The following is a 57,671-nucleotide window of genomic DNA, read 5'->3' as shown; positions in this document are numbered from 1 at the left end:
AATCTCCTGTTTTTGAACATGAGAACAATCATAATAACCAGCATCAATTACTTCAAAGTCATAGAAAGTTAATGTAGCTTTATTTATTTCCCATCCGTTATTAAAAGGATTTAAAGGGTGTTTTTTTGTAATTTCAATGGAGTCGAATGTTAAGTACAGGTTGTTATTTGTAACTTTTGCTTTTTCAATATAATAGGACCACGATTCTATATACTCAAAACAATTTACTGATTGATACTTTACCATTGCCCACTACCTCCATTTTGTATAGAAAGGATTCTAAAACGAATTCCTTTTTGTTAAATTATATTATGTGATGCTAAAATTCGTAATAAACTTAGAAATTCATGTATAATATAACTTGTCGAAAGAACAAAATGATAGTAATTTATATTATGTCTGTAATATGAATCAAAAATGAACTTTTTATATTTCTTTTAAAAATGTGTTGAACACACATTATATTTCATATTAATATTTTTATGTAGATTTAAAACGAGAAAGAGAGTGGAAAGTATGGGCCGTAAATGGAACAACATTAAAGACAAAAAAGCATCAAAAGATGCAAATACAAGCCGTATATACGCGAAATTTGGACGTGAAATTTATGTGGCGGCAAAACAAGGCGAGCCAGATCCAGAATCAAACCAAGCGCTTAGAGTCGTATTAGAACGTGCGAAAACATACAATGTACCAAGAACAATTATTGATCGTGCAGTGGAAAAAGCAAAAGGCGGTTCAGAGGAAAATTATGACGAGCTTCGTTATGAAGGATTTGGGCCAAATGGAGCTATGGTTATTGTAGATACACTTACAAATAACGTAAACCGTACTGCAGCAGATGTACGAGCTGCATTTAGCAAAAACAGTGGTAATATGGGTGTAAACGGCTCTGTAGCTTACATGTTTGATGCGACGGCTGTTATCGGCCTTGAAGGTAAAACATCAGATGAAGTTCTTGAAATTTTAATGGAAGCAGATGTAGATGCACGTGACATTCTAGAAGAAGAAGATGCTGTTATCGTGTATGCTGAACCAGATCAATTCCATTCAGTACAATCTGCACTTAAAGGTGCTGGAGTTGAAGAATTTACAGTTGCAGAATTAACAATGCTTGCACAAAGTGATGTTACACTTCCTGAAGATGCTCAAGTACAATTTGAGAAAATGGTTGATGCATTAGAAGATTTAGAAGATGTACAACAAGTTTACCACAACGTAGACTTAGGAGAGTAATACGAAAAAAGCCCCTATTCGTTTAAAGAATAGGGGCTTTTTTTTATGAAGTTAATTAAGGTGATGAATTATTAAAGGTATTTTGTTATAGATAGGGAATATGCTTATAGGGATATATGAAATAACCATTATTTCTAGGAGGCTTAATATGGAACATAAGACACCAAAGCATATAGTTGCCGTAGCAGGTTATTTAACAAATGAAAAAAATGAAGTTTTATTAACAAAGGTACACTGGCGAGCTGATACGTGGGAAATGCCAGGAGGGCAGGTAGAAGAAGGAGAAGCACTCGATCAAGCTGTCTGTAGGGAAATAATAGAGGAAACAGGGTTAACGGTGAAGCCTATCGGAATTACAGGGGTTTATTATAATGCCTCTATGCACATTCTAGCTGTTGTTTTTAAAGTAGCATATGTGAGTGGCGAAATAAAAATTCAACCTGAAGAAATACAAGAGGCTAAATTTGTTGCTTTAAATGAAGAGAACATAGATGAGTATATAACGCGTCCTCATATGAAATCCAGAACACTTGATGCAATGAGAGCAACACATTGTATTCCGTATGAAACGTGGGAAGTGCAGCCATATAATTTAATAGGAAGATTGTAAAGAAAAGAGTAGCCGATTTGAGATACATTCAAATCACTACTCTTTTTTGTATATGGTTTAAGAAAAAGGTCAAAATAATAATAGTGCTAGTATTGATTTATAGAACGTTTGTTCTGTATAATATATATGTTATATACATTTAGATTACTAGATACTCAAAAGTAGATATATTTGTAGATGATATAATTAAAGTGTAAAGTGAAAATATAATAGCCTTAAGGCTTACTCTGTGATTGGTTATTCGTGCATTAACATAATCTATATTCAATATTTCAGATGAATAGTAGATAAAAAAGGACTGTGATACAATACTTTTTTACCCCGCTATTTGCCGGGCAGCCTGTAAAAGTCTGCTTGGTGAGGGCTGATTAAAGTTTCACTTTATACCTTACAATGATGTAAGGTACGTGTAAGAGAAATCGATGGGATATTTTTTTACAACAAGGTATTCTTAAAGTAAGAGTTATACGCTGTGTGGAAAAGAGGTGTTTAAGATGAAAGAACGAGTATTATCTAGGGTGAACTATCATCAAAAAGTTGCATTAAATCCAATGACTAAATTCTTTTATAAAGCCATTATTTTATTATTATTGTTAAGTTGTACATTATTATTCATTGGAAATGTAATGATCGAGCAAAGTGATATTAGTAAATTACATGTACCAGCTAAGTTAGAGGTGCCAGAATCATTAACGCAAGCATTTATTGCGACAGAAGATAAAAGGTTTTATCATCATAACGGTTTAGATTATATAGCGATTATCAGGGCGTCTGTTGAGAATATAAAAGCTGGTGGTGTCGTGCAAGGCGGGAGCACGATTACACAGCAGCTATCTAAAAATGCTTTTTTAACGAATGAGCGTACATTTTCTCGTAAGTGGAAAGAGATTTTTTATACGAAAAAAATTGAACGCACATTTACGAAAGATGAAATTTTAAAATTATATGTAAGTAACATTTATTATGGTGAAGGAGCATGGGGAATTGAAAAAGCAGCAAACCTTTACTTCGGTAAAGAGGTGAACCAATTAACGTTGGCTGAAAGTGCGATGATGGCTGCTGTAGTAAAAGCACCTGCTTATTACTCACCTGCCCAAAATTATGATAAAGCAGTAGAGAGACGAAATGTCGTTTTGAGATTAATGGAGAAAGAAGGCTATATAGGCCATGATGAGTATGTTCAAGCAGTTAGTGAGAAATTAGTAATTCGTCATGATATAAAAATAGAGCAGTCAATGTTAAATAGTGCGCGTAAAAAAGCAGTAAGTTAAGAGAAGTTCCTACAGAGGAGCTTCTCTTTTTTTGAATAAATTGTGACAAATTGTGACACAATATCGTCACAAATATTGTGTTTTTGTAATTTATGTGAGCGTGTTCATTGCGTGACGTATATAAGTGTTGATATTATGTGTATTGTGTACAATACTGTATACAGAATATGAATTTAAAGAGGAATGTATATGAAATCAAATAAACTTATGGCTCTTGGGGTAGTTTTTTCTATCGCAGTATTGATTGTAATCGGAACAATTGCGTATAGCATCATAAATGACAAAAAAGATAAAGGGAATGAGATGTTTGCTTATTCTACACAACAATCTTTAGGGAAAGATGATGCTCCGGTTAAGGTAGTTGAATTTGGAGACTTCAAATGTCCTGCTTGTCGTACTTGGGATGTAACAGTATTACCACGATTAAAAGAAGAGTATATTGATAAAGGTAAAGTGCAGTTATATTTTATTAACTTCCCATTTATCGGAAAAGACTCGGATTTAGGTGCAGCAGCTGGTGAAGCAATTTATAAACAAGATAAAGATTCATTCTGGATCTTCTATGATGAGATTTATCAAAATCAAAAGAAAGATACGGAAGAATGGATTACAGAAGATTTGCTTCTTAGCATTGTGAAAGAGAAACTTCCAAAAGTTGATGTAGCACAATTTAAGAAAGATTTACACAGTAAAGAAATTAAAGAAAAAGTACGTAAAGACTCAGATCGTGCTCAAAAATTAAAAGTTCAAGGTGCTCCTTCAGTATATGTAAACGGAAATCTTGCAAACCCTGATTTCGATAGTATGAAGAAGGCAATTGATAAAGAATTGAAAAAGTGATGAGTCCTCTCATCACTTTTTCGACTTTTTTCGATAAAATTCTTGCCTCGACTTTTTTTACATGCTATACTACTTTACATAAGTTATTCTAATATCTTATATGTAATTCATATTTGCGGGTGTAGTTTAGTGGTAAAACAAGAGCCTTCCAAGCTCTGGTCGAGAGTTCGATTCTCTTCACCCGCTCCAAATTTTATTAAATGTTTTTCTATAAATTGTGATCAACGCAGTGTTTCGTTTCCGAGATAAACGAGGCATTGCGTTTTTTAATGTTTGAAAAACATCATTATATGCGAAAATAGAAGTAACTAATAGTATTTCAAAAGTGAATTATTAACCAATAGAGTCGTTACATAAGGGATGGATCCATCTGAGGAGGCGATTAAGAGTGGATTTTGAACAATTAAAGCAAGATGTAATTGCGTATAGTAAAACAATTGGCATAGATAAAATAGGCTTTGCGAGTGCTTCTCCTTTTGAGGAATTAAAGCAGCGCTTAATCCAGCAGCAACAATTAAATTATCAATCTGGATTTGAAGAGCCTGATATCGAGAAGAGAACGAATCCGCAACTTTTATTACCGGGTGCTAAATCAATTATTGCGATTGCTTTAGCATATCCTTCAAAATTAAAAAATGCACCATTAAGTAAGCGGGGAGAGCGTCGTGGAATTTTTTGCCGTGCTTCTTGGGGACAAGATTATCATCTTGTTTTACGAGATCGTTTGCAAAAATTAGAAGCATATTTAATTGAAAAGCTTCCGGATATAGAAGTGAAGTCAATGGTTGATACAGGTGAATTAAGCGATAGAGCTGTATCGGAGCGTGCAGGTATTGGATGGAGTGGGAAAAACTGTGCTATTATTACACCTGAATTTGGTTCGTACGTATATTTAGGGGAAATGATTACAAATGTTCCATTCCCGCCAGATAAGCCGATAGAAGATCAATGCGGGGGCTGTACGAAATGTATCGATATTTGTCCTACAGGTGCTTTAATCCAGGGGGGACAGTTAGATTCGAAGAAGTGCATTGCTTTTTTAACACAGACGAAAGGATTCCTACCTGAAGAATATCGCGATAAAATCGGAAATCGTATATATGGATGTGATACGTGTCAGACTGTTTGTCCGAAAAACAAAGGAATGGATTTTCATAATCATCCTGAGATGGAGCCAGATCCTGAGCTAGTTAAACCATTATTAACGCCACTTTTAACAATTAGTAATCGTGATTTTAAAGAGAAATATGGGATCATGTCAGGCTCATGGAGAGGGAAAAAGCCATTGCAAAGAAATGCGATTTTAGCATTAGCACATTTTAAAGAAGCATCGGCAATTCCTGATTTAATTGGTGTTATGAAAGATGACCCAAGACCAGTACTGCGCGGAACGGCAGCGTGGGCACTTGGGAAAATTGGCGGAGATGGAGTAGGCGAAGCGATTGAAAAAGCGATGGAACGTGAGAAAGATGAAGAAGTGCTTCATGAAATGAATCGCGGTCTTGAATTGTTAACGCAGAAAAAAGAGTAGATAATATTTCCCTTTTTCATATTGTAATATGGGAGGGAAACGAAATGGCTGTAAAAACGAATATTGAAAAGCAAGTACAACAGTTTTTAGCATATATCACAGAGAAACGAACAGACGTGGATGGTATTGCTGAGGATTTACTACAAATGGCACAGAGAAAGAAACAATTGTTTGAAAGACGTAGTGCACATATAGTGAAAGCAACTGCGGATGTTTCTTTTATTAGACAATTAAATAGTAATGACCATCAAGAAATTGATTATCAAATACATTTTAAATATTTAATTAAGCATAAAGAATTATTTTATATTGAAGAGGAACAATTAAAACGAAGAGTTTGTTTAAATAATAGTCGGATTATAGGCGATTATGTTATTGAAGTATCAGAAGAAATGAGAATGGGTGAGACATTAGAAAGGGAAATTACGAAAGAGAAGTACGGTTCTTATCAGTATAATCGTTTAGAGGCAGTGAAGTATGCAGAGCGTTGGTGGGATGATCGAAATCCTATGTATCGTAATTTTCCTGATAATTGTACGAATTTTATTTCTCAATGTCTTCATACTGGAGAAGTACCTATGAACGGATATCCTAATATTCGTAAAGGATGGTGGCAAAGGGAGAATCAGTGGAGTTGGAGCTGGGCTGTTGCACATTCTTTTTATTGGTATTTGTCAGGTGCTACAACAGGACTTCGGGCAGAGGCGGTAGAGAGGCCAGAAGAACTTATTCTTGGAGATGTCATTGCTTATGATTTCGAGGATGATGGAAGATGGAATCATACGACAATTGTAGTAGCAAAAGATGCAGATGGTATGCCGCTTGTAAATGCACATTCAGCGAATAGCCGTCGGCGTTATTGGAACTATGAAGACTCTAGTAAATATACACCACAAATGAAATATAAATTCTTTCATATTATTAATGGGTAGAGATTTTTCGCTCAAGTGGTATAATACGTAGTAGACAAAAAACAGAGGTGAATATCGCGTGGGAGTACATGTTGTTTTATATCAGCCAGAAATTCCAGCAAATACAGGGAATATTGCTCGTACTTGTGCAGCAACTGGAACAGAATTACATTTGATTAGACCGCTTGGATTTTCAACGGATGATAAAATGTTAAAGCGTGCAGGTTTAGATTATTGGCAGCACGTGAAAATTACGTATTATGATTCAATTGAAGAATTTTATGAAAAAAATAAAGACGGTGAATTCTTCTATTTAACGAAGTATGGCGAAAAAGCCCATACAGCGTTTGACTATAGTAAGCGCGAGAAGGATTACTATTTTGTATTTGGAAGAGAAACAAACGGCTTACCAGCTAATGTAATCGAAGAAAACTTTGATCATTGTTTACGTATTCCAATGACAGATAAAGTACGTTCATTAAATTTATCTAATACAGCAGCAATTTTAATTTATGAAGCGTTCCGTCAACAAAATTATCCAGGATTAGATTTAGAAATCGTTTATTAAAAGTCGCCATATGGCGACTTTTTTTTTTATAAAATAAAAATAATATGTAATCATACATTTAAAAGAGGGGACATAATCATATAGAATGGGATATATGATTAAAAATAGATAAGACGGGTTGAGATAAATATGAAGGAACAATATAGTAATCAAAATACCTTTTTAAGTATGATAGATATGGATTTAATTAGACAAGGATTATTACACGCTATTCAAGATTTAGTATATATTTTGAAAGTTATTGATGATGAAACGTTTAAATATATTTATGTGAATAAAATAGGAATGGATTATGCTAGGCTAAGTGAAGAGTGCTATGGAAAAACTTTTGCAGAAGTATTACCAGAAGATATAGCGGGAATATTGCAAAGGCAATATTCAAAAGTAGTGAGAGAAGCGAAAGCACACACCTTTTGTGATGTAGTTAGTTTACCAAAAGGGGAGATACATTATGAATCTTCACTTAACCCTGTATACGACGAAGAAGGAATATGTCAGTTTGTTATTTCTATTACAAGGGATATTACAGCTCAAATTGAAGAAAAGATAGAGGTAGAGGAAAAACAAATGTTATTTAAGTCATTACTAGAATATAATAATGACTCAATTATATCTATAGATTCTATAGGGAGAGTTACATATGCAAATCCGTCAACGTATGAAATATTTGGATATCGATATGAAGAGTTAAATAATAAATTTATTTTTGAGTTCATTAATAAAGAATATGAAAAAGATTTTCATATTCTATTTAAAGGAGCCCTGCAGGGAAGAGCGAAACAAATTGTTTCAAAGAAATATGTTCATAAAGAAGGGTACGAGCTATATATTTCTTTGAGAACTATCCCAATTATTGTGAACGGTGAAATTGTTGGGGTATATATTGTTACGAGGGATGTTACAAGGCAAGTATTAAACGAAATGCGAACAGAATATTTAGCTTACTATGATCAGTTAACGGGATTAATGAATAGAATTTCATGTACAAATAAGTTAAATACTTTTTTAAATGAGAATATAAATTTTGCGCTTGTATTTATAGATTTAGATGAGTTTCATCGTATTAATGATACATTTGGTCATAAAGAGGGAGATAAAGTATTACAAAAAGTTACAGAATGTTTAAGTAATCTAAAAATAGAAGGTATGCACTTATTTAGAGAACACGATGATCAATTTGTTATGTTGATAGAAAATATAACGAAAGAATGTGTAGAGGCAGTTGCAAAAAGCATACTGAAAAATATTAGTGAATATTTTGTAATCGAGGAAGAAGATGTGTATTTAAGCGCGTCAATTGGAATTGTAATGGCTCCAATGGATGGAGAAAATGAAAAAATACTATTTCAAAGGGTCGATGCTGCTTTAGAAAAAGCAAAAGAAAAAGGAAAAGGGCATTATTATTTTTATTGTAGTGGATTAGATTGTGAGCGTGAACAAAGATTTATAATAGAAAACCAATTACATCGTGCTATAGAAAAAAATGAATTTTTCTTATATTATCAGCCACAAATTAATATTGAAACGAAAAAAATAGCTAGTATGGAAGCTTTAATAAGATGGGAGAATAAGGAATTAGGATTTGTTTCTCCAAATCAATTTATTCCGTTGGCAGAACGAACAGGATTTATTATTAAGCTTGATGAGTGGGTAGTAAATCAAGTGTGCCAGCAAATACGTGAATGGTTAAATAAAGGATATGAAGTAGTCCCAATCGCAGTGAATATTTCAGCTAGACACTTTCGCTCTATTACATTAATAGAGATGATTACACGTGCTTTAAATAAGTACAATGTGCCGGCTCAATTATTAGCGATAGAGGTTACAGAAGGAGCCCTTATACATAAAGATATATCGAAGAGAGTGTTATTACAATTAAAAGAACAAAATTTAAAGATTCATTTAGATGATTTTGGAACAGGCTATTCATCTTTAAGTTACTTAAAAACATATCCAATTGATACTTTAAAAATTGATCGTTCTTTTATGGAAGGTATACATATAGATGAACGTGATACGAATATTACAGCTGCAATTATTCATTTAGCTCATACTTTAGAATTAAATGTAATTGCAGAAGGAGTAGAAAAAAAAGAGCAAATACAGTTTTTGAAGGAAAAGAATGTGAAGCTTGTACAAGGCTATTATTATAGCCGACCACTATCCAAATATGATATGGAAAATATGTATTATAAATAATGCATAAAAAAATGATGTGCTAAAAGCACATCATTTTTTGTGTGTACCTGGTTTATCGTTGTAACCGGATGTAAAAATAGCTGTAAGAAATGTGAGTGATACACCTAAAATTAATAATAATTTCATATTAATATCCTCCTTACTTTTTTTCGGTTTACGAGTTCTATTTATTACCCAAAATGTATGTAAGGTTCTTAGAAGAAAAGAATTTATTTATAATGAATAGCAGTGTGAAAACGTTAATACCTATATTATACAGAATTTTCTTTGAATTTTGGAGAGAATTTTAGCTTGCTATTATATATTTCGTTTTGATTTAAAGAATGTTTAAGGACATCCTAGCATACCTTTTATAATAATCCGATTGAACAAGGAGATGGGGGAGGAGCTATAATGGATATTCTAAAAAAGATTGAACAGCATCGAGCAGCAGAAGAACGTTTACAATGGGAAGGTACGTTTGCGGAGTATTTGGAGCTTGTGAAAGAAAGACCATGGGTGGCTCAAACAGCACACTCTCGCATTTACAATATGATAAAAGATGCTGGAATTGAAGAAGTTGATGGTAGAAGAAAGTATAACTTCTTTAGTAATCAGCTCTTTGGATTAGAGGATGCCCTAGAACGTCTTGTAGAGGAATATTTTCATCCATCGGCAAAAAGATTAGATGTTAGAAAAAGAATTTTATTATTAATGGGTCCTGTTAGTGGAGGAAAATCAACGTTAGTTACGATGTTGAAACGAGGATTAGAAACATATTCACGAACAGATCGTGGAGCAATTTTTGCAATTAAAGGATGTCCAATGCATGAGGATCCACTGCATTTAATTCCACATCATTTACGAGATGATTTCTTTGATGAGTATGGAGTTAGAATTGAAGGGAATTTATCACCACTAAATGTTATGCGTCTAGAGCAAGAATACGGATCAAGAATTGAGGATGTAGTTGTAGAGCGTATTTTCTTCTCTGAAGATCGCCGTACAGGGATTGGTACATTTAGCCCGTCTGATCCCAAATCACAGGATATTGCAGATTTAACAGGTAGTCTAGACTTTTCTACGATTGCAGAATATGGTTCAGAATCAGATCCGCGTGCGTATCGATTTGATGGAGAATTAAATAAGGCGAACCGAGGAATGATGGAATTCCAAGAGATGTTAAAATGCGATGAGAAGTTTTTATGGCACTTATTATCGCTTACGCAAGAAGGGAATTTCAAAGCGGGAAGATTTGCGCTTATTTCAGCAGATGAATTAATTGTAGCGCATACGAATGAAACAGAGTATCGCTCATTTATAGCAAATAAGAAAAATGAAGCATTGCATTCAAGAATTATTGTAATGCCAGTTCCTTATAATTTACGAGTAAGTGAAGAAGAACATATTTATGAAAAAATGATTCGTGAAAGTGATGTGTCGAATGTTCACATTGCACCACACACACTTCGCGTTGCAGCAATGTTCACTATTTTAACTCGTTTAAAAGATCCGAAGCGTCCGGACATTGATTTAATTAAAAAGATGCGTTTGTATGATGGAGAAACGGTAGAAGGTTATAATGTGATTGATGTAGAAGAGTTACAACGCGAATATCAAGATGAAGGTATGAAGGGGATTGATCCTCGTTATGTCATTAACCGAATTTCGTCTACAATCATTCGAAAAGAGGTACCATCTATTAACGCGTTAGATGTACTGAGATCTTTAAAAGATGGGCTGGATCAGCATCCGTCGATTAGTAATGAAGACCGTGAACGTTATATGAATTTCATCTCATTAGCGAGAAAAGAATACGATGAAATTGCGAAGAAAGAAGTACAAAAAGCGTTTGTTTATTCATATGAAGAATCAGCTAAGACGCTTATGGATAATTACTTAGATAACGTCGAAGCGTACTGCAATAAATCGAAATTACGTGACCCGTTAACAGGAGAAGAAATGAGTCCAGATGAAAAATTAATGCGCTCAATTGAAGAGCAAATTGGAATTTCAGAAAATGCTAAGAAAGCATTCCGTGAAGAGATTTTAATTCGCATTTCTGCTTATGCTCGTAAAGGAAAACGCTTTGATTATAATTCACATGAACGTCTTCGTGAAGCGATTCAGAAAAAACTATTTGCTGATTTAAAAGATATAGTGAAAATTACAACATCAACGAAAACACCGGACGAAAATCAGCTTAAGAAAATCAATGATGTTGTTGCGCGTTTAATTGATGAGCATGGCTATAACTCTTCTTCAGCAAATGAATTACTACGCTATGTAGGTAGCTTGTTAAACCGATAGTTTGATAACAAAACGCTGTCTCTTGTATTTTGCGGGACAGCGTTTTATTATCCGTTCATATGTGTGTAAAGTGTCATACCTTGTCCAAATGTAATAAATTAAGATGCAATTTCATGAATTTATTGTCAATTATTTTTACAATATGCATATGATAGAGTAACCAACCATTCATACGAAAAAAGCCAACACAATACAATATGTTGCAAAGTAAAAATGTGTGCAACAATGCATTGTGTTTCTTTCTTATCAGTGGCTGAATATTTCTTTCTATTATGTGAGTGGCAAAATTTTGTTTAGGATGCTCGGGGTATTGTATGAAAAACGTTATAAATGTGTATGGGATGATTTTCTGTGGGCAGTTACCTTTCAAATATTCTAGCTTGCACATTACAGAACAAAATTTATAGATTGCTGTTCATACAGGAAGACAATTACAGTAAGGAGGGAAAGGAATGGGCGAAGAAAATCAACCAAATTATACGATTTCACAGGAAAACTGGTCCCTCCATCGCAAAGGATATGACGACCAACAACGCCATCAAGAAAAAGTACAAGAGGCAATTAAGAATAATTTACCCGATCTTGTAACAGAAGAAAGTATAGTTATGTCTAATGGCAAGGATGTTGTAAAAATACCAATTCGTTCTCTAGATGAATATAAGATTAGATACAATTATGATAAAAATAAACATGTTGGGCAAGGAAATGGTGACAGCAAAGTTGGTGATGTCGTTGCGAGAGATGGATCAGGTGGTCAAAAACAAAAAGGACCAGGAAAAGGGCAAGGAGCAGGAGATGCAGCTGGGGAAGATTACTATGAAGCTGAAGTCTCTATTTTAGAATTAGAGCAAGCGTTTTTCAGAGAGTTAGAGCTGCCTAATTTAAAGAGAAAAGAAATAGATGAAAACCGGATTGAACATGTTGAATTTAATGACATTAGAAAAACAGGATTATGGGGAAATATCGATAAGAAACGAACAATGATATCCGCATATAAACGAAATGCGATGCGTGGTAAAGCATCTTTCCATCCAATTCATCAAGAAGATTTAAAGTTCCGCACTTGGAATGAAGTATTAAAGCCAGATTCAAAGGCTGTTGTATTAGCGATGATGGATACGAGTGGATCGATGGGAATGTGGGAGAAGTATATGGCACGTAGCTTCTTTTTCTGGATGACAAGATTTTTACGCACAAAGTATGAAACAGTTGATATTGAATTTATTGCTCATCATACAGAAGCAAAAGTCGTTACAGAAGAAGAATTCTTTTCAAAAGGAGAAAGTGGTGGAACAATCTGCTCCTCCGTATACAAAAAAGCACTCGAGCTAATCGATAATAAATATTCACCAGATCGCTATAATATTTATCCATTCCATTTTTCAGACGGTGATAATTTAACATCAGATAATGCTAGATGTGTAAAGCTTGTTGAAGAGCTAATGAAGAAGTGTAATATGTTTGGGTATGGGGAAGTGAATCAGTACAACCGCCATAGTACACTCATGTCAGCCTATAAAAATATTAAAGATGAAAACTTTAGATATTATATTTTAAAGCAAAAAGCAGACGTATTTCATGCGATGAAAAGCTTTTTTAGAGAAGAATCAGGTGAGAAAATGGCATAACCTCTTTTAAAGAGGTTCTTTTTTTGTAAACTTTTTATTTTTTGATTGACAATGATAATGAAAATCATTATCATTTGTTCGAGAGATGATTACATTTTAATTTATATAATTTGGAGGAGATGTAAGGTTGAAAAGAAATAAAAGAAAACATATAAATGCAATGGTTATAGCGGCGGCGTTATCACTTCCTTTCGCTGTGTATTCAACACCTGCTTTAGCAGCTGTAGCAATTGAGGCGAATAAAACTGGACATGTTTTAGAAGATGGTACATATGATGCTGTTATTAAAGCTTATAAAGATAAAACGAATGAAGAATCTATGGCAGCTGTTTATATAAAGGATCCTAAGTTAACAATTGAGAATGGAAAGAAAATTGTAACGGCAACGTTAAGTGATAGTGATTTCTTCAAATACTTGAAAACAGAGGATATTCACACTCCAGGTGTGTTTCATGATGTAAAGGTCATATCAGAAGACAAAAAGAAAAATGGGACGAAGGTTATTCAATTTGAAGTTGGAGAATTAGGAAAAAGATACAATATGCAAATGCATATTTATATTCCAACGATGGCCTATGATAATAAATATCAAGTACAGTTTGAAGTAAATGCTTTAAATTTAGAAAATAATGTTCCAGAAAAACAAAAGGAAAATCAAGAGGAAAAAGTGGATCAACAAGATGAAAGTGGAAATGTAATATTAGATAAGCAATTGCAAAAACACATTAATAAATATAACTTAGGTAGAGATAATGTAGATGCTCCAATCACAAAGAAAGATTTATTACAAATTAAAACATTATCCATTTACTCAGGTAAAGGAATAAATGAAATAGCTGGTTTAGAGTATATGACAAATTTAGAGAAGTTGACGTTACGAGAGTCTAATGTAACAGATATATCAGCCATCTCGACGTTGAGAGGTTTGAAGTACGTAGATTTAACTTCTAATCCAATTGAAAATATTCATCCAATTGGGCAGTTAGAGAATATTAATATGCTTTTTTTAAGAGATAATAAAATTTCTGATCTTACACCGTTAAGCAAAATGAAAAAAATTAAAACATTAGATTTAATCGGTAATAACATTAAAGATATTCAGCCATTATTTACATTATCAACTATGAAACAATTATATTTAGCAAATAATCAAATCAGTGATCTTACGGGAATTGATCGATTAAATAATGTGGAACTATTATGGATAGGGAACAATAAAATTAATAATGTTGAATCTATTAGTAAAATGAGTAATCTTATTGAACTAGAAATTGCTGATAGTGAAATAAAAGATATATCACCATTATCTAAATTAGGAAAATTACAAGTACTGAATTTAGAAGAGAATTATATCTCTGATATATCTCCGCTGAGTACTTTAACAAATTTACATGAGATAAACCTTGGAGCGAATGAAATTTCTGACATAAGGCCTGTTGAGGAATTAGGTAAGCGAATTTCAATTGACATTCAAAGACAAAAAATCTTTTTAAATGAAGCAAGTGTGGATGAAGAAATAAAAATCCCAGTATACAACCTTAAAGGAGAGCCACTTCAAAATATTAATCTACAAAGTGAGGGGGCTACTCTGAATAACGGATTTATAAAATGGAATAGTCCTGGAGAAAAAATATATGAATTTAAACTAGATACTAATTCTACTGAAAGTAAAATAAGATTTAATGGCACGGTTATACAGAATATAGTTGAAAAACAAAAAGAAAGTCAAAATGTAATTCTCGATAAAACTTTACAACAACATATTAATAAAGAGAATTTAGGTAGAGAGAATGTAAACGCTCCTATCACAAAAGAAGATTTATTACAGATTAAAAAATTAGAGGTACTTAAAGAAAAAGGAAAAGAGATAAAAGATATAACAGGTTTAGAGTACATGACGAACTTAGAAAAACTCACTTTAGAAGGAGTAGGTTTGAAGAATATTAAATTTATCTCGAACTTAGAAAAGTTGAACAATGTAAATGTATCTCATAATCAAATTGAAGATATAACACCGTTATCTTCATTAAAGAATCTACAGTGGTTAAATCTTGCGGACAATCATATTAAAGATGTATCGGTTATTGGTTCCATGCTAGATTTACTTAGCTTAAATTTAGCTGGGAATGAGATTCGTGATGTAAGGCCGTTAATACAATTAGGTCAGTGGTTTACAGTCGATGTTGGAAGACAAAAACTCATTTTAAATGATGCAAAAATAAACGAAGAGATTCAAGTTCCTGTATATGATTTAGAAGGAGAAAGTATTGAGAATATTAAATTGACAAGTGAGGGAGGGACGTTTAATAACGGAGTAATAAAATGGAGTACCCTAGGTGAAAAGGTGTATCAATTTGATTTAGATTCTGATGAAATTAGTATAAGATTTAACGGAACAGTTATACAGAATATAGTGGAAAAAGAAGATGAGAAAGAACCAACAAAAGAAGTTGAAGAAACAAAAGAAGAAGTAAAAGAGCCAACAAAAGAAGTTGAAGAGGTAAAAGAAGAAGTAAAAGAACCAACGAAAGAAGTTGAAGAAACAAAAGAGGAAGTAAAAGAACCAACGAAAGAAGTTGAAGAGGTAAAAGAAGAAGTAAAAGAGCCGACAAAAGAATTTGAAGAAGCGAAAGAAGAAGTAAAAGAGCCAACAAAAGAAGTTGAAGAAACGAAAGAAGAAGTAAAAGAACCGGTAAAAGAAGTTGAAGAAGCGAAAGAGGAAGTAAAAGAACCAACGAAAGAAGCTGAAGAAGCGAAAGAGGAAGTAAAAGAATCAGCAACAGGATTGGATCAAGAGCCAAAAGGGAATAATCAAGTTGTTGAAAACGAGGGAAGAAAAGCAGACACTTTAAATAAACAACATGCTAATAAGCCAGAGAAAGGTAAGAAATCTTTACCATCAACAGGTGGTGAAGCTAGCACATCGACTTTACTTTCTGGAATAACACTTGTTCTTTCCGCACTAAGTATGTTCGTATTTAGAAAGAGATTATTTAAGAAATAAATAACGTTTAATCTTATTATTATATATAATTAATATTTTGCTTTTTTGAGAAGACATTATCATGGTAGTTTCATTAGAAACATGCATATGATGATGTCTTTTTGTATAAGAAATAGAGTGAAAAACCCATTCGTATGAAAATAATATTTCATACGAATGGGTTTTATTAATCTACTTTTCCACTCAGTTATTATGGATTCAGAAGTAATTTGAGGTGCCAATTGTTACATAACTTTTTTTATTTTTTGAGATACTTCTTTCGTTTGCGAATTAACATCTTCTTTTCGTAACTCTTTAAAGAGCGAAATGACCATAAGAACGACTACAATAGAAAATGGTAGCGCAGCAATTATAGCTGCTATTTGTAGTGCATTCAATCCACCTGCTTGTAATAAAATAGCGGCAATTATCGCGATTGTTAATCCCCATATAAGTTTTAAACTATTTTTTGGTGATAAGCTTCCATTACTCGTTTGCATTGAAACAACAAATGTTGCCGAGTCGGCAGATGTAACGAAAAATGTGGCTACTAAAATTAATCCGATAATTGTTAAAAATGTAGAGAATGGTAAGTGTGAAATGACAGCGAATAATCCAATCTCTGTACCGTTTTTTGTGATTTCATCCGCTATCCCAAGTGATTGGAACATTTCCATATGAATTGCGGTACCACCAAATACTGCAAACCAAAATGTACAGATAAGAGTTGGGACTAATACAACTCCAAAAATAAATTCTTTTATTGTGCGTCCTTTAGAAATACGTGCGATAAATGTGCCGACGAATGGAGACCAAGAGATCCACCATCCCCAATAGAAAATAGTCCAGTTTTCAATCCAAGAAGAGGATTTTTCATTAAATGCTCCCAAATTTAATCCCATACTAGGTAAAGCGCCGATATAAGAACCGAGTGTAGATGTGAAATATTTCATAATAAATACGGTTGGTCCTAAAAGTAAAAAAGAGACGAGTAAAATACCTGCAAGAGAGAAATTCAAGTTACTCAAATATTTAATCCCACGATCTAAGCCAGTTTGCGCACTTGTTAAATATAAAACAGCGAAGATAGCTATAAGCACGAGCTGGGTAAGTAAAGTGTTATGAATGGAAGGGAATAAATAGCTTAATCCTCCGGCAATTTGTTGAGCACCAATCCCAACAGATGGCACAATGCCAAATACTGTGGCTAAAACAGCTAAAATATCAACTGTTTTTCCGATAGGAGAATTTTTCGATCGATTAAATAATGGAGTAACTGTAGCCCCGATTGTGCTACCTTTTTGTTTGCGGAATGTGAAATATGCAATTGTTAAAGCGACCATTGCGTATAGTGACCATGGAAAAAGTCCCCAATGGAAAAATGAATATTGCATAGCGAGTTTGGCGCTTTCTTCTGTGCCTGCTTTTCCTGTTAATGGATCTGTAAAATGTGAAATCGGTTCAGCGATTCCATAGAAGAGGAGTCCAATTCCCATTCCTGCTCCAAACAACATGGATAACCAAGATGGATAACTGTATTTTGGTCTTTCTCCATCTTTACCAAGACGAATAGAACCGTACTTAGAAAATGCTAAATACGTAGCTAAAATAATCATTGCGGTCATAAGTAGAGAGTAAAACCACCCAAATTTATTGAGGATAAATGAGTTTAAAGAAGATGTAACGCTTTGTAAATCGTAGCCTTGTATCCAACTTGCCGGGGTAATTCCCCATATGATGAATAATGTTGTTAGCAAGATGGAGATATAAAATACACTGTTCTCTTTTTTTATCATAGAATCCCACCCTTATTTAATAAAGTTAACAATTATATTAATCATAACAATTAAGGTCTTAATTGTCAAAAAATTCTCTTTTTATCACGTGAAAGGATGTGAATTATTTTAGGGGAGTAAAGAGCAATATGTTCATGATATGTACAAATTGTAGGAAGAAATAATATGAAATATTGCATTTTATATTGTTACATCCAGATTTTATGTTAAATTCTTGAATGGAATATTAAAATAGGGGGCAAGGATATGAACAAGAAATCAAAGATTAATAAAGTGATGCTTAGCATTAGTACAATGGCTTTATCGTTAGGGGCACTTCAAATTCATGCATCAGCGGAAGAAAAAGTACCGTATAACGTGTTGAAAACGAAGCCGGTTGGAATTGAAAAGCCAGTAGATGAAGTTGGACATATTTCAAAAGTTGATGAAAACTTATCATTTCAAGAACGTTTAAAAGTAGGAGATTTTTCACAGCGACCAGCTTCTATTACGAAGAAAACGGCAGTAAAGCAAGTTAAAGAAAGCTATTCAATGGCTGATTTAAACAAAATGAATGATCAAGAATTAGTTGAAACGTTAGGTAGTATTAAGTGGCACCAAATTACAGATCTATTCCAGTTTAATGAAGATGCAAAGGCTTTTTATAAAGATAAAGGAAAAATGCAAGTCATTATAGATGAATTAGCTCATAGGGGAAGTTCATTTACGAAAGATGATTCAAAGGGAATTCAAACGTTTACTGAAGTGTTACGTTCAGCTTTTTATCTGGCCTTTTATAATAACGAATTAAGTGAATTAAATGAAAGAAGCTTCCAGGACAAATGCTTACCTGCTTTAAAAGTAATCGCAAAAAATCCAAACTTTAAGCTTGGTACAGATGAACAAGATACAGTCGTATCTGCATACGGTAAATTAATTAGTAATGCTTCAAGTGATGTTGAAACAGTTCAATACGCATCGAATATTTTAAAGCAATACAATGATAATTTTAATACTTATGTAAATGATCGAATGAAGGGACAAGCAATATACGATATTATGCAAGGTATTGACTATGATATACAGTCGTATTTAACTGTGGCCCGTAAAGAAGCGAATGAAACGATGTGGTATGGAAAAGTAGATGGATTTATTAATGAAATAAATCGTATTGCTCTTCTAAATGAAGTAACGCCAGAAAATAAATGGCTCGTTAATAATGGAATTTATTTTGCTAGCCGTTTAGGGAAGTTTCATAGCAATCCAAATAAAGGATTAGAGGTTGTTACACAAGCGATGCATATGTACCCGCGCTTAAGTGAACCGTATTTTGTTGCGGTAGAACAAATTACAACAAATTATAACGGAAAAGATTATAGCGGGAATACCGTAGATTTAGAGAAAATACGTAAAGAAGGAAAAGAGCAGTATTTACCAAAAACGTATACCTTCGACGATGGATCAATTGTGTTTAAAACAGGAGATAAAGTATCAGAAGAAAAAATTAAGAGACTGTACTGGGCTGCGAAAGAAGTAAAAGCACAGTATCATCGTGTAATTGGTAATGACAAAGCGTTAGAGCCAGGAAATGCAGATGATATATTAACGATAGTAATTTATAACAGTCCAGAGGAGTATCAGTTAAATAGACAACTGTATGGATATGAAACAAACAACGGTGGAATTTATATTGAAGAGACAGGTACATTCTTTACATATGAGCGTACGCCAGAGCAAAGTATTTATAGTTTAGAAGAGTTATTCCGTCATGAGTTTACTCATTATCTGCAAGGGAGATATGAAGTTCCTGGTTTATTTGGAAGAGGAGATATGTATCAAAATGAAAGATTAACTTGGTTCCAAGAAGGGAATGCAGAATTTTTCGCAGGATCTACTCGTACAAATAATGTAGTACCTAGAAAGAGCATCATTAGCGGATTATCATCTGATCCTGCAAGCCGTTATACAGCAGAGCGTACACTATTTGCTAAATATGGTTCTTGGGATTTCTATAACTACTCGTTCGCATTGCAATCTTACTTATATACGCATCAGTTTGAAACATTTGATAAAATTCAAGATTTAATTCGTGCGAATGACGTAAAAAATTATGATGCATATCGTGCAAGTCTAAGTAAAGATTCTAAGCTAAATAAAGAGTATCAAGCGTATATGCAACAGCTAATTGATAATCAAGATAAATATAATGTACCGGAAGTAGCAGATGATTATTTAGCTGAACATGCACCAAAATCGTTAACAGAAGTGAAGAAAGAAATTAGTGAGACATTGTCTATGAAAGATGCAAAAATGACAAAACATGAGTCTCAATTCTTTAATACATTTACATTAGAAGGTACGTTTACAGGTAGTGTAACAAAAGGTGAATCAGAAGACTGGAACGCAATGGGTAAAAGAGTAAATGAAGCTTTAGAACAATTGGCGCAAAAAGAATGGAGCGGCTACAAAACGGTTACAGCATATTTCGTCAATTACCGTGTGAATAGTTCCAATCAATTTGAATATGATGTAGTCTTCCATGGTATCGCAAAAGATGACGGAGAAAATAAAGCTCCAACGGTTAATATAAATGGCCCTTATAATGGGCTTGTAAAAGAAGGAATTCAATTCAAAAGTGATGGCTCAAACGATGAAGATGGAAAAATTGTTTCTTATTTATGGGAATTTGGAGATGGAAGCACAAGTGCAGAAGTGAATCCAGTACATGTATATGAAAGAGAAGGAACTTATAAAGTAGCGTTAAGAGTAAAAGATGATAAAGGAAAAGAGAGCAGAAGCGAAACAACTGTTACGATTAAAGATGGAAGTTTAACAGAATCTGAACCAAATAATCGTCCAGAGGAAGCAAATCGTATCGGGCTAAACACTACTATAAAAGGTAGCCTTATCGGCGGGGATCACACCGATGTTTATACATTTAATGTAGCATCAGCGAGAGATATCGATATTTCTGTTTTAAATGAGTATGGAATTGGGATGACATGGGTACTTAACCATGAATCAGATATGCAAAATTATGCTGCTTACGGTCAAGCTAAAGGAAATCGTATAGAAGCGAAATTAAATGCAAAACCAGGTAAGTATTACTTGTATGTATATAAATATGATAATGGTGATGGAACGTACGAATTATCAATAAAATAAGTGCTTTTCCAATGTATGTTTAACTTTACTTTTTGTGGAAAATAGTATATTATATAGATATATATAATATATCAGTTATTTTCTAGGAGGAGCCTGTCACAATAGGTTTCTCCTGTTCTTTTTTAGAGGCCTGTCTTACAGGCTTTTCTTTAAAGGGTAAATAACTGAAAATTTAGAACGATAATCTTTGAAAGAGGTGGGGCATACACATAACAAAAAAGGATTGTTTAAGAGAGGGGGATAAGAAATGGCTTTGTTTGGTTATCCACTTGAAACAATTTATTTATATGGATTTATTATTGCTACTATACTCACTGTTATTTATATCTTTTTTGGAGATATATTTGAATCCATATTTAGTTTTGGAGGCGGATCGGTATCCGTTGTTACTTTATTACTTAGTTTTTTCGCCATGTTATGTGGACTTAGTTATATAGGAGAATATTTATTTTCCTTTAATAGTATTCTTATTTTCGGGGCTGCATTTGCTATATCTTTTATTGGTGTTTTCATAATGAAAATATTAATTTTAAAGCCGATCGCAGAAGCAGAACAAAACACTGTGCAGCGTATGGATGAATTCATTGGTTGTAAGGGAGAGGTCATTACGACTATTCCTACAGAAGGGTTTGGTGAAGTATTAATTTCCTCCCAATTTGGAAACAATGCAATCCTAGCTAAAACAGTTGGGAAGAAAGATATTTCACAAGGAACTGAAGTTATTATCGAGGGAGTCCAAGATGGTGTTTTGCTTGTACAGAACATCGCTTATTCTTTAAAGAAACCAAAATTATAAGGGGGAATTTACATGACGATTCCATTAATTATCGGTGGAGTATTACTCGCAATTTTAATTCTACTCATTTTAGTATTCATTACAAAGTATCGAACAGTTGGACCAGATGAAGCATTAATTGTTACTGGAAACTGGCTTGGTGGCGGGAAAAATGTAGTTACCACTGATGATGGAAAGAAGATTAAGATTATTCGTGGTGGCGGTACTTTCGTAGTTCCGATTATGCAAAGAGCAGAGCCTTTAAGTCTATTAAACTACAAATTAGAAGTGGGAACACGTGATACGTATACGAAACAAGGTGTACCGATTACAGTAAACGGTGTTTCTATTATTAAAGTAGGATCTACCATTGAAGAAGTTTCTACAGCAGCTGAACAATATTTAGGAAAAGAAACAGAAGAGTTGAAAATAGAAGCGAAAGAAGTTTTAGAAGGGCATCTACGTGCTATTTTATCTTCTATGACAGTAGAAGATGCCTATAGTAATAGAGAGCAATTTGCTCAAAAGGTACATGAAGTAGCTTCTACAGATTTAAAGAAGATGGGACTTCGCATCGTTTCCTTTACAATTAAAGAAATCATGGATAAGAACGGTTACTTAGATGCACTTGGTCAGCCGCAAATTGCGATGGTTAAGCGTGATGCAACAGTTGCAAATGCAGAGCGTGAAAAAGAGGCGCGAATTGAAAAAGCTCGTGCTGAGAAAGAAGCGAAAGAAGCTGAGTATCAACGTGATGCACAAATCGCTGAAGCTGAAAAACATAAAGAGTTAAAAGTACAATCTTATAAGAGAGACCAAGAACAAGCTCGCGCAGATGCAGATCTTTCCTATGAATTACAACAAGCAAAAGCGCAACAAGGTGTTACAGAAGAGCAAATGCGCGTTAAAATCATTGAGCGTGAGAAACAAATTGAATTAGAAGAAAAAGAGATTGCGCGTCGTGAAAAGCAATATGATGCAGAAGTAAAGAAAAAAGCAGATGCAGATCGCTATGCTGTTGAGCAATCAGCGGAAGCTGAAAAAGTAAAACAAATGAAAAAGGCAGATGCGGATCAATATAAGATTGAAGCTGAAGCGAGAGCTCGTGCGGAAGAAGTACGTGTAGAAGGTTTAGCGAAGGCGGAAATCGAAAAAGCGCAAGGTCAAGCAAAAGCAGAAGTACAAAAAGCACAAGGTACAGCGGAAGCAGATGTTATTAGGTTAAAAGGTTTAGCGGAAGCAGAAGCGAAACAAAAAATTGCAGAGGCATTTGAGTTATATGGCCAAGCGGCAATTATGGATATGGTTCTTAACATGCTTCCAAGTTATGCGAAGGAAGTGGCAAGCCCACTTAGCAACATCGATAAAATTACAGTTGTCGATACAGGCGGCGGTGGTAAAAATAGCGGTGCCGGAAAAGTTGCGGGTTATGCAACTGATTTAATGGCAACGATGCAAGAAACGTTAAAAGCTTCTTCTGGTATTGATCTAAAAGAGCTATTAGAAGGATTTGCAGGAAAAGGAGCGGTACAACAATTATCGAATGATAAACCTGTTGTATCTGTAGTAGAAGATGAGAAAAAAGAAGTAAAAAAAGATAAAGAATAGTAAGGTAGGTAGGGCCTCTAGCATGTGCTAGAGGTTCTTCTGTGAATTATAATATTTCGAATAATATACATTTTTATACATTGTTTTAATTATTTAATTTATATAGAATGAAAAAGGTATGTATCAATTCTTTAAATGTAGAAAAAGATGAGAAAAAAGAAATAGAGAGCCTCATCGATACATTTAAATCGTATTATTTTTATAGAAAGATTAAATGTGAAGTGATTACATTTAAAACGGTATGGAGGGGTAGAAGTATGTTTCAAGGGAAATTAAGGAGTAGTAGTTTAAAAACAAAGTTACTTGTATCATTTATTATTATTTTGATTCTTCCGAGTATTGTAATTGGCTGGACGTCTTATCAACAGGCGAAGACGAATTTTAATGAAACGATTTTAAACTCGGCGAAAGATAATATAAAAATTTTGGATAATGTAATTAATAAGGAATTAGATAGTAAAAAAGTAGATGCAACATATTTTACAAAATTATTCACACAATCAAGTTACCAAGCAGACCAAATTCAAAACATCCAAAATAAACTAGAAGAATACAACAAATTACATCCAGAAATGGAAGCAATCTATACAGGATCTAGTAACGGACAGTTTATTCAATCACCAGCTATTCAGATGCCAGACGGATATAATCCTACAGAAAGAGATTGGTATAAAGAGGCCGTGAAGAAAAGTGGAGAGGTAATTGTAACTGCTCCATATAAGTCAAAAACGACAGGGAATACTGTTATTACACTAGCGAAACAAAATGAGGATAAAAGTGGTGTTCTTGGGATTGACTTAATAATTAATGATATTGTTACTACTTCCAAGATGGTTAATATCGGTAAGGAAGGGTATGTAGCAATATTTGATCAAGATAAAAATGTAGTAGCGCACCCGACACTGAAGCCAGGAGAGAAATTAGAAGAGAAACTTAGTAAAGAATTTTATAAACAGGAAGTTGGGGACTTTCATTATTCATTAGATGGCGAAGAGCGTAACATTACTTTTAAAACGAATAAGAAAACTGGATGGAAAATAGCAGGAATAATGCCTTCAAAGGAAATTATTGAAGCGGCTGAACCTATTTTCTATAAAACAATAACTGTTCTTGGAATTTCACTACTAATCGGTGGGATTATAATTTACTTTATAATTGGGTCTATTATTAAACCGTTAAAACAACTTGTTATATCATCGAAGAAAATTAGTGAGGGCGATTTAACAGAATCAATTACAGTTCAGTCTAAAGATGAAATTGGACAGCTGGGAGAAAGCTTTAACGAGATGGCAGCATCGTTACATAATGTCATTTCCAATATAAATATTTCAGCAAGTCATGTAGCAGCATCTTCAGAAGAATTAACAGCTAGTATGAAGCAGACAAGCGAAGCGACGGAACAAATTACACAGGCGATGGAGCAAGTGTCGAGTGGGGCTGAAGTACAAACGAAAGAAGTTGAAGAAGGAGCAACATTATTAGAAGAAGTTACAGAAGGAATTCAACGTGTTGCAGATAGTTCTTCATTAGTATCTACAGCCTCTATGTATACGAAGAAAAAAGCCGAAGATGGTGGGAAGTTAGTTGAACAAACTGTGAATCAAATGCAATTAATTCATGAGTCTGTTTCACAATCAGACAAAGTCATTGGTTTGTTAGATGATAAGTCAAAACAAATTGGAGCAATCCTTGAAGTGATTCAACATATTGCAGAGCAGACAAATTTATTAGCATTAAATGCGGCAATTGAGGCTGCGAGAGCTGGAGAGCAAGGAAGAGGATTTGCAATTGTAGCAGATGAAGTGCGGAAATTAGCCGAACAATCAGGACAGTCCTCTACAGAAATTGGAAAACTAGTAAAAGAGATTCAATTTGATATAAAAGAAACAGTAAGCTCTATGAATCAAGTTGGAACAGAAGTACAATCAGGGCTTGTAGTTGCAAATGAAACGAAGCAAAGCTTTACCGAAATATTGAAGTCTACAAATGATACAGTTGTACAAATTGATAGCATGGTAGATGTAGCGAAACAAATGACAGTAGATGCAAAACAAGTAAGTGCATCTATTAATGAAATTGCAGCTACGATTGAAGAAAATGCAGCAAGCGTTCAAAATATTGCTGGTTCCTCGGAAGAACAATTAGCTTCAGTAGATGAAATAAATGCAGCGGCAGTTCATTTATCACAAATGGCAGAGGAATTACAAGAGATGATTGGTAAGTTTAAAATATAATAATAAACTGTTAAGAAACGAAGTAGTGCTTATGCTTCGTTTCTTTTTTTATGAAGATAAAAAAGAAAGAAATATATAGTAAGCGTGTTATGATAATAAAAAACTGTATTTTCTTTAAATTCTATCTTTAATTATGTTAGGGGAATGGTTTTGAAATTGAAAAAATTAAGACTACAACCGAGAATTACATTAACTATTAGTACACTTATTCTTGTTGTACTTTTGCTAACAAGTTATTTATTTTATTACATATTATCTGAAACAGTAGAAGAACAAATTGGAAAAAGAGCTTTGCATGTTGCGAAAACAGTTGCAGCTATACCAGAAATTCAGGAAGCCTTTCAAAAAGAAAATCCAGCTTCTATTATTCAGCCCATTGCAGAAAAAATTCGCATTGATACAGATGCTGATTTCATTGTAGTTGGAAATAGAGAAGGAATTCGTTATGCACATCCTAGGAAAGATAAAATAGGAGAAGCGATGGTTGGTGGAGATAACGAAGGGGTTCTATTAGAAGGAAAATCTTATGTTTCGAAAGCAACTGGATCGTTAGGGCCTTCATTGCGCGGGAAAGTTCCAATCCGTAATCAGGAAAATGACATTATTGGTGTAGTATCTGTTGGCTTTTCAATGGATGATATTCATAGTGCGGTAGAAGTGTATGGGAAGCGTGTGTTTTGGATTGCAATAATAGGTCTGTTAATGGGGATAATCGGCTCTATATATTTAGCAGGAAGTATAAAAAGAATGATGTTTGGAATGGAGCCAGAAGAAATTTCATCTTTATATGAAGAACATAGTACTGTGATTCAATCTGTACGCGAAGGGATTATCGTAATTGATAAAAATGGAATGGTCAGTTTAGTAAATCAAGCAGCTTATGATATTCTTTCGCTAGATAAACAACAAAATATCATTGGAGAGTTTATTTTAAATATAATTCCTAATTCATCCATACTAGATGTACTTCAAACTGGTGAAGAACAATTTGATCGTCAATTAAATATAAAAGGACAGCCTGTTATCGCTAACCGTCTACCTATTAAAGTAAATAATAAAGTTACTGGTGTTGTATCGAGTTTACGTTTGAAATCTGAAATGGATCAGTTAACAGCAGAATTGTCCCAGACGAAGCAATATACAGAGGCATTGCGGGCGCAAACACATGAATATAATAATTTATTGTATACGCTTTCAGGGCTTATTCAATTAGAATCATATGAAGATGCTTTAGAGCTTATTCATAAGGAAACAGCAGTATATCAAGATTTTGTTCAATTTATTATGAAGCGAATTCAAAATCCATGGTTAGGTGGAATTTTAATTGGATTTTATAATAGAGCACGAGAATTGAAGATTGATTTTATGCTAGATCGAGAAAGTAGTTTAGAGAAATTAAGTCCACACATAGAGAGTAATTATGTCGTTTCTATTTTAGGAAACTTAATTACGAATGCATTTGAAGCAATTGAAGGAAATCAAGAGGATGATAAGAAAGTAAGAATGTTTGTAACTGATATTGGAGAAGAAATATTAATTGAAGTGGAAGATGCAGGGGAAGGAATTCAGGATGAAATAATCACTAACATATTCTATAAAGGTTTTTCGACGAAAGAAGGAAAAAAGCGAGGATATGGATTAGCAAAAGTGAAAGAGTTAGTAGAAGATTTAAATGGAAGTATTGCAATTGAAAAAGGGGACTTAGGTGGTGCATTATTTATTATCGCATTACCGAAAGAGAGAGGCGAATTGTAATGGGTGAGGAGATTGAAGTATTGATTGTAGAAGATGATATTCGGATTGCGGACATTCATCGTCGTTTTACTGAAAAGATTGAGGGTTTTAAAGTAATTGGAACAGCGACGACTGGAGAACAAGCGAAAGAATGGTTAGATCTTGTGAAGCCACAGCTCGTTTTATTAGACGTGTATTTACCTGATATGCAAGGAACGGAACTTGTTACATATATTAGGCATCATTTGCATGATACAGATATTATTATGATTACAGCCGCATCGGAAACAGATGTAGTGCGGCACGCCCTGCGAGGCGGAGTAACAGATTATATCGTAAAGCCACTTATGTTTGATCGATTTAAGGCGAGTTTGGAAAGTTATCAAAAAAAGATTGTGCAGTTAAAGAGAAACAATCAATTATCGACGGAACAAATTGAATATTTATGGTCTCAAAGAGGTGTGAAGGGGAATCAAATAGAATACGCTCCAAAAGGGATCGATCCTTTAACTTTAGCAAAGGTAAAAAAGCATATGTTAACAGTTAATGAAGAAGGAATTACTGCAGAGATGCTAAGCTCAATGATTGGAGTAAGTCGATCAACGGCAAGGCGCTATTTAGAGTATTTGATATCTGGGAAGAAAGTCCATGCAGAGCTAATATATGGAAGTGTGGGGAGACCGGAGAGAAGGTATTTTCTTGTTTCTTCATAAAAAAAACAGTAGAGGATTCATTTCTTCTACTGTTTTTTTGCGTCTTATATTGGAATAATCCCAATTACAATTCCAGTAATTAACATCACTATTGTCGTTCCAACTGCCCACAATAAAGTGAAGCGTTGATGTTCACCGAAATCAACTTTAGCCATTCCGACTAATAAATAAGTGGAAGCGACAAGAGGACTTAATAAGTGAACGGGTTGACCGAGTAAGGAAGCACGTCCCATTTCAGCTGCACTAATTCCGTAAGTAGCAGCAGCTTTCGTTAAAATAGGTAGTACTCCAAAGTAAAATGCATCATTGGACATGAAAAATGTGAATGGCATACTAAGAAGAGCTGTAATAATTGGCAATTGTGGTCCAAGTGCATCTGGTATAAGAGTTACTACACTTTGAGCCATCGCATCTACCATTTTTGTTCCAGATAAAATGCCAGTGAAAATTCCAGCAGCAAATACGAGAGAAACAACCGCTAATACGTTTCCTGCATGAGAAGCAATACGTTCTTTTTGTTGCTCTAAGTTTGGATAGTTAATCATAACAGCAATAGCAAAAGCGACTGTAAATAAAACAGGTAATGGCATAACTTCTAGTATAAGACAAACAAGTAATGTAGCGGTTAATAAAAAGTTAATCCATAGAAGTTTAGGGCGTTTATGCACTGCAGCTTCCACTGTTGCAGCTTGCTCATCCGTTGTTTGCATTTGTTTTAAATATTGTACATCCATAATGCCTAAACGTTTTCTTTCTTTTTTTCCAAGATAGTAAGCAACGAAAACTACCCAAAGTGCACCAGCAATCATTCCTGGTATGAGTGGTGTGAAGAGTTCTGATGCATCTAGTCCAAGTGCACTCATAACCCGAGCGGTTGGTCCGCCCCAAGGCGTAAGGTTTGTTACACCAGCCCCTAACATAACAACCCCAGCTAGTATAAGTGGATTCATTCCAAGACGCTTATATAGCGGGTACATTGCGGAAACAGTAATCATATATGTTGTTGTACCATCACCGTCTAAAGAAACGATAATAGTTAATATAGCCGTGCCGACAACAATTTTTAAAGGATCACCTTTTACAAACTTTAAAATTTTGCTAATGACAGGATCGAATAAACCGCTATCAATCATAATTCCAAAATATAAAATAGCAAACATAAGCATAATACCAGTAGGTGCTAATTTTTGAATCCCCTCTAACATCATAGGTCCCATATTGGCATAGAATCCGCCAATTAATGCAAAAACACTCGGAATTAATATTAATGCTACTAGCGCTGACATACGTTTCGTCATAATTAAAAACATAAAGACAAATACCATTGCAAATCCAAGTAGTGCTAACATGTAATTTCCCCCTCAAAAGAATGATTGCGCTTTCAAAATAGAATAAAAATTCAGAAAAAAGGTTTTTTGTTTATAATAAAAGCATCTCTTCAAATGGTAAATAATTTGAAAAATAACATCATTAGAAGCATAATTTTTATTTTGTTCATTTTGTTCACGGTAGTTAATTTGAATTTTTAAAAAGTAAGCTGCGCTTCGTAAGAATGGTAGAATAAGATGAAAATAGTGAAGTGTGAAATAGGGAGTAGATTTTATATGAAAACGAGAATTGAAGAGATTTATAGTTCTTATGAAGGGAAAGTAGAAGAAATCTTTATTAATGAATCTTCTTACGTATATGAATGGGAAAAATTACTGATGATCCGAAAAAATGACGGTGAACTTAAAAAAGTCGCAGTCGGGATTAGTGGAAATATAAGATTGGTAAATGTAGAAGTTGGACAGGAAATTAGTACGGATACATTATTAGTTAAGCTAGAAGATGATTTGTTAATTACAGGCTGTGAATGATGAGAGATGTGTAGAGATAGCTACACATCTTTTTTGTTTCCTATATTACAAAAAGCACATTGTTTTTTCACAAATCTCACACAACCTTTTGGTATTCTTTTCGTGGAGTATACGGTTTTTAGGGAGGAATATTGATGAAAGTAAAATATGTCGTACTTGCTATATGTTTATGTTTCTTATTTACGGTAGTCGGATGTGGGAAAAAGGAAACAGCAGCTGTTGCCATTGATGAGAAACATGATAAATGTGATATTTGCCAAATTGGTGTAGTGGATAATCAATTTGCAACAGAAATCATTTTAGAAAATGGAAAAGCGTTAAAGTTTGATGATATCGGTTGTATGTATAAATGGATGGAGATCAATTCAGGTGAAAAGACGAAAGAAAAATTTGTTCGAGATTATGATTCGAAAGATTGGGTTTCGTTAGAAGACGCTACTTATGTATATGATAAAACAATAACGACACCGATGGCTTATAATGTTATTTCATTTAAAAGTAAAAAAGATGCAGAAAGCTTTGTGTCTAACTATAAGGGGAAGGTTCTTTCGTATAAAGAGCTAGCAGAGCATAAATGGGAAATGAATAAAGAGATGATGGGGAAGCCGAAAGCAGGAAATCATGGTGGGCACCATTAATAATAGAAAAAGACAACTATATAGTTGTCTTTTTCTATTATTACTCAGGTGCAAATATAGAAAAGGTGTAAAATTTTTAGAAGAACGGTTACAATGGAATATAGTAAGCTGGAGCAATCATTTATCCCGTTATTTGTGGGCAGTAAGACCCCCGCCTCAAAATTCAGTGAAAGCAAAGAAGTTAGGTGGGGTCGGGCTGCCCGTAAAAGCCCGATGGGTGTGGGCTAATAATCAGTGGTGGATGAACAAAACCCCACTAATTAAAGTTTCACTTTATGTACTTTTTAGAAATGTATACAAATGCGGTAAAAACGTGCTAAACTAATTGCTTCATAATGTTAATGATGAGGCCATCAGGCGTATCATTCCAATAGGTTGAGAAACATAGTATAAGCTTAAGATAATCCGATTAAAGAAGGAATCTAAAGGGCTTATGGATAAATGTACTCAAGAAGAGTTATTGTATGTGATGGAGGAATGGTTAAGAAAACATTATCTTTCATAGGAGCTGTAGTTGTGAGAAAACAAAAAATTTTATTATGTATTTTATTAGGACTTTTAATGACGGTAGTGGCTTGCGATAAGCAAGAAGAACCAGAATCGAAACCGGTTCATGTGAAAAATGAAAAGAAAAAAGAGAAGCATAAAGAACAGGAAGAATCTAAAGAAGAGAAAAGTATAAATTTAATGGACAAACAGTTGTTACTTTCAGCGACTCTTGGAGACACAGAGACAGCTATGAAGTTGATTCAGGATGGAGCGAGTATAAACGTAGAAGGTGACAACGGAGAAACACCTGTCCTTGCAGCAACGTACCAAAATCATGTAGAGACAGTTAAAGCATTAATTGGTGCAGGTGCTAATATTGAAATTAAAGATGAGAAACAAAGCAATCCGCTTCTTTATGCAAGTAGAGAAGGATATACGGATATTGTAAAAGTATTAATTAATGCAGGAGTTAATACGAAAGAAACGACTAAGTCAGGTGGAACAGCACTTATTTCTGCATCTGAGCGTGGCCATGTAGAGGTTGTTAAAGAATTATTAGAGCATACAGATATTGATGTGAATTATAAAAATGAACGTGGTGGAACAGCGCTATTAGAAGCAATTGTATTAGGAAATGGTAGTGAAAACCATAAGAAAGTAATTCAAATGCTTATTGACCACGGTGCAGATGTAAATATGGCTAACAAGGAAAATCTGACGCCATTGCAATTTGCTGAAAAAAGAGGTTTTAAAGATATTGCAAATATGTTGAGGGTAGCTGGAGCGAATGAAGTAATACAGCCGCAACCACAGCCGGTAGAATAACAAGGCGAACAAGTAAAAAGTACGAAATAATCCCATTTAGATAGACAGAATGAAGAAATCAGTTAGTATGATGGATTCAGTAATGTGTATTTGAATGGGATTTTTGTTTTGAACATGAAAAAGAAATTATGGATGGTATATGGAGTAACTAAGGAGGATATAAATGAGGCTCTCAGAACTGGATTTAATAGCAATTCAGGTAGAAGTTTTATTTGTTCATAGTCCAGTAGGAAAAATGAAATGTGTAAATGAAAAAGGAAATCCAAAGGCACCACGTTTTTTTCTTGGCAGAACTCGTGAAGGGAGTATAACGAGATATCATTGTAATGTGGATGATAAAACGATAAGTAAGATTGAGAAATTAATTCGAGAACCTTCAAATCATATAGGGATAGCAAAGATTATTAATGTATTAAATGAAGAAAGAACAGTGGAAAATATTTGGATGGGTCCTGCTTTCATGTTACCTAATAATTTACATAAACCAACTAGAACAATACAAATAACAGAGAAGAATAAAGAGCTTTTGCGAGAAAACTTTTCTAATTTAATAGAACAGATGGAATGGAGGCAACCTTATTTTGCAATTGTACAAAATGAAAAGGTAGTTTCTATATGTTGCAGTGCCAGAAGTACGCCCGTAGCTGCTGAGGCAAGTGTGGAAACTTTAGCCGAGTTTCAAGGGAATGGATATGGTACTGATGTTGTTACAGCCTGGGCAATATCAATACAAGAAGAAAAACGCATTCCACTTTATAGTACTTCTTGGGATAATTATGCCTCACAAGCAGTTGCAAGAAAACTAAAACTGATTAACTATGGAATGAATTTGCATATCACTTGAATTTTAAAGATAGTTGTTGAGTTTTGTTGGAGTTCATTCGTATATCTAGATTATTGTAAAAGTAATATGGTGAATATTAACACTCGATTAACACCTAATTAACAATCTATCAAAACTGGCTTAATAAATGCGTAATATAGTAAAGGTAACAAAATAACTAGGGTAGAGAACATTTGAGAACACCCGCTTACATATAATGTGCCACTTTCTTAGGTGTGCTCTATTCCCTAGAGTTCAAATAAGGAGAAAGGCGTTCTATGTAAGTAGGTGTTTTTAGTTTGGATAAAAATAGAACAGTTAGGTGGAATGAATGTTTAAAGAACCTTATATTGCGATGATAAAGGATTGGAAAGGATATAAAGCATACAAAAAATTACCGAAAACAGTTTTTCTTATGACTGGTTCAATGCTGGAATTACCAGAGCGTGTATATGAATTGCAGAAACATGGACATGATGTATTTCTTCATTGTGATTTTATACAAGGCTTAAATACGAACACAGAGGAAGCCCTTTTGTATATTCAAGATGTTATTGGGGCACAAGGTATTATTTCAACAAAGGGTTCGACAATTCGAAATGCTAATAAAATTGGATTAAAAACAATTCAACGTATTTTTATTGTAGATACTTTATCTCTTACTAAATCAATTGAAAATTGTAAAACGACTAAACCAAATGCAGTAGAGATTATGCCGGGTATTATGCCTTCTATTATTAAACAACTAGCAGGAGAAATAGAGTTTCCTATTATTGCAGGCGGGCTAATCCAAACGCGAGAAGATGCGGAAATTGCAATTCGTGCAGGAGCAAGTGCGATTTCAACAAGTCATTATGAAGTATGGATACAAGAAGAAAAAAGGAGTGCAACCTTGTGATTGAATTGAAAGATGTTTCAAAGGTATATAAAAATGCAGAAGAGACAGCGGTTAAAGGCGTATCGGTTCATATTAAGAAGGGCGAATTTTTTGTTTTAGTTGGACCTTCGGGATGTGGGAAAAGCACATTATTACGAATGATCGCTGGCTTAGAAGAGATTTCTTCGGGAGATTTAATTATTAATGAAAGTGTTGCAAATGATCTAGAGCCGAAAGACCGTAATCTATCAATGGTATTTCAAAATTATGCATTATATCCACACTTATCTGTAGAAGAAAATATTTTATTTGGACTTAAGGTAAGAAAAGTACAAAAAGAAGAGCGACAAAAGCGATTAATGGAAGCTATTGAAATGGTAGGACTGAAAGAGTATGTGAAAATGAAACCAGGTCAATTATCAGGCGGACAAAGACAGCGTGTTGCGCTTGCTAGGGCGATCGTGAGTCAAGCACCAATCTGTTTAATGGATGAACCACTATCGAATTTAGATGCGAAATTACGTGCGCAAATGAGAATTGAAATTAGAGAAATTCAGCAGCGATTAGGAATTACGATGATTTACGTTACCCACGATCAAATAGAAGCGATGACTATGGGAGATCGTATTATGGTTTTAAATAAAGGAAGTATACAGCAAGTTGGAACACCACTTGAAATATATAACGAACCAGCAAACGAATTTGTTGCAAGCTTTATAGGCTCTCCTTCTATGAATATAAATGATGGAGAAGTGGATAAAGAAAAAGGTGTATTACATATAGGGCAATTGCAGATTCCATTATCTATTGGACAGTTAAAGCAATTACCAGAAGGAACAATTCGCATAGGCATGCGTCCTGAGCATATTGCACTGTCTGAGGAAGGACAAGAAGTGACGCTGCAATCTGTAGAAGTATTAGGGAATGAATCTATATTAAACTTTGCGGTAAATGGAACAACTTGGAGTGCGAAAGTCATCGGACAGTTACTCCTGAACAAAGGTGACAAAGTAAAATTATTATTCTCGCAAGAAAAGTTATGCTTCTTTAACGAAAACACGAATGAACGCTTAAAAGTGGTAGCTGAAGAAGAGTTGAAAGTGGTGGCGAAATAATGATCGAAGTAAGTAAGTTACCAGTTCAAACAGAAGTTTCAAAAAAGAAAAATTTATGGGGTAGAACGAAAGATTTAAGAATAGGATTATTGTTTTTGGCACCATCTATTTTGCTATTTTCGATTTTTTTGTTCTATCCATTGTTTAGGACGATTTACTATAGCTTTTATTTAACCGATATACATGGGGAAGCTAATCTTTTCGTTGGCTTAGAAAATTATCAATATTTATTCTCTGATCCTGCTTTCTACCAAAGTATAAAATCAACTTTATTATTTGTTTTATATACAGTACCTACGAGTATTATATTCGCTTTGTTTCTTGCATTGATTGCAAATGGAAAAGTAAGAGGTATTGGGTTATTCCGAGTTCTGTTTTCTTCGACGATGGGAATATCAGTGGCTGCTAGTGCAGTGATTTGGCTATTTTTATTTCATCCAAGTGTAGGATTGTTTAATAATATATTAGCCTCTATGAATCTTCCTGCAATCGCATGGTTAACAAGTCCGGACTGGGCATTGTTTTCTGTATCGGTTACAACAATTTGGGTGAATACAGGATTTGCATTTTTAGTTATATTAGGTGGTTTACAAAATATCGATAGGTCTTTATATGAGAGTGCATCTATAGATGGTGCTAGTTATTTATATAAGCTCCGTCGTGTTACATTACCGATGCTATCACCGACTTTATTCTTTATCGTGACAGTAACGTTAATTAGTGCGTTCCAAAGCTTTGGACAAATTGATATTTTAACGCACGGTGGACCGAATGATGCAACGAATTTAATTGTGTACTCGATTTATAAAGAGGCATTTGTGAATCATCAATTTGGAACAGCAAGTGCACAAGCGATGGTATTATTTATTTTCATTTTCATTGCTACATTACTTCAATTTAAGTTTGCTGAGAGAAAGGTGCATTATAAATGATTGTTAAACAGTGGAAGCAAAATTTCCTATTATACATGTTGCTCATTATTAGTACAGTAATGGTATTTTTTCCTGTACTGTATGCATTTTTAATAAGCTTTATGACACCAGACGATATTCAAATGAGAAGGTTATTCCCGACCCAGTTTACTTTTGATAATTTCATTAATATTTTTCAAAAAGTACCGCTTTTTACATACTTATATAACAGTTTAATTGTATCGACAGTCGTTATGATTGGACAACTTATCGTATCGAGCTTAGCGGCTTATGCTTTTGTTTTTCTTCAGTTTAAAGGAAGAAACCTTATTTTCTTCCTGTTTATTTCAACGATGCTTATTCCGTGGGAAGCAACGATGGTACCTAACTTTTTAACGATTCAAAACTTTGGCTGGATCAATAGTTTCGCTGGGATGACAGTGCCATTTTTTGCAACAGCTTTCGGTATTTTCTTGCTACGTCAACATTTTATGACACTTCCGAATGAACTGAAAGAAGCTGCTTTTATTGAAGGGATTGGAAATATAAGATTTTTATTCAGCGTTGTAATTCCGTATTGTAAAACGAGTTTTATTACGCTTGGAGTATATAGCTTTTTAACAACATGGAATATGTATTTATGGCCACTTTTAGTGACCACTGATGAAAAAGTAAGAACAGTGCAAATTGGTGTGAAGCAGCTTCAGTCTCAAGAAGTTGCAACTGATTGGGGAAGCGTAATGGCCGGTGTTACGGTTATCGTTATTCCGACATTGATTTTACTATTTTTAGGGCAAAAGCAATTACAACAAGGATTAACAAAAGGTGCAATTAAATAACTAAGAGAAGGTGAGATTCAAATGAGTCTAGTTAAAAAAGGTGCTGCTCTATTAATGGCAGCAACAATGGCATTATCTAGTGCCGCTTGTTCAAATAGTAAAACAGAGGGAAAACCTGAAGCGCAGGCAAAAGTAGCACCAGTTGAAAAAAATGGTGATAAAACTGTAATTCGCTTCTGGCATGCGATGGGTGGAAAAACACAAGGTGTACTAGATGGTCTTGTTGCAGACTATAATAAGTCACAAAATAAATACGAGATAAAGGCAGAGTTTCAAGGGACATATGAAGAGTCTTTAACGAAGTTTAGAACGATGTCTGCAACGAAAGAAGCACCAGCGCTTGTTCAATCGAGTGAAATTACAACGAAATATATGATTGATAGCAAAAAAATCACACCAATTGATAGCTGGATAAAAAAAGATAAATACGATACTTCAAAATTAGAAAAAGCAATTACAAATTATTATTCAGTTGATGGAAAAATGTATTCTATGCCATTTAATTCATCTACACCAGTATTAATTTATAATAAAGATGCTTTCGCAAAGGCGGGCTTAGATCCAGAGAAAGCTCCAAAAACATATGCGGAATTACAAGAAGCAGCGAAAAAGTTAACGATTAAAGAAGGCGGAAATGTAAAACAATATGGATTCTCCATGCTTAACTATGGTTGGTTCTTTGAAGAATTATTAGCGACACAAGGTGCTTTATATGTAGATAACGAAAACGGTCGTAAAGACGCTGCAAAGAAAGCGGTATTTAACGGTAAAGAAGGACAGAAAGTATTTGGAATGTTAGATGATTTAAATAAAGCTGGCGCACTTGGAAAGTATGGAGCAAGTTGGGATGATATTCGTGCCGCGTTCCAGTCTGGACAAGTTGCTATGTATTTAGATTCTTCAGCTGGTGTTCGTGATTTAATTGATGCATCTAAGTTTAATGTAGGCGTTTCATATATTCCGTATCCAGAGGATTCGAAACAAAATGGTGTTGTTATTGGTGGAGCATCATTATGGATGACGAATATGGTTTCAGAAGAAACACAACAAGGGGCTTGGGACTTTATGAAATATTTAACGAAGCCAGACGTACAGGCAAAATGGCATACTGCAACAGGCTATTTCTCAATTAATCCAGAAGCATATAATGAGCCGTTAGTAAAAGAGCAATATGAAAAATATCCACAGTTGAAAGTAACAGTAGATCAGCTGCAAGCGACGAAGCAATCTCCAGCAACACAAGGTGCTTTAATTAGTGTATTCCCAGAATCACGAGATGCAGTTGTAAAAGCATTAGAAGCAATGTATGACGGAAAGAATAGTAAAGAAGCGTTAGATGAAGCTGCTAAAGCAACAGATAGAGCAATTAGTATTTCAGCTCGTACGAGTCAAAAATAAGAGAAAGCCGTATCCTTAAAAGGGATACGGCTTTCTCTATAGGGAGATAAGGGATCAAAGAAATGATGAAGTCTTATCTCTTTTATATGAGTAAAGGGTCTAGAATGAATGTTGTCCTTTTCATTATTTATTTAACTCCATTGCAACTTGTTTGCCATTTACGAAAACCTCTGCCACCGCTACTACAACTTCCATTACTTTTTTCATCTCTCATCTCTCCTTGTTTTTTGTTTCATTTCTTACTTTTAGTATAGGGAAATACAGTAATTGCAACCATCGAATTGGATGACAAGAGACTTACATTGTTGTAAGGATAATAGTTTAGTTTGTAATAAAGTGAAACTTTAATCAGTGGGGGGGGTTCTTCATCCACCACTGATTATCAGCCCTCACCAATCGGGCTTTTACGGGCAGTTGATCCCAAAACTAACTTCTTTGCTTCAGTTGAATTTTGAGGTGGGGGTCTTACGGCCCGTTAATGCGGGATAAATGTGATTCAACGTTACGATTCGGAACTTTCTGTCGTTTTGAACTATAATTAGGAAGAGGGGGAATAATATGAAAAGAATTCTTGTTATTAGTGATATTCATGGAGAAATAGAAAAGTTCGAACAGTTGTTGGAAGAAGCTCAATACGATGCAAAACAGGATCAATTAATCTTATTGGGGGACTATGTAGATCGTGGTCCCAATGCGCGTGCTGTAATCGAGAAGGTAAAAGAATTGAAAGAAGAGGGAGCTCTCGTTTTAAAGGGCAATCATGAAGACATGATGATTAAGGCGTTAACGACAAATGAGGAACGTTCATGGGACCATTGGGTAAAAAGAAATGGTGGAGATAAGACATTATATAGTTATGGATTTGTAGAAGAAGATATTGTGGTTAATGAGGTAGATTTCCAAAAACCGATTTTACAATCTCCTGTATTAGAGGAACATGTAAAGTTTATTCAAGAATTAGATCATTATATTGAAACAGAAGAGTATATATTTGTACATGCTGGTGTTGAGCCGATGAAACGTGTTTCTGAATCTGAACCATATACGCTAATGTGGATCCGTAATGAATTTCATAATGGATATAGCGGCGAAAAGGTTGTTGTATTTGGTCATACGGAAACAAAAACGCTTCATGGTAATGAGGATTGCGGAGTGTATTTTGGTAGTAATCGTATTATTGGAATTGATGGCGGGGCTGTGTATGGTGGTCAGCTAAATTGCTTGGAGTTGCCGAGTAAAAAGGTATATGTAATAAAAAATTGAAAGAGATAAGAGGAATCTTATTTCTTTCAATTTTTTATTAAGCTAAATTTAAGACAAAGCTTTTATAATAAAACTTCAGAAGAAAATAGTTAAAAATGAAATTACATAATGTGACTACATTCTTTCGTTATGAAGAGAAGAAATGTAATAATAAATAGAATTGAACTATATGATGGAAGGTGAGAGCATGCGCTTACTTGTAGTAGAAGATAATGCTTCGTTATTAGAGTCTATCGTACAAATTTTGCGTGATGAATTTGAAGTAGATACGGCAATGAATGGAGAAGATGGATTGTTTTTAGCGCTTCAAAATATATATGATGCAATTTTGCTGGATGTGATGATGCCAGGGATGGACGGATTTGAAGTGATTCAAAAAATACGTGATGAAAAGATTGAAACACCAGTCCTGTTTTTGACAGCGAGAGATTCTTTAGAAGATCGGGTGAAGGGATTGGACTTTGGTGGAGATGACTATATCGTTAAGCCATTTCAGGCCCCTGAATTAAAAGCGAGAATTCGGGCTTTACTACGCAGAAGTGGTAGTTTAACAACGCAGCAAACCATTCGCTATAAAGGGATTGAATTGTTCGGAAAAGATAAAGACGTTCAAGTAGATGGACAAGGTATTAAGCTGACATTGAAACAATATGAGCTACTAGAGTATCTCATTCAAAATAGCGGTAAGATTTTAATGCGTGAACAAATTTTTGATCGTGTTTGGGGATTTGATTCAGATACGACGGTAGCGATTGTAGAAGTGTATGTGCATCATTTGCGTAAAAAATTAGAACCATTCGGTTATCAGAAAGATATTCAAACCGTTCGAGGTATTGGATATATATTAAAAGAACAATGAAAAAAGGAAGTATGTTTCAAAAAACACGCATTCGTTTGACTATAGTGAATTCATTAGTATTTATCCTATTAATAGGTATATTAGGTAGTATTATTTATTCATACACATATAAGCGTATTTATAATGAAGTGGATCAGTCTATAAAAATGATGGCTCAGTATAGAGAAAAATTAGATGTTAAAATACCACCAAGAAAACGCATGGAGAATATCCAAATTGGAGATCCACGAGTAACTAAAATAACTTGGAATGGGGAAATAGTGAAAATAGAGGGTGATAACCGTAAATTTCGTTCTATTTTTGAAGAGAATTTGGAAAAGTTTTCTCCAAAAAAATTAGAGGATTTACAAGATATTGAAGTACAAGGACGATATTTTAGAGTATTTTCGCTTCAAAAAGATGGAGAAATAGTTCAAATCGTGCGAGATATAACAGCGGAAGAAGGAATGTTAAATACTTTATTTTTAATTCTCGTTATAGGTTGTAGCATAGGAAGCCTCTGTGCGATAGGTATCGGGTTTTTCCTAGCTGGTAGAGCACTCGTACCTATTCAAAATTCATGGGAGAAACAGCAGCAATTCGTTTCTGATGCATCACATGAACTAAGGACACCACTTGCAGTTATTCAATCAAAAACGGATGTTTTATTCCAGTCACCGTCCGCTACGATAGAAGAAAAAGCAATGGATATTTCTACAATTTCAAAAGAATGTAGGCGGTTATCAAAACTCGTTAGTAATTTATTATTGCTAGCACGTTCTGATTCTAATCAAATCGAGATGGATAAGAAAATATTTGAACTTGATAAATTGTTAGAAGAAATAGTAGCTCCATATAAGGAGATTGCTTCTTATCAAGAAAAAGAGATGATACTAAAAGTAGAACGTGACGTACCTTTTATGGGGGATAGAGAGCGGATTCATCAAATGATGGTCATACTGTTAGATAATGCGATGAAGTATACAAACGAAGGTGGGCATATTCAAATCGATTGCACGCAAACGAGTAGTTCAATTCGTATACAGGTGAAAGATGACGGGATAGGAGTGAAAGAAGAAGATATTCCGAAATTATTTGATCGTTTTTATCAAGGGGATAAAGCAAGAAGTACGTCAGAAGGAGCTGGATTAGGTCTTTCAATCGCAAATTGGATTGTAGAAAAGCATTACGGAAAAATATCGGTAGAGAGCAAATGGGGAGATGGCACTTGCTTTGAAGTGATATTCCCTAAAAATCAAAGAATATAACTAAGAAGACGATCTTGTTTTTACAAGGTTGTCTTTTTTTTAAGGGAAAGTTAAGAAACTATTTATAGTATGTATGGCATAAAGAAAGTTCGTTACGTGAAGAAGAGATTATAGAGGTGTACGTGAGTGAATTTTATTGATCATAATGTTATCTCAAGCAGCGATGAGATGTATGTATAGTATTAAAAAAATTATGGGAATGATGGAAAAGAAAGTGTAAGAGGGAGGAATTAATTTTGAAAAAGAAAATGATGACGGTATTCACTATTGGAGTAATGAGTTTAAGTATATTAGGGGGTGCCTCTCCTTCTGAAACATCAAAAGGAAAGACAGATTACACACAGCGCAGTAAAGAACAATTAAACAATGGAAAGATACATGCGGTGAATACAGCAGAAAAAGCGGAGAAACTAGGAATTGAAACGGAAGGAAAAGAACAAATTACGCTAGAAAAAGAAATTCATGAAACAGAAGTAGGAAGAGAAGCAGAGCAGTTAGGCATCTCGATTGAAGGAAAAGATGTTGGAACTCTGTCTGAAGAAATCTATGAAACAAAAGTGAAGCAAGAAGCGTTAAAGCTAGGCATATCTATAGAGAATACATCAATTGTAGATTTAATTACTCAAATTAATACGATTAAAATTAAAGATGAAGCGGATAAATTAGGTATTTCAACAAATGGAAAAGAAATCGAAGACATTGCGGAAGAAATTTACGGAACGAAAGTAAGAGAAGAAGCAGGGAAGTTAGAAATTTCGCAAAAAGGAAAGGAAATCGAAGAGTTAGCACAAGAAGTGTACGAACAAAAAGTACAGGAAGAAGCAAAAAAATATCATATTGATTTGTACGGTAAAGATATATATCAAGTGTTAAGAGAAATTAATGAACAAAAGGTGCTAAAATTGGCAGATGAGCTTAATATGGATAAAGCGAACATGAATATTCAAGAGCTAACAGAAAAAATAAAAAAAGATCAACCTGAGAGAGAAAAAGAACTAAATTTTGTACCAGTGATTCGAACGGATGCTGACGCATTTTATTCTTATTTAACGAACTAAAAAGGGCGTGAGGGTGATACGGAGGTTTAAGTGGTATATATGTATGTCATTACTAGCTATAGCGGTATGGAGTGTATATACAAATGGAATTACAAAGTATGTGGAGAAGTTGACATTCTTCAATATACAAAACGGAAAAGAATCGGAATTTAGTAACAATGATGAAAAGGTCATTTTATCAAGTGTACCTTTAATTCAGCAACTACCAGAGCTAGATAGAGGTTGTGAAGTGACAAGTTTAGCGATGATGTTACAATACGCTGGTGTCTCAGTAGATAAGATGACATTAGCAAATGAAATAAAAAAAGTTAATTTTATAGAAGATGGTGTACGCGGGAATCCGAATGAAGGATTTGTAGGTAATATTTATACATTTTCTGAATCAGGATATGGTGTATATCATAGACCCCTTTTTCAGTTAGCGAAAAAATATTTGCCTAAACAAGCTGTAGATTTAACAGGAAAGAGCATAGAAGAAATTTATAAGAGTGTAAAAGCTGAGCAACCGGTAGTCATGATCACGAATGCAACATTTGCACCGTTAGATGAAGATGAATTTACTACATGGGAAACAAATAGTGGAGATGTTTCTATTACGTATAATGAACATTGTGTTGTACTTATTGGGTATGATAAGGAATCTGTATATATTCGAGATCCACTCGAGGATAGCTTAGATGTAAAAGTACCGAGAGAGAACTTTGAACAGGCATGGGGGCAAATGGGAAGTCAGGCAATTAGTTATATAAAGAGCTCTAAATAAATTAGGACGAAGAGTTTTAGTAATATGACTATAAGGCGAAGAATAGAGATTTGAGGATTTTAAGAGAAGTTTTGTAGAATTTGTTTTTGTAGAGTAGAAGCTGTTGAGAAATAAGAGAACTTTAGCATATATAATGCTAAAGTTCTCTTATTTTTATGATTAAAATACTTATAAGTAGTGAATATGTAAAAGTGCATAATTGACGAAAAAATTACATGTTATCATTATATATTGTTTTATATATGTTAATTGTATAAAATTACACAAGTATCCACATTACATAGAAGGAGACTTATTATGCAAAAAATATTTAACTGGGTTAAATGTATGAGTATCAAGAGAAAATTAATCATTTCATTTTTTATTATTTTAACTATACCAGGACTTATTATCGGTGGTGTTTCATATCAAACTGCCAAAACAAATTTTGAACATCAAATGACAGGTAAAGCAAAGGAGAATATTTCAGTTTTAAATACTGTTATTTCTCAAAATATAGAAGAGAAATTTGTTGATGCGACGTACTTTGCAGACATCTTAACAGAGGATACATATCCAAATGGACAAGAAGAAATAGTAAGAACGAAGTTAGCACAATATATAAAGCTTCATCCAGAAGTAGAAGGTATTTATATTGGAACGCATACAGGGAAGTTTATAAGAGAACCGTTTATTCAAATGTCTGATGGGTATAATCCAACAGATAGATCTTGGTATAAAGAAGCACATGAAAATAAAGGGAAAGTAATTGTTACTGCACCATATCAATCAGCATCTACAAAAAATATGGTAGTGACAATTGCGAAAGAAGTAAAAGATGGTAAAGGTGTTATAGGAATTAACTTAAATTTAGATAACATCTTAAAAATTTCCAAAATGATTAACATTGGTGAAAAAGGTTATGCCGTTATTTTAGATCAAAATAAGCAAATTGTTAGTCATCCATCTAGAAAGCCAGGTGCAAAAGTTACTGATCCTTGGATTAAACCAATTTATGAAGAAAAACAAGGAAATGTGTCTTATACAGAACAAGATGATAAAAAGAATTTAATCTTTGCAACAAATGAGAAAACGGACTGGAAAGTAGTTGGAGTTATGTTCGATGAAGAAATTACTCAAGCTGCGAGTCCAGTGTTTTATAAGACTTTGATTGTCATTGCTATCGCTATTGTATTTGGTAGTGTATTAATTTATTTCATTACAAAGTCTATTACAAGGCCATTACGAAAAATAGCTGAATCGGCACATAAAATTAGTAAGGGAGATTTAACAGAGAAAATTACAATCCATTCCAAAGATGATATAGGGAAACTAGGGAATTCATTTAATGAAATGTCTACGTCTTTACAAGATGTTATTACCCAAATTAGCTTTTCAGCAGAACATGTTGCAGCATCGGCAGAAGAGTTAACAGCGAGCGTACAGCAAGCGAATGATGCGACAGATCAAATTACAATTGCAATGGAACAAGTATCAGGTGGGGCTGAATCACAAAGCCAAGGTGTTGAAGAAGGCGCGGCTACATTACAACAAGTAAATACAGCAATTCAAGATGTAACTGGAAGCGCAGAGTCAATTTCTATTTCCTCATTACATGCGCGAGAAAGAGCTGAAGAGGGAGAAGATTTAGTTGAACAAACCGCAAAACAAATGCAGTCTATTTCTAGGTCGGTATCTGAGTCAGATGCTATTATTAAACTTCTTGATGAGAAATCAAAGCAGGTAGGAGCTATTTCTGAAGCAATTCAAAACATCGCTACTCAAACGAACTTATTAGCTTTAAATGCGGCTATTGAAGCAGCAAGAGCAGGTGAACAGGGACGAGGATTTGCTATTGTAGCAGATGAGGTTAGAAAATTAGCAGAGCAATCAGGAGAGTCATCTGGAGAGATTGCAAATTTAATTGCAGAAATTAAGGCGGATATTGAACATACTGTTAGGGCGATGGATAATGTGAATGGAGAAGTTCAACAAGGCCTTGATGTTGTAACAAAAACGAAAGTAAGTTTTACGGAAATTTTAAGTTCTACTACACATATTGTTTCTCAAGTGAATCAAATGGTAGAAACAACGAAGAGAATTGCGGGAGATGCAAATGAAGTAACAAATGCTATTGATGAAATTGCAGCGGCTGCAGAAGAAAATACAGCTAGTATGCAAAGTGTTGCAGCTTCAACAGAAGAACAAGTTAATTCAATGGAAGAAATTAGTTCTGCTTCGCAAAACTTAGCTGGGATGGCAGAAGAACTACAAGCGATGACTAGTAAATTTAAAGTATAATAACAGCAGATAAGTAAGGTGAAAATAATATCACCTTACTTATTTTTCTATTCAGCAATTAGGGGAGTCATTAACGGGATGAAAAAAAGAAAAAGACTATGGAATTTATGGAAAACGATTACATTGTTAGTTTGTACAGTTGTAATTTTTTCTTTACTTGTGACAGATATATTAATTAGTCACAATGTAGAGCGGACAACGGAGGATAACCAAGCAGAGAAAGCAAAAACAATTGCACACATTGTGGCCAATGATTCGATTGTAATCGATGGCTTGATTGGGAAAGCAGATACTTCTGCAATCCAAACGTATACAAATAGGATATTAAAAAACACGGGTGTTCAATTTATTGTAGTTATGGACATGAATGGAATAAGAAAATCACATCCAAATCCTCAAAAAATAGGTCATCATTTTATTGGGGGAGATGAAGGACCTGCATTGAAAGGAAAGGAACATGTATCACTGGCAGAAGGAACTTTAGGTATTTCAATGCGAGTGTTTGTACCTGTATTTTCTGAAACGGGTGAACAGCTTGGAGCGGTGGCGGTCGGTATTTCAGCAGATAATGTAAAAGAGAGAGTTAAGGAAAGTAGATATATCATTTATATTGGAGTTGGAGTTGGAGTATTAGTCGGAATTATAGGAGCAATATTGCTAGCTAGACATATAAAGAAAAGCTTATTCGGTCTTGAACCTCACAGGATAGCAAAAATTCTTGAAGAAAGAAATACGATGCTACAATCCGTAAAGGAAGGTATCATTGCTGTAGATAAAGAGGCTAGAGTAACGTTAATTAATAATGAAGCGAAACGTCTATTTAAAAAAAGCGGACTTGAAGAAGATTTTATCGGTAAAGATGTTGAGTTGTATATGCCAAATTCACGTATAAAAGAAGTATTGCAAACGGGAGAAGTACAATTAAACGAAGAACAAAATATTTACGGAATTACGATTGTGACGAATCGAGTTCCTTTATATGTAAAAGGAGAAATAGTTGGCGCAATTGCAACATTTCGTGATAAAACAGAGATTAGAAAACTAGCAGAGGAACTAACGGGTATTAGACTATATGCAGAAGCATTACGGGCACAATCTCATGAGTTTATGAATAAGATGCATGTCGTATTAGGGCTTACACATATGAAACAATACGAAGAATTGAAGAAATATATAAGCGGCATGGTATCAGAGCATCAATATGAAATTGGTGGAGTTATGAAAAGAATAAAAAGTCCAGTATTTGCTGGTTTTTTACTAGGTAAGCTCAGCTATGCTAGAGAGAAATATATAAAATTAATTATAAGTGAAGATTCTTATATGCCGGAAATAGATGATGAACGTATTACTCATGAACTTATTACGATTGTCGGAAATTTAATTGATAATGCATTAGAGGCAGTGACGAATTGTGAAAAGAAGCAAGTTGAAGTTGAGATACAATATGGGGATATATTAACTATTACAGTACAAGATACGGGAAAAGGTATACAAGAAAAAGAAATAGAGGAATTATTTACGAAAGGCTATTCCACAAAGGGAGATAACCGCGGCTATGGCTTGTATCTTGTAAAAGAAAGTATACAGCGAATAAATGGGGAAATTTATATACATTCATTAGTAGGAAAGGGAACAAAGATAACAATTGAAATACCTAAAGGTAGGGATGAGAGGCAAATATGATTAAAGTTTTAATTGTAGAAGATGACCCGATGGTAGCAATGTTAAATACGCATTATTTAGAACAAGTAGGAGGTTTTGAACTTGTTCAAGCAGTTAATTCAGTAAAATCAGCGATAGAAGTATTAGAGAAATCACGAGTAGATTTAGTATTACTTGATATTTTTATGCCTGAAGAGACTGGGTTTGAGCTTTTAATGTATATTCGGAATCAAGAAAAAGAAATCGATATTATAATGATTTCAGCTGTACATGATATGGGGAGTATTAAAAAAGCATTACAATACGGAGTTGTGGATTATTTAATTAAACCATTTACATTTGAACGATTTAAAGAGGCATTAACTATATATCGAGAAAAACTTACTTTCATGAAAGAACAACAAAAAATTAGTCAATCGGAATTAGATTCGTTAATTTTACAAAAAGAAAAAAGAGAGCCTACTGTCACTAAAGAGCTTCCGAAAGGATTAACGAAGCAAACGTTGCAATTAATTTGGCAGAAGATTGAGTCGTTGAATGGACGAGCGTTTACAACAGATGAAATGGCACAATTAGTAGGAGTTTCAAGAGTTTCTATTCGAAAGTATGTAATGTTTTTGACTGAAATTGGAGTGTTAGAAAACGAAATGGTGTATCAACATGTGGGAAGACCAGTGAGTAAATTAAGATGTATTGACCAAAATAAAATAGAGTTTTACGTATAAGCGACTTATTACAAGTCGCTTATACTTTTTTTAATTACAAAATCAATTACAAAACTTACAAAAACTATTTTTACTATTGAAAGCGTTTTAATATTGTTATTAAGAAAACGAGGAGGTGCCATATGGGAATTCAAAAGAATGTGGAAGCGGTATCATTTTCTGAAGGAAATGAAGCACAAAGAGAATCTTTCGCTTCTAAAATTATGAATGTAAAAATCGGTGTTATACCTTTACCGTTATATGTAGTATTGGCTGCTATTATTTATGGGGCATCTGTATATAATAAATTGCCAGCAGATATGATTGGTGGATTTGCAGTTATTATGATCATGGGTATTTTCTTAGGCGACATTGGGATGAGAATTCCAATTTTAAAAAATATCGGTGGTCCAGCAATACTTTCGTTATTTATTCCATCATTACTTGTATTTTTTAACTGGATGAATCCAGCTTCAATGGAAGCTGCGACTATGTTAATGAAAAAATCGAACTTTTTATATTTATATATTTCTTGTTTAGTAGTCGGAAGTATTTTAGGAATGAACCGTAAAGTGTTAGTACAAGGTTTCGTTCGTATGTTTATTCCCTTAGTAGTAGGGACGTTAGCTTCTGTAGCAGTAGGATTATTGGTCGGTTCACTATTTGGATTTGAAATGAAGCAGACATTCTTCTTTATTATCGTACCAATTGTGAGTGGTGGTATCGGGGAAGGCATTTTACCATTGTCGCTAGCTTATAGTGATATTTTAAATGAATCATCAGCAACGTTTGTATCACAGCTTATTCCAGCAGCTATTATTGGAAATATGTTCGCAATCGTGAGTGCAGGGTATATGAAGCGTTTAGGTGAGAAGAAACCGGAGCTTAGTGGTAACGGCGTATTAGTGAAAACAGACAATCAAGCAGAGTTATTAAAAGAACAAAATACAGAGAAGCCAATTGATTTCTCATTAATGGGAGCAGGTTTATTAATTGCGTGTACGTTCTTCATCTTCGGAGGATTTGCCTCTAAGTTCATCGGTATTCCTGGAGCAATCATTATGATTTTCTCAGCAGCACTTGTGAAATATTTTAAATTAATGCCAGCAAAAATGGAGCAAGGAGCATTTCATTTATATAAATTTATTTCGAAGAATTTAACATGGCCGTTAATGGTCGGATTAGGGTTGCTATATATTCCGTTAAAAGATGTAGCGGCAGTTCTTTCTGTAGGGTATGTTGTTGTTTGTGCATCAGTTGTTCTGACAATGGTAGCATCAGGTTTTCTTGTAGGGAAAGTGATGAAAATGTATCCAGTTGAATCAGCGATTGTAACTGGATGTCATAGCGGTTTAGGCGGAACTGGAGATGTTGCTATTTTATCTGCTTCAAATCGTATGGAATTAATGCCGTTCGCGCAAATTTCGACTCGTTTAGGCGGGGCAGCAATGGTTGTAACGGCGACAATTTTATTAAAAATGTTTTCATGATCAAACAAGCTAGCTATATTCATATAGCTAGCTTGTCAAATTAAGGGGAGATTATTAGTATGTTAGAAAATCAAATTAATGAAAGATCATTGTTATTGCATAAAGAATTAGTAGGGAAAATTGAAATTACAAGTAAAGTAGAAGTAAATACAGCGGATGATTTAAGCCTGACGTATACACCAGGTGTAGCGGAATCTTGTAAAGCAATTGCGGCAGATGAAGAAACAGTGTATGACTATACAGCACGTGGCAATATGGTGGCAGTTGTTTCAGATGGAACAGCGGTACTTGGTTTGGGAAATATTGGACCGAAAGCGGCTATGCCTGTTATGGAAGGAAAAAGTATTTTATTTAAGAAATTTGCGAATGTAGATGCTTTCCCATTATGTTTAGGGACAACGGATGTGGATGAAATCGTTACCCTTGTGAAAAATTTAGAACCTACATTTGCAGGGATCAATTTAGAAGATATTGCAGCACCGCGTTGTTTTGAAATTGAAAAACGACTAAAAGAAGAAACGAATATTCCTGTATTTCATGATGATCAACATGGAACAGCTATTGTTGTCTTAGCGGCTGTTATTAATGCATTAAAAGTTGTTAGCAAACAAATGGATAATGTGAAAATCGTTATTAACGGTGCGGGCTCGGCAGGAATTGCAATTGGAAAATTATTATTAAAGGCTGGTGCAAAGCACATTACGCTAGTTAGTTTAGAAGGTATTGTTTGTGAAGGTGAAACATGGATGAACGAAGCGCAAATCGAAGTTTCAAAAGAGACAAATCGAGAACATGTACGTGGAACGTTGAAAGAAGCGATTCATCAAGCTGATATTTTTATTGGCGTATCTGCTCCTAACGTATTAACGAAAGAACTTGTACAGACGATGAATGAGAAAGCAATTGTGTTTGCAATGGCGAATCCAATTCCAGAAATCTTCCCTGAGGATGCATTAGAGGCTGGGGCAGCTGTAGTAGGGACTGGGCGCTCGGATTATGCGAATCAAGTAAATAATGTATTGGCGTTTCCCGGAATATTCCGTGGTGCGTTAGATGTGCGCGCGACTGATATTACAGAAGAGATGAAATTAGCGGCAGCATATGGAATCGCTAACATCATTACGGACGAAGAACGTAATGCAAATTACGTAATCCCGAATCCATTAGATAAAAGAGTTGTTCCAAGTGTTGCAGAAGCAGTAGCGAAGGCAGCTATTGATTCAGGCGTGGCGCAAATTATGAAAATACCAAGTTATTAATAGCTAAAAGCAGTGCCTAAAAAGGCACTGCTTTTTTGAGATAAGAAATCAAAATAATGAAGAAGTGTAGAATTATTTATGTTTCTTCACTATTTATTTAATTCCATTGCAACTTGTTTACCATTTACTAAAACCTCAGTTACTGCTACGATTACTTCTATCATTTTTTTCATCTCTCATCTCTCCTCGTTTCATTTCTTACTTTAAGTATAAGAGAAGAGAGATACTTCAACTATCGAAGTACATGACGTAGAAATTACATTGTTGTAAGAAAGTGGTTTATCTTTGTCACTTTACTCAGCAGTGATTACAAACTGATCATAATATTTTTCATTCACGTATATATTTAATAGCCATAATCCAGATGAAGGTAGTGACATAGTAAGAGGAAGTTCGCTTATAGTAGAATCGATTGTATTTGAAGTAGTCCAAGTTTGTTTGGAAGTTTCTTGTTGAAAGAGTACTGGTGTCGGAGTTACAGATCCTTGTTTTAGCGCAATAATAGACAATTTTCCAGTTGGCATCTCAGAATCTAGAAAGTGCCACATTATTTCATTTTGTTCATTTGCGATAATAGGACTATCAGCCATTGCGACTTTACCTTCGATGCCTTTTAAAGGCATTTTTCCTTCTACGAAAGAAGGTGTTTCTTCCCAATCCACATCTTTTAAAACACTAAGATGAAAGAAGGAAGGTGCATTAACTTGAGTGGATGATGTTGTTAATACGTCTTTTTTTTGTTCTTTTGAATCCGGTTGCGTTTGTGTGCATCCAGTGATGAGGAAGGAGAGAAGTAGCATAATTCCGATTTTTTTCATGGTGCCACACTCCTAGTTTTTATTGTTAGTGTAATTGTATTTGCTAGAAGGCGGGACAATTCCTTTAAAGTATAAAAAGAGGTCGTAAGTTTTGTACGACCTCTTTTGACATTTTTTATACTTGTTCCGTTGTATAGGTTGGTTCGGTTTCTTTTTGAGGCATCGTCAAAAAAATAACAGACAGAATGATACATACGCCGCCTAATAATTGATATGCTCCAAAAGATTCATTCAGCCAAGTGATTGAAACGATGGCAGCTACAAGGGGTTCAATGCTAGATAAAATGCTTGTTTCTGTTGCTGCTAAATATTTAAGACTACCGATATATAGAAGGAAAGAAAGGGTACCACTAATAATGATAAGAATAAGCATAGAAAAAGTTTTTAGAGTAAGAGTTTGTGAAAATTGATTCCACCCAAATGAACGATTATAAATAAGCAGTGCAATTCCTCCAATTAACATTCCCCAACCAATTACTACAGTTGTACCGCATTCTTTAATGAGAGAAGCTGGATGAAGGGTATAAAATGCAAATCCGATTGCTGTTAATAGTCCAAAAATAATAGCTTCTTTAGATAAAACAACATTTTCAATTGAGCCATTTGTAATAATGAAGTATGTCCCTGTTAGCGCGGCTATAATTGCGAATAGTTGCATAGAAGCAGGGAATTTTCTTTGTTCAAATGCAACATACATGGTAATAAGAACAGGACCTAGAAATTGAAATAGAGTTGCTGTGACTGCATTACTAATATGAACTGTTTCGATAAAGGCGTATTGCGCACCAAGCATGCCGAGAATAGAGAAAATTATTAGTTGTATAGATTGTCTAGGATGTTTCCAAATTTGAAATATTTTTTGTTTCTTTATAAGTAAGAAAGACAAAATGAATATTCCTGCAAGCAACAAGCGAATTGTTAAAAAATCAATCGAGGATACATTAGTATGCTGAAATAGCCACTGAATCATTGGACCAGATAATCCCCATAATGTAGCCCCTGTAATAATCATAATGAGTCCGATACGTCTACCATTGTTCATTATCATGCTTCTCCTCTCCGGTATTTGATTTTTTATGTGTGACATGATAAAAGGAATTATATATAACTTCTGGTACTGTAAAAAGTATCAGATTTTAGTTTTATTAAGGGGTCAGATATTATGTTAGAATTAACGCCTAATTTAAATATGAATAGTACAAAGGCATTGTATGTGCAATTGTATGAGTATATAAAAAAAGAAATTAAAGATGGATCGATTGTACCTTTTACGAAATTACCAGCTAAGCGAAAGTTAGCGATACATTTACAAGTAAGTAAAAATACAGTAGAGGCAGCGTACGAACAATTACTTGCAGAAGGTTATATTGAGTCGATATCGAGAAAAGGTTATTTTGTATGCAAGATTGAGCAAATGGTTCATGTAGAGGATAGCGGAGAGAGAATAGAAGAAGTACCGTTTCAGGAGAAGAGTTACAAATTTGATTTTACACAAACAGGAATTGATACAAATGCTTTTCCATTCAATATGTATCGGAAAATTGTAAATGAAGTATGGCAGCCGCATAATAACGAACTTCTCTTTCTGGGACACCCCCAAGGGGAATTGAGTGTAAGGGAAGAGATTACGAAATATTTGTATGAATCTAGAGGAGTGCGTTGCTCAGCTAGTCAAATTGTATTAGGAGCGGGGACACAAATATTAGTGAAACTACTTTTTCAATTGTTAAAGGGAAGCAATTATGCAGTTGAAAATCCAGGGTATCATAGGAAAATGGTCGTTTTTGAACAGGGAGAAAAAAGGGTCCAAATGTTATCTTTAGATAGAGATGGAATTTGTATTGCAGATTTAGAAAATAGCGATGCGAATGTTGTATTTGTTACACCTTCTCACCAGTTTCCTTATGGAATGATAATGCCTATTACGAGAAGGATGCAGCTTTTACAATGGGCAAAGAAAGAAGAGGATAGGTATATTATTGAAGATGATTACGATAGTGAATTTCGCTATTCGGGAAAGCCTATACCAGCGCTGCAAGGGTTAGATACAGAGGGGAAAGTTATTTATATGGGTACGCTATCTAAAGCATTATTACCATCGTTACGGATGAGCTATATGGTGTTGCCGAAGAAATTAATTAAAAGGTATCAACAGCAATATTTATTTTATACACAAAGTGTTTCAAGAATGGATCAAGAAGTGATTAGAAGATTTTTAAATGAAGGATATTGGGAAAAACATATTCATAAAATGCGTGTCGTCTATCGAAAAAAGAGAGATCGACTTGTTTTTGAAATAGAAAAGTATTTTTTAAATCGTGTTGAAGTGATAGGAGAAGATTCGGGACTGCACATTTTATTAAAGGTTCATAATGGAATGCGAGAAGAAGAATTAATTAAAGAAGCAGCGAAACATAGTATCAAAATATATCCTGTGTCTACGTACTATAAAGACGGTACGGCACCTGAAAATGTAGTGTTGCTTGGTTTTGCAATTTTATCAGAAGAAGAAATTACGAAAGCGATTCAATTATTAAATAAGGCATGGTTTATAAGAAAATAAAAAACATCCTCATATGTAAGAGGATGTTTTTTATTATTTATTTTCATCTAGGAATAAGACCATATGCTCTTCGTCCCAATATTGTCCGTTATATTTCAATGAACGTTCTTGTACACCGAATGTTTTAAAACCTAATGATTCATAAAGTTTCTTTGCACCATCGTTGCCAACAACAACATCAAGCATAACTTGTTCTACTTCTAAAGATTTAGCAAGTTCAAGACATTCTTTAATAAGTGCTTTTCCTGCTCCAAGTCCGCGTGCTTTTGGAGATACATATACAGAACCGATTTTAGCTTTATGTTCTTGTTTTACATATGGTTTCGTTTCCAGTGTTGCAACCCCGATTAATGTCCCATCTTTAAATGCACCTAGCGTATAGTTTTCATCTTGTGCTAATTTTTGTGCTTTATATTCAATCGCACATTCTTTATTAATAATATCTTCATAAGAAGAGCTGAATGCTTCAGGGTTTTGCTTTAATCCTTCTACGCGAAGTTCTAAGTAAATTTCTGCTTCGTCTTTTGTTAATACATGGATATCCAATTATATCACCCTCCAAATCTTTGCAAATGTACCTTTATTTTATATTGAAATAAGAATAATTTCAAAAGCTTAGCTTATATGAGCTGTTTTTATGAACAAAATAACACCAGTAGTGTTTACTACTACTGGTGTTTTCACACGCATATTATTCAAAAGGTAGCTCGATTATAAAGTTTGTTCCTACTCCTAATTGGCTTGTTACTAGAATGGAACCGTTATGCAATTCTACAATTTCCTTTGCAACAGCTAGCCCGATGCCTTTTCCACCTGTAGCTCGTGTTCTAGATTTATCGACACGATAAAAACGGTCAAAAATATGCGGGATATCTTCTTCAGGAATACCTTCACCTTCATCTTGTACACTTATTGTAAAAGAATTTGTTTCCGTGAGTACACGTATCGTAATGGATGTGTTTTCTGGTGAATGTTGATACGCATTGTGTAATAAATTTAACATAACTTGTTCCATACGTCTTTCATCTATGCAAACTTCTAAATCATCTTTGCAATATACATGAAGTTGCATTTGTTTATTTGTTAATGTTGTTTTTGTTTTTTCAACCATTCGTTCTAAAAATAGCTGAAGAAGCACTTTTTGTTTTTTTATAATAAATTGGTGCTGTTCTAATTGTACAAGCATAAATAAATCTTGGACGAGATCGGTTACACTATCTGTTTCATCCTCAATGATTTGTAAGTATTCTTCTCGCTCCTCTTTCGTTAAAGAGTCTCTCTTTGCCACCTTCGCATAACCTTTCATATAGGTCAATGGAGTTAATAGTTCATGGGCGACACTAGCTAGAAATTCATTGCGCTCTTTTTTCATATACGTAAGTTCACTCGATAAATCTTCAATTGTTTTTGCTAAACTTCCGAGTTCATCATTCCGTTTAATACCTAATTGAATTGGCTTATTTAATTTTGACATTTTTTCTGTTGCTCTTTTCATTTTTATAAGAGGATCTGTAATAACTTTAGAAAAAACAAAGACAGAAATAGTTGTTAAAATAATCGTCAAAATACTAATGATAAGAAATTGATGCAGTAGTTTAAGTAACATCTTTTCTAAGAAAGATGTCTTTAATAACATATGTAAATTACCTTGAAATCCTTGAATTTCAAGTGGACTTACTGTTGAGATGAATTTTGATTTTTTCCAGTTTCTTTCTACAATTAACCCGCTTTTTGGAATAGATTTCGTTTTACAAGTAAGTTGTTTTTGCATTTCTTTTGTTACGGGTTCTGAGTTAGAAATAATTTTTCCATTATTGTCAGTTATAATGATTGTGATATCAGTATTAGCAATTAATTCGGAACCGATTAAATCTTCAGCTGCATGCTCGATAGTGAAATCCTGATATCGAGGATGTTTAGGACGATCTGTGTATTGCTGTTGTTTAGAATATTCATTCCATCTTGCACGGTTTACAATCTTATCACGATACCGATTACCTTTCTCTAATAGAGCGTCGGTTTCTTCTTTCACACGCATTGTTGAAAGGCTCTTATAAAAAGATACGAAAGCAATTGTTTCAATACATAAAGCTAATATTAAGAAGTATGTCCCAATTTTAAGGGAAAGTTTGCTCATGTTCTCACCAAACCTTATTTCATATAAAATATAAATTTCATCTGGGATTCCACGGATTATTATCATGCATCAATCGGATACCAATTGCCCATTCGTACATGATAAAGGGTCAGTGATATACTATTCTCCACTGACCGAAGTAATTATTCACTTTTCCATTTATATCCGACTTTATAGACCGTTTCTAGGTAATCTTCAATTGGAAATCCTTTTTTGCGTAGTTTATCACGGATATTACGAATGTGTGAATCAATTGTTCTATATTCGATATCTGTTTCATAGCCCCAAATTTTTTCGATTAAATCATCTCGACTGTAAGCGCGGTTTGTATTTTGCAAAAATAGTCCGAGTAACGAAAATTCGATAGGAGTTAGCGAGATTTTTTCATCATACACTGTGACGGTATGTTTCGTTTTATCCCACTCAATACCATTGAAACTAACAAAGCCGTCTTTTTTTGTACGGCGTAATATAGCCTCGATTCGTGCAATTAATACATGCTCATCAAATGGTTTTGTAATGTAATCATCTGCGCCCATCGTGAGGCCTTTCACCATATCGTAGTTTTGATTACGAGCTGTTAACATGATGATAGGAACGTTGGAAATTTGACGAATTTGATAGCAAGTATCCCATCCATCCATATTTGGCATCATAACATCCAACAAAATAATATCGAAGTCTTTTTGTTCTATTAATTTTATCGCTTCAAGGCCAGAGGTAGCTTTCATACAAAAATAGCCACGAGGACTTAAGAACAGATCTAATAATCGTAACATACGTTCTTCATCATCTACTAATAAAATTTTCACCATAATCTTGTGCACCCCAAACTGTTCATTCTACTTGTATAGTTTACATGAAAATAATAAAAAACTCTTTTTATGTGATTGAATGGAGGGCCGATTTTTTCGCTCGGAGCAATTGACATAAAAAATGCACTAGTTTTGCACAACTATTTTTTATAATAGAAAACGTAGCGACACAAATACCCTATGTTGCGACATAACGTCATGTCATTTTATTTATAAAATGACAATTCCATTCTATTGTGTATGTGAGATAGAGAGGGTTTTCGTATTCACCTCGCATCGGATAAGAAAAATTTCCTATCTCACACTTTTTTAAAAGGGGATTATACACATGAATCAAAAAGAAGAAATTTCAAAAAAAGAAAAGCAAGATCGTAATACGGTTGTAATGTGTGTAGCCGTATCTATGGTTATTATTATAAGTTGCGTAAATAAAATTTTAGGAATTTTATAAAATAAAAAAAGCTGATTGCTTCTTAAGAAGCAATCAGCTTTTTTCATTGTTAGGGGAGTATTTCTATCATGCCTTTCGAGAGGACTCCGTAAGTGAAGGTGGTGAGGTGAATCGAAAGAAATATTTTATTTTCAAGAATGTTGTCATAACGCTAAGAACATGTACAACACCACAAACTTTTATATACGCCAGGTGTACACTGGATTAACACAAGAAAAAGAGTTACAGCCTTTGCAAAAAGAAGTTCTGGATAATATTCACAAAAATATTGGTAAGATGAATGACACACAACTTCTTGCCTATCAGAAGAAATTGGAAAAAGAGAAATTAAAGCCTAAAGAAGAACAGAAAGAGATTAAATGTAATTTGTTTTCAGAACCTAATTTTGAAAAACCTTATGTAGATTACAACTTTCTAGATGCACTATTTAAGGTTATAATTCAAAATGATTATCGAGC

At 34.2% G+C, this 57,671-nt stretch carries 46 protein-coding genes, 1 tRNA gene and 3 pseudogenes (1 of these 50 running past the window's edge); 42 read left to right on the top strand and 8 right to left on the bottom strand.

What is annotated here, in order from left to right:
* Positions 1 to 246, bottom strand: partial view of a hypothetical protein gene (locus tag COK05_RS16680; protein WP_098613450.1) — the 5' portion only. The gene continues 225 nt to the left of window position 1, outside the view; 246 of the gene's 471 nt are visible here — the first part of the coding sequence; it begins with the start codon at positions 244 to 246; its stop codon lies beyond the left edge, outside the window.
* A gap of 270 nt (positions 247 to 516) precedes the next feature.
* Here COK05_RS16680 and COK05_RS16675 point away from each other — a divergent pair, with 270 nt between their 5' ends.
* From COK05_RS16675 to COK05_RS16610, 12 genes are all read left to right on the top strand, one after another.
* The gene (locus tag COK05_RS16675) at positions 517 to 1,236 is read left to right on the top strand and encodes a YebC/PmpR family DNA-binding transcriptional regulator (protein ID WP_000532949.1); all 720 of its coding nucleotides are present in this window, start codon (positions 517 to 519) and stop codon (positions 1,234 to 1,236) included.
* Positions 1,237 to 1,384: 148 nt separating this feature from the next.
* Positions 1,385 to 1,846: an NUDIX hydrolase gene (locus COK05_RS16670; RefSeq protein WP_098613449.1), complete on the top strand. Its 462-nt coding sequence runs from the start codon at positions 1,385 to 1,387 to the stop codon at positions 1,844 to 1,846.
* A 494-nt stretch (positions 1,847 to 2,340) separates the two neighbouring features.
* Entirely contained in the window at positions 2,341 to 3,117 is a 777-nt protein-coding gene (locus COK05_RS16665) for a transglycosylase domain-containing protein (RefSeq protein ID WP_098613448.1), read from the top strand.
* Positions 3,118 to 3,306: 189 nt separating this feature from the next.
* Positions 3,307 to 3,957, top strand: coding sequence for a DsbA family protein (locus COK05_RS16660; RefSeq protein ID WP_000841318.1), 651 nt, complete (start codon positions 3,307 to 3,309; stop codon positions 3,955 to 3,957).
* Between the two features lie 115 nt (positions 3,958 to 4,072).
* Positions 4,073 to 4,146 (top strand) — tRNA-Gly (locus COK05_RS16655).
* A 199-nt stretch (positions 4,147 to 4,345) separates the two neighbouring features.
* Positions 4,346 to 5,488 (top strand): tRNA epoxyqueuosine(34) reductase QueG, encoded by a 1,143-nt coding sequence (gene queG, locus COK05_RS16650; protein ID WP_061667825.1) that lies wholly within the window; start codon positions 4,346 to 4,348, stop codon positions 5,486 to 5,488.
* 44 nt (positions 5,489 to 5,532) lie between these two features.
* Positions 5,533 to 6,420 (top strand): amidase domain-containing protein, encoded by an 888-nt coding sequence (locus COK05_RS16645; RefSeq protein WP_098613447.1) that lies wholly within the window; start codon positions 5,533 to 5,535, stop codon positions 6,418 to 6,420.
* Positions 6,421 to 6,478: 58 nt separating this feature from the next.
* A complete protein-coding gene (gene trmL / locus COK05_RS16640) occupies positions 6,479 to 6,967 on the top strand; it encodes a tRNA (uridine(34)/cytosine(34)/5-carboxymethylaminomethyluridine(34)-2'-O)-methyltransferase TrmL (protein WP_000538147.1) in 489 nt (162 codons plus the stop codon).
* Positions 6,968 to 7,096: 129 nt separating this feature from the next.
* On the top strand, positions 7,097 to 9,166 hold the full coding sequence (locus COK05_RS16635) for a sensor domain-containing protein (protein ID WP_098613446.1): 2,070 nt from the start codon (positions 7,097 to 7,099) through the stop codon (positions 9,164 to 9,166).
* 393 nt (positions 9,167 to 9,559) lie between these two features.
* Entirely contained in the window at positions 9,560 to 11,455 is a 1,896-nt protein-coding gene (locus COK05_RS16625; protein ID WP_098613445.1) for a PrkA family serine protein kinase, read from the top strand.
* A 452-nt stretch (positions 11,456 to 11,907) separates the two neighbouring features.
* The gene (gene yhbH, locus COK05_RS16615) at positions 11,908 to 13,083 is read left to right on the top strand and encodes a sporulation protein YhbH (RefSeq protein ID WP_000503516.1); all 1,176 of its coding nucleotides are present in this window, start codon (positions 11,908 to 11,910) and stop codon (positions 13,081 to 13,083) included.
* 127 nt (positions 13,084 to 13,210) lie between these two features.
* Positions 13,211 to 16,087, top strand: coding sequence for a leucine-rich repeat domain-containing protein (locus tag COK05_RS16610; RefSeq protein ID WP_098613444.1), 2,877 nt, complete (start codon positions 13,211 to 13,213; stop codon positions 16,085 to 16,087).
* 224 nt (positions 16,088 to 16,311) lie between these two features.
* On the opposite strand, the gene opuD is transcribed toward COK05_RS16610, so the two are convergent.
* On the bottom strand, positions 16,312 to 17,862 hold the full coding sequence (opuD, locus tag COK05_RS16605; protein ID WP_098613443.1) for a glycine betaine transporter OpuD: 1,551 nt from the start codon (positions 17,860 to 17,862) through the stop codon (positions 16,312 to 16,314).
* Positions 17,863 to 18,108: 246 nt separating this feature from the next.
* Here opuD and colA point away from each other — a divergent pair, with 246 nt between their 5' ends.
* The 7 genes and pseudogenes from colA to COK05_RS16575 all read left to right on the top strand — a co-directional run bounded on the left by colA (position 18,109) and on the right by COK05_RS16575 (position 28,070).
* Complete coding sequence (gene colA, locus COK05_RS16600) at positions 18,109 to 21,006, top strand: collagenase ColA (protein ID WP_098613442.1); 2,898 nt, start codon at positions 18,109 to 18,111, stop codon at positions 21,004 to 21,006.
* A gap of 247 nt (positions 21,007 to 21,253) precedes the next feature.
* Positions 21,254 to 21,802, top strand: a complete 549-nt coding sequence (locus COK05_RS16595) for an NfeD family protein (protein WP_001173143.1) — start codon at positions 21,254 to 21,256, stop codon at positions 21,800 to 21,802.
* A 12-nt stretch (positions 21,803 to 21,814) separates the two neighbouring features.
* Positions 21,815 to 23,389: a flotillin family protein gene (locus COK05_RS16590; RefSeq protein WP_098613441.1), complete on the top strand. Its 1,575-nt coding sequence runs from the start codon at positions 21,815 to 21,817 to the stop codon at positions 23,387 to 23,389.
* 107 nt (positions 23,390 to 23,496) lie between these two features.
* Positions 23,497 to 24,681: pseudogene (locus COK05_RS32210) on the top strand (HAMP domain-containing protein); the annotation flags it as partial.
* The gene (locus COK05_RS32205; protein ID WP_377858858.1) at positions 24,676 to 25,623 is read left to right on the top strand and encodes a methyl-accepting chemotaxis protein; all 948 of its coding nucleotides are present in this window, start codon (positions 24,676 to 24,678) and stop codon (positions 25,621 to 25,623) included. The pseudogene COK05_RS32210 and the gene COK05_RS32205, both read left to right, overlap by 6 nt.
* Before the next feature lie 150 nt (positions 25,624 to 25,773).
* A complete protein-coding gene (locus tag COK05_RS16580; protein ID WP_440898754.1) occupies positions 25,774 to 27,378 on the top strand; it encodes an ATP-binding protein in 1,605 nt (534 codons plus the stop codon).
* Complete coding sequence (locus tag COK05_RS16575; RefSeq protein ID WP_098613438.1) at positions 27,378 to 28,070, top strand: response regulator; 693 nt, start codon at positions 27,378 to 27,380, stop codon at positions 28,068 to 28,070. The genes COK05_RS16580 and COK05_RS16575 overlap by 1 nt, the downstream gene beginning before the upstream one ends.
* Before the next feature lie 44 nt (positions 28,071 to 28,114).
* Here the strand turns inward: COK05_RS16575 and COK05_RS16570 are convergent, their stop codons facing one another.
* On the bottom strand, positions 28,115 to 29,419 hold the full coding sequence (locus COK05_RS16570; protein ID WP_098613437.1) for a CitMHS family transporter: 1,305 nt from the start codon (positions 29,417 to 29,419) through the stop codon (positions 28,115 to 28,117).
* Positions 29,420 to 29,674: 255 nt separating this feature from the next.
* On the opposite strand from COK05_RS16570, the gene COK05_RS16565 reads away from it, so the two are divergent.
* The 20 genes and pseudogenes from COK05_RS16565 (at position 29,675) to COK05_RS16475 (ending at position 50,429) form a co-directional block, all read left to right on the top strand.
* Positions 29,675 to 29,929 carry a hypothetical protein gene (locus COK05_RS16565; RefSeq protein ID WP_098613436.1) on the top strand — a complete coding sequence of 85 codons (255 nt, stop codon included), beginning with the start codon at positions 29,675 to 29,677 and terminating at the stop codon, positions 29,927 to 29,929.
* Between the two features lie 134 nt (positions 29,930 to 30,063).
* Positions 30,064 to 30,567: a nitrous oxide reductase accessory protein NosL gene (locus COK05_RS16560; protein WP_098613435.1), complete on the top strand. Its 504-nt coding sequence runs from the start codon at positions 30,064 to 30,066 to the stop codon at positions 30,565 to 30,567.
* 441 nt (positions 30,568 to 31,008) lie between these two features.
* The gene (locus COK05_RS16555; RefSeq protein ID WP_141539128.1) at positions 31,009 to 31,881 is read left to right on the top strand and encodes an ankyrin repeat domain-containing protein; all 873 of its coding nucleotides are present in this window, start codon (positions 31,009 to 31,011) and stop codon (positions 31,879 to 31,881) included.
* A gap of 163 nt (positions 31,882 to 32,044) precedes the next feature.
* Positions 32,045 to 32,725 (top strand): GNAT family N-acetyltransferase, encoded by a 681-nt coding sequence (locus tag COK05_RS16550; protein WP_098613434.1) that lies wholly within the window; start codon positions 32,045 to 32,047, stop codon positions 32,723 to 32,725.
* A 310-nt stretch (positions 32,726 to 33,035) separates the two neighbouring features.
* Positions 33,036 to 33,602 carry a glycerol-3-phosphate responsive antiterminator gene (locus COK05_RS16545; protein WP_098613433.1) on the top strand — a complete coding sequence of 189 codons (567 nt, stop codon included), beginning with the start codon at positions 33,036 to 33,038 and terminating at the stop codon, positions 33,600 to 33,602.
* Complete coding sequence (locus COK05_RS16540; protein ID WP_141539127.1) at positions 33,599 to 34,696, top strand: ABC transporter ATP-binding protein; 1,098 nt, start codon at positions 33,599 to 33,601, stop codon at positions 34,694 to 34,696. The genes COK05_RS16545 and COK05_RS16540 overlap by 4 nt, the downstream gene beginning before the upstream one ends.
* Positions 34,696 to 35,628 carry a carbohydrate ABC transporter permease gene (locus COK05_RS16535; protein WP_098613431.1) on the top strand — a complete coding sequence of 311 codons (933 nt, stop codon included), beginning with the start codon at positions 34,696 to 34,698 and terminating at the stop codon, positions 35,626 to 35,628. The genes COK05_RS16540 and COK05_RS16535 overlap by 1 nt, the downstream gene beginning before the upstream one ends.
* Positions 35,625 to 36,446 carry a carbohydrate ABC transporter permease gene (locus COK05_RS16530; RefSeq protein WP_086384849.1) on the top strand — a complete coding sequence of 274 codons (822 nt, stop codon included), beginning with the start codon at positions 35,625 to 35,627 and terminating at the stop codon, positions 36,444 to 36,446. The genes COK05_RS16535 and COK05_RS16530 overlap by 4 nt, the downstream gene beginning before the upstream one ends.
* Before the next feature lie 21 nt (positions 36,447 to 36,467).
* Positions 36,468 to 37,844: an ABC transporter substrate-binding protein gene (locus COK05_RS16525; RefSeq protein WP_098613430.1), complete on the top strand. Its 1,377-nt coding sequence runs from the start codon at positions 36,468 to 36,470 to the stop codon at positions 37,842 to 37,844.
* Between the two features lie 558 nt (positions 37,845 to 38,402).
* Positions 38,403 to 39,107, top strand: coding sequence for a metallophosphoesterase family protein (locus COK05_RS16520; protein ID WP_098613429.1), 705 nt, complete (start codon positions 38,403 to 38,405; stop codon positions 39,105 to 39,107).
* Positions 39,108 to 39,294: 187 nt separating this feature from the next.
* Positions 39,295 to 39,966, top strand: coding sequence for a response regulator transcription factor (locus COK05_RS16515; RefSeq protein WP_098613453.1), 672 nt, complete (start codon positions 39,295 to 39,297; stop codon positions 39,964 to 39,966).
* Between the two features lie 11 nt (positions 39,967 to 39,977).
* Positions 39,978 to 41,213: a sensor histidine kinase gene (locus COK05_RS16510; protein WP_141539130.1), complete on the top strand. Its 1,236-nt coding sequence runs from the start codon at positions 39,978 to 39,980 to the stop codon at positions 41,211 to 41,213.
* Between the two features lie 236 nt (positions 41,214 to 41,449).
* Complete coding sequence (locus COK05_RS16505; RefSeq protein ID WP_098613427.1) at positions 41,450 to 42,271, top strand: transporter; 822 nt, start codon at positions 41,450 to 41,452, stop codon at positions 42,269 to 42,271.
* Positions 42,272 to 42,284: 13 nt separating this feature from the next.
* Complete coding sequence (locus tag COK05_RS16500) at positions 42,285 to 43,034, top strand: C39 family peptidase (RefSeq protein WP_141539126.1); 750 nt, start codon at positions 42,285 to 42,287, stop codon at positions 43,032 to 43,034.
* A 297-nt stretch (positions 43,035 to 43,331) separates the two neighbouring features.
* Positions 43,332 to 44,375: pseudogene (locus tag COK05_RS32200) on the top strand (cache domain-containing protein); the annotation flags it as partial.
* Complete coding sequence (locus COK05_RS32195; protein WP_440898755.1) at positions 44,367 to 45,314, top strand: methyl-accepting chemotaxis protein; 948 nt, start codon at positions 44,367 to 44,369, stop codon at positions 45,312 to 45,314. The pseudogene COK05_RS32200 and the gene COK05_RS32195, both read left to right, overlap by 9 nt.
* A gap of 78 nt (positions 45,315 to 45,392) precedes the next feature.
* Positions 45,393 to 46,997, top strand: a complete 1,605-nt coding sequence (locus tag COK05_RS16490) for a sensor histidine kinase (RefSeq protein WP_098613424.1) — start codon at positions 45,393 to 45,395, stop codon at positions 46,995 to 46,997.
* On the top strand, positions 46,994 to 47,701 hold the full coding sequence (locus COK05_RS16485; protein ID WP_098391429.1) for a response regulator: 708 nt from the start codon (positions 46,994 to 46,996) through the stop codon (positions 47,699 to 47,701). The genes COK05_RS16490 and COK05_RS16485 overlap by 4 nt, the downstream gene beginning before the upstream one ends.
* A 122-nt stretch (positions 47,702 to 47,823) precedes the next feature.
* Positions 47,824 to 49,170, top strand: coding sequence for a 2-hydroxycarboxylate transporter family protein (locus COK05_RS16480; RefSeq protein ID WP_098391430.1), 1,347 nt, complete (start codon positions 47,824 to 47,826; stop codon positions 49,168 to 49,170).
* A gap of 59 nt (positions 49,171 to 49,229) precedes the next feature.
* Positions 49,230 to 50,429: an NAD(P)-dependent malic enzyme gene (locus COK05_RS16475; RefSeq protein ID WP_098613423.1), complete on the top strand. Its 1,200-nt coding sequence runs from the start codon at positions 49,230 to 49,232 to the stop codon at positions 50,427 to 50,429.
* 293 nt (positions 50,430 to 50,722) lie between these two features.
* On the opposite strand, the gene COK05_RS16470 is transcribed toward COK05_RS16475, so the two are convergent.
* Entirely contained in the window at positions 50,723 to 51,247 is a 525-nt protein-coding gene (locus tag COK05_RS16470; RefSeq protein ID WP_098613422.1) for a DUF4871 domain-containing protein, read from the bottom strand.
* Positions 51,248 to 51,362: 115 nt separating this feature from the next.
* Positions 51,363 to 52,289, bottom strand: a complete 927-nt coding sequence (locus COK05_RS16465) for a DMT family transporter (RefSeq protein ID WP_098613421.1) — start codon at positions 52,287 to 52,289, stop codon at positions 51,363 to 51,365.
* 120 nt (positions 52,290 to 52,409) lie between these two features.
* Between COK05_RS16465 and pdxR the strand changes: the two genes are divergently transcribed.
* A complete protein-coding gene (gene pdxR / locus COK05_RS16460) occupies positions 52,410 to 53,810 on the top strand; it encodes a MocR-like pyridoxine biosynthesis transcription factor PdxR (protein ID WP_098613420.1) in 1,401 nt (466 codons plus the stop codon).
* Between the two features lie 33 nt (positions 53,811 to 53,843).
* Here pdxR and COK05_RS16455 read toward each other — a convergent pair whose 3' ends face one another.
* The 3 genes from COK05_RS16455 to COK05_RS16445 all read right to left on the bottom strand — a co-directional run bounded on the left by COK05_RS16455 (position 53,844) and on the right by COK05_RS16445 (position 56,762).
* The gene (locus tag COK05_RS16455) at positions 53,844 to 54,356 is read right to left on the bottom strand and encodes a GNAT family N-acetyltransferase (RefSeq protein WP_098613419.1); all 513 of its coding nucleotides are present in this window, start codon (positions 54,354 to 54,356) and stop codon (positions 53,844 to 53,846) included.
* Between the two features lie 145 nt (positions 54,357 to 54,501).
* Positions 54,502 to 55,947 carry a HAMP domain-containing sensor histidine kinase gene (locus COK05_RS16450; RefSeq protein WP_098613452.1) on the bottom strand — a complete coding sequence of 482 codons (1,446 nt, stop codon included), beginning with the start codon at positions 55,945 to 55,947 and terminating at the stop codon, positions 54,502 to 54,504.
* Between the two features lie 143 nt (positions 55,948 to 56,090).
* Positions 56,091 to 56,762, bottom strand: coding sequence for a response regulator transcription factor (locus tag COK05_RS16445; RefSeq protein WP_098613418.1), 672 nt, complete (start codon positions 56,760 to 56,762; stop codon positions 56,091 to 56,093).
* A gap of 328 nt (positions 56,763 to 57,090) precedes the next feature.
* Here COK05_RS16445 and COK05_RS31820 point away from each other — a divergent pair, with 328 nt between their 5' ends.
* The gene (locus tag COK05_RS31820) at positions 57,091 to 57,213 is read left to right on the top strand and encodes a hypothetical protein (RefSeq protein WP_098613417.1); all 123 of its coding nucleotides are present in this window, start codon (positions 57,091 to 57,093) and stop codon (positions 57,211 to 57,213) included.
* Between the two features lie 120 nt (positions 57,214 to 57,333).
* Positions 57,334 to 57,671, top strand: a pseudogene (locus COK05_RS16435) (RNA-guided endonuclease InsQ/TnpB family protein); the annotation flags it as partial.

It is taken from the genome of Bacillus cereus (genome assembly GCF_002567495.1).
GTDB classification, from domain to species: Bacteria; Bacillota; Bacilli; order Bacillales; family Bacillaceae_G; genus Bacillus_A; species Bacillus_A cereus_AQ.
Note: the sequence above shows the minus strand (reverse complement) of the source record. Positions and strands in the feature narration are given on the sequence as shown.

Bases quoted from the DNA above. Each gene is read 5' to 3' on its own strand.
- COK05_RS16595 (WP_001173143.1), top strand. From the start codon at position 21,254: ATGGCTTTGTTTGGTTATCCACTTGAAACAATTTATTTATATGGATTT.
- COK05_RS16645 (WP_098613447.1), top strand. From the start codon at position 5,533: ATGGCTGTAAAAACGAATATTGAAAAGCAAGTACAACAGTTTTTAGCA.
- COK05_RS16565 (WP_098613436.1), top strand. From the start codon at position 29,675: ATGAAAACGAGAATTGAAGAGATTTATAGTTCTTATGAAGGGAAAGTA.
- COK05_RS16535 (WP_098613431.1), top strand. From the start codon at position 34,696: ATGATCGAAGTAAGTAAGTTACCAGTTCAAACAGAAGTTTCAAAAAAG.
- COK05_RS16560 (WP_098613435.1), top strand. From the start codon at position 30,064: ATGAAAGTAAAATATGTCGTACTTGCTATATGTTTATGTTTCTTATTT.
- COK05_RS16465 (WP_098613421.1), bottom strand. From the start codon at position 52,289: ATGAACAATGGTAGACGTATCGGACTCATTATGATTATTACAGGGGCT.
- COK05_RS32195 (WP_440898755.1), top strand. From the start codon at position 44,367: ATGTCTACGTCTTTACAAGATGTTATTACCCAAATTAGCTTTTCAGCA.
- COK05_RS16490 (WP_098613424.1), top strand. From the start codon at position 45,393: ATGAAAAAAAGAAAAAGACTATGGAATTTATGGAAAACGATTACATTG.
- COK05_RS16515 (WP_098613453.1), top strand. From the start codon at position 39,295: ATGCGCTTACTTGTAGTAGAAGATAATGCTTCGTTATTAGAGTCTATC.
- COK05_RS16590 (WP_098613441.1), top strand. From the start codon at position 21,815: ATGACGATTCCATTAATTATCGGTGGAGTATTACTCGCAATTTTAATT.
- COK05_RS16470 (WP_098613422.1), bottom strand. From the start codon at position 51,247: ATGAAAAAAATCGGAATTATGCTACTTCTCTCCTTCCTCATCACTGGA.
- COK05_RS16510 (WP_141539130.1), top strand. From the start codon at position 39,978: ATGTTTCAAAAAACACGCATTCGTTTGACTATAGTGAATTCATTAGTA.
- COK05_RS16525 (WP_098613430.1), top strand. From the start codon at position 36,468: ATGAGTCTAGTTAAAAAAGGTGCTGCTCTATTAATGGCAGCAACAATG.
- COK05_RS16450 (WP_098613452.1), bottom strand. From the start codon at position 55,947: ATGAGCAAACTTTCCCTTAAAATTGGGACATACTTCTTAATATTAGCT.
- COK05_RS16570 (WP_098613437.1), bottom strand. From the start codon at position 29,419: ATGTTAGCACTACTTGGATTTGCAATGGTATTTGTCTTTATGTTTTTA.
- COK05_RS16545 (WP_098613433.1), top strand. From the start codon at position 33,036: ATGTTTAAAGAACCTTATATTGCGATGATAAAGGATTGGAAAGGATAT.
- colA (WP_098613442.1), top strand. From the start codon at position 18,109: ATGAACAAGAAATCAAAGATTAATAAAGTGATGCTTAGCATTAGTACA.
- COK05_RS16550 (WP_098613434.1), top strand. From the start codon at position 32,045: ATGAGGCTCTCAGAACTGGATTTAATAGCAATTCAGGTAGAAGTTTTA.
- COK05_RS16675 (WP_000532949.1), top strand. From the start codon at position 517: ATGGGCCGTAAATGGAACAACATTAAAGACAAAAAAGCATCAAAAGAT.
- COK05_RS16635 (WP_098613446.1), top strand. From the start codon at position 7,097: ATGAAGGAACAATATAGTAATCAAAATACCTTTTTAAGTATGATAGAT.
- COK05_RS16475 (WP_098613423.1), top strand. From the start codon at position 49,230: ATGTTAGAAAATCAAATTAATGAAAGATCATTGTTATTGCATAAAGAA.
- COK05_RS16485 (WP_098391429.1), top strand. From the start codon at position 46,994: ATGATTAAAGTTTTAATTGTAGAAGATGACCCGATGGTAGCAATGTTA.
- COK05_RS16555 (WP_141539128.1), top strand. From the start codon at position 31,009: ATGTACTCAAGAAGAGTTATTGTATGTGATGGAGGAATGGTTAAGAAA.
- COK05_RS16670 (WP_098613449.1), top strand. From the start codon at position 1,385: ATGGAACATAAGACACCAAAGCATATAGTTGCCGTAGCAGGTTATTTA.
- opuD (WP_098613443.1), bottom strand. From the start codon at position 17,862: ATGATAAAAAAAGAGAACAGTGTATTTTATATCTCCATCTTGCTAACA.
- pdxR (WP_098613420.1), top strand. From the start codon at position 52,410: ATGTTAGAATTAACGCCTAATTTAAATATGAATAGTACAAAGGCATTG.
- COK05_RS16530 (WP_086384849.1), top strand. From the start codon at position 35,625: ATGATTGTTAAACAGTGGAAGCAAAATTTCCTATTATACATGTTGCTC.
- COK05_RS16520 (WP_098613429.1), top strand. From the start codon at position 38,403: ATGAAAAGAATTCTTGTTATTAGTGATATTCATGGAGAAATAGAAAAG.
- COK05_RS31820 (WP_098613417.1), top strand. From the start codon at position 57,091: ATGAATCAAAAAGAAGAAATTTCAAAAAAAGAAAAGCAAGATCGTAAT.
- COK05_RS16575 (WP_098613438.1), top strand. From the start codon at position 27,378: ATGGGTGAGGAGATTGAAGTATTGATTGTAGAAGATGATATTCGGATT.
- COK05_RS16480 (WP_098391430.1), top strand. From the start codon at position 47,824: ATGGGAATTCAAAAGAATGTGGAAGCGGTATCATTTTCTGAAGGAAAT.
- COK05_RS16625 (WP_098613445.1), top strand. From the start codon at position 9,560: ATGGATATTCTAAAAAAGATTGAACAGCATCGAGCAGCAGAAGAACGT.
- COK05_RS16445 (WP_098613418.1), bottom strand. From the start codon at position 56,762: ATGGTGAAAATTTTATTAGTAGATGATGAAGAACGTATGTTACGATTA.
- COK05_RS16665 (WP_098613448.1), top strand. From the start codon at position 2,341: ATGAAAGAACGAGTATTATCTAGGGTGAACTATCATCAAAAAGTTGCA.
- yhbH (WP_000503516.1), top strand. From the start codon at position 11,908: ATGGGCGAAGAAAATCAACCAAATTATACGATTTCACAGGAAAACTGG.
- COK05_RS16660 (WP_000841318.1), top strand. From the start codon at position 3,307: ATGAAATCAAATAAACTTATGGCTCTTGGGGTAGTTTTTTCTATCGCA.
- COK05_RS32205 (WP_377858858.1), top strand. From the start codon at position 24,676: ATGGCAGCATCGTTACATAATGTCATTTCCAATATAAATATTTCAGCA.